This window comes from Cryomorphaceae bacterium 1068, assembly GCA_027214385.1.
Lineage (GTDB): Bacteria > Bacteroidota > Bacteroidia > Flavobacteriales_D > Cryomorphaceae > JAKVAV01.
This window is the reverse complement of record JAPVXR010000019.1, coordinates 1-57,671: the sequence shown is the minus strand read 5'-3', so window position 1 is coordinate 57,671 and position 57,671 is coordinate 1. Positions and strand designations below refer to the sequence as shown.

Below are 57,671 nucleotides of genomic sequence, written 5' to 3'. Positions count from 1 at the left end.
TCCACGAACGACGGGTTTCATTGAAGAGCGTTGACAAATCCAGACTTGAAGCATCGCGTTGTTCGCCGCCGACATAAAAAAGCTTTTCTGATTGTGAGTAACCCCTAAACCAAAGCTTTCCATCAGCTTGGTCATCGGGATCATCCTCTTTCGAACAGGAGATAATTAGACTCGCCAATAGTGGAACCAAGAAGTATTTCAATTTCATGGATCTAAAATAGAAAGAAAATACATTTCGATTTATCCCAAAAGAACTCAGAAGTGACTTGAACGATCTCTACTTCTTGATCATTTTGGCCTGTACGGATGCTTCATCTCCTATGATGCGAATGATATAAATACCTGAAGAGAAATCTCGAAGGTCTACGCGCAAAATGCCTTGGTTCTGAACCTTCTTGCTCAAAAGCACTTTTCCAGTGATATCGACCACTTCGTATTGAGACCATTGCCCATCGGGAAACACTACGGTAAGATCGTCGGAGGCAGGGTTTGGGTAAATCAGTAAAGGCTGACTTGAACCGGCTATTTCTTCAGTAGAAAGCGTATTAATCGGAGCAGTATGAATGGCATGCAATCGATTCAAAGCGACAATGCGATCACCTGCGATGGAATAATCAGCAACAAATCCACTGTTTGGTCCCGTAGGGCTCCAAGTCATGCCTCCATCATTTGTGAAATACACCTCTTGAGATTGCAGACCAATGCCAATTTCATCATTCACAAATTGAAAATGGCTAACGCCTGAATTGTCGAGCTCCCAAGTTTCGCCTGCATCATCTGTTCGACTGGTACCGAAATTCGAGCTCACGAAACCGGTGGACTCATTCAGGAAGTGCAATTCAAAATAGAAGAAAGCAAAAAAGTCAGCTAATTCCGTCCAGTTCTCTCCCCCGTCTGTGCTTCTCAATAAACTCATCTGACCATCCTCATCTCGATTGATCAAAAAGAATAAAGTTTCCGAGACGGCATCGAACACTTGTACATCTCCTTCGAATATCTCTTCCCAATTCGAGCCACTATTGTTCGTCTTCCAAAGGGTTGTCGTTCCTTCAAGAAGGATTCCGTTATTTTCATCTACAAATTCAAAATCGGTAAACTGACCGGAGGGTGATTGGACTAAGTCAATTTCCGACCAAGTCATAGCCCCGTCGGTGGTTTTTCTCAACTGTCCTTCCTGATCGAGACCAAAACCCGTTTCATCATCAAAAAAGACGAAAGCGTTTTTGGTATCCGACTCATCCCAATAAGGTTGAACTTCCAAGTATTCTCCTGTTTCTAAGTCAAGGCGGTAAAACATTTCACTCCCTTTGACAAAGGCAATATTCTCATCTGCCAGATCAATTGCTCTAGCGTCATCCAAGGGCACGGCATTGGCGTTTACAGACTCCAACCCATCGGTAGTCGTAAAGATCACGCCACCTTCTCCTCCGCAATAAAGTGTCTCCTGAGATAAGCTGTAGATTGAGAAAATGTAGGGAAAATTAAAAAAATCAAAATCGGAAAGCTCCGTCCATGTTTCGCCTCCATCACCGGTGCGGTAAATCAAATGATTATACGATGTTGTATATCCATTCATGGAATCCGAAAAATGCATATCGTTGAAATTCGCCGGCATCCAAGATTCAACTATGTCTACCGTTTCCCACGTTTCGCCGCTATCCCCGGTTTTGAAAAAACTCCCTGCGTCATCGATCCCATAAAGGGTCGAATCGTTAAGAATCTGGAGCTCGGTGATATCCGCATTTGAATTCGGACTCTCATAAGACAAGTTGAGGGTATTCCCTCCGTTCTCCGTTTTATAAACTGCGCCTCCCCAGACAAAGAAGAAGGTGTCGCCGCTTATAACATTTAAGAAGCGTGCATTAGAAGGCATGGCAACATTTAAAGTATCCCAGGTCTGACCTGAATCATTTGATCTGTAAAGTCTTTTGATCGAATTGCTATCACGCCCCAATAAGGTAATTTCAGAGCTTGATGAAAAAGAAACATCGTTCAAAGCAACACCATTCGGTACACCGTCAAATTTCAATTCCCAATCGATGCCTCCGTCATAAGACATAAACAATCGACCACCTCCCAAAGCTGCGATGGTTTGCTCGTGCACCTCTAAAACGGATGAACCGCCTAACTCGACGCCTTCCCAAGTTTCGCCTCCATTTGAGGTGGAGAACGTTTGATAAAACGTACACATCACCCCTTGAGAAGGGTTGATAAATACGATATCTTGAATCCAATTCTCCGTGGGTTGTGGCATTAGTCTATCCCATTCCAGTTGAGCTGAAGCGGAGAAAGTAAGGGTGATCAATAGCACCAATAAATAAATCTTTGTGTGATAGTTTGATTTAGAATTCATAGCAATCGGTAGATTAGTTAAAACTGTTTCAGGCTTTACATCAGCAAGATTGACAATAAAAAGCAGACACAGAAAAATACGCTGTGAACGTTTTGTTAAAGTTTCTATATGCCTATAAGAATTTGATCTCATCATATTGGGCAGGACCTGACCTTATGTTAGGATGCCGGAACGGAAAGATGAAAGCTTCAATAATTGCTCAAATCACTCCTCTTCCTTCTTTCGCTTAAAGGTGAAATAAAACAAGACGAAAAAAAACGCAGCGTATAAAAAAGCAGTCCACGGTGTTGAAGCTACCGGCTGCTTGTACTTCCAGTGCTCTCCGACAAAAACGAGGTGATGCTTTAGCATGTAACCGCCTCTAATGGCAAAGGCAACGGCCACCGCTAGAAAAATGTAGGCTAAACCACCGCGTTTGGACTTTATCTTATTTCGATGCTTGCTCATCTCCACTCCCTTTCCTTTTCATTGGTAAGCGGATGATCAAACCATCTGGATCCTGAAGAAGTGTAGTAATGATTCCATGTATTGTCCTTGAAATAATACAGACCATACGAAATCCAAATCCACGATTTGCGTTGGATGATCTTTGTAGGATGCGCCGTTAAAAGCGCTATACCCGATTCCAAAAAGCACTTGCTGTCCTCCCATTCTTCCTCACGTTTTTTGGCATTGTAGGAGTCAAATGGCTCATACCAAAAATACTTATTCTCTTCATCGATCAAAGAAGCGCCGATAGAGGTGTGAAGCTTTTCACGGTGTACGCTTATCCATGCTGAATAACCGTATTCCTTCTGCCATTCGGTAGAAAATCTGAAACGCACAGAATTCTCTTCCTTCCTGATATCAAAAGATACATCGGGGAACCGTGCGGTAATTCGATCTATGATTTCCTCAGCTCTGAGCATCGCTGCAAGAATAGTAGGTTATGATTTCTTGAACAAGGGTCAGTCTGTGTATTTGAAATTCACCTCCAAAAGATCATGAGGTGAGTCTGACAACCTGATTTCGATCCGTATCAATCTATTCTCGGAGTTGTAGCTGTACGTATGGGTGCGTTCATACGATTCATTGCCGACTTGAATGGTTCGAATCTTGGACGCTATTTTCCCATTGTCGCCGTAAAAGTACTTTTCGGTAATGGGCAGCCCGGTATAATTTGATGACACCTTCTGTACCAAGAGACCATCGCGATCATACATGTATTGATCTTGGGTAATGGTACGTCCCGCCTGAGTTTTGACAGCGTAAGAGGCAATTTTGTCGTCATCCGTATACGCATAAGATGTGATGGGCACCGGACGGTAATACATGGATGCGATGGTCTTCGGTTCCATTTGTATGATTGAGTCGCGATCCAGACTCAAGCCGATTTCCAGGGACTGCAATGCCTTTTTGTTAAAGTAGTAGACCTTGTGCTTGTTTGATTCCTCTTCGTATTGATGGGATAGAAATTGGGTCACTTTTTTACCATTTACTCGATACGACCGTTCAACCCTTCCTTGATCATCAGATTCGATATACCATGTATAAACGGGCTTTTCATTCTTCTTCAGTTTTGTAATGGTCGTTTCTTGAGGAGAGGATCTATCGTAAGTCCATCGGTAGTTCAACTCGTTGTTCACATAACTCACTTCTTCGTATACCTCATTGTACCTCAACTTCCATTCGTAATACGTAAATGGTTCGCGTTTCTTAACAATACGAACTTCCTCTCCGGGGGAATACGTGTAGATATAATCGGCTACGTGGTTCCCGACATCCTCATTATAGACCCTGAAAAGCAATGGCTCCATATTTTCATTGACTTCGTATCGGTATAGCCAGCGCGTTTTAGTGACGCTGTTTACCGTCTCTTTGATACTCACATCCACTTTACTGAACTCTCCCTCGATTTCGTAAGGGAAGGACACCATATCCTCCCAGTCGTCATCTTGAAGATCTCGTCTGTTTTGTGCGGTAAGCATCAAGCCTGAAAAAAGAAATACTAAAATGATCAATCGGTACATCATCTCTCTGTGAAGGGTTAATCCGGTTCGAAAATACAGTTTCAAAACGGATCGCTAAAAAGAGCGTGAACAATCCTGAAAATACCGAAGGCATCAATTGGAAGAATCGGTCTCCTTACAACTTCAACTGATCTGTATTTCGGTTGGCACAGAGCACACCTCCCTAAAATTGGGGAGCTCAATTGGCCTGAACCGGTTAGGAAAATTGTTTTCTTTAGGGGGAGATTTACACCAAAACATATTAAATCAATTACTATGAATGGACATAAGTTAAGATTACCCCTCAAAAAGTGGGATAAGGCGATATCAGATTTTAATTCCCTATACGATACTGCAGGAGGGTTGGATAAATCTCAGATAAAAATTGAATACACTGACGAACTGAGAAGACTTCTTACTCTGATCGATTTAGACGATGAATACGATGGACTGGTATTTCATTATGGGTTCGATCCCACAACGAAACAATTATCATATTTCATCGGCCTAGGTAAGATCGATTCTAACAGAAAATTTTCAGCTTATCCTCTTCCGAAGGCAGGGGGTGGGTTTGAATACATTGAAGTTTCTAACGCTTCAACGAGTATTCAAAGAAAAGACATCGCATTTTTTGATAAGAAACGAAAAGACTACTACTGTCAAGTAACCAAAGATGGAGTAGCTCTAAATTTGATACCTTCTCCTTATCACGCCCGTATGGTATTTCATAAAACGCAAGAACTTCGAGCTTTTGACGCTGAATATGCTTCGAGTATAGATCCATATCTATACATCGATCATGGTGCAAGAAAAGATAAGATAGACACCCCAACAATAGATGAAAGCAGAGACCATACACCTTTACTAAGATTTGGAAATCAAGGAAAGATGTTTGAAATCGATGATGTACCGTACGAAAACTACTTCGGCTATTCAGCACGTTATAGAAACAAGGCTTTCAATATTGGTCAGCTTTGTCCACCGGACTGCGGCACAGTGTCAGTTCCCGCGCCCACATGCCCTTAAGTCTTTAGTGATTGGATTTCACTTTAAACTTCACCGATGCCGGAACACCATTCTGCCTGATTGCCGCGCTGCTCTTCGCAAAGAATTACGAGCAGCTCAGCAAGGTAGAAAAGCCGATTGCCATCGTGATATGGCTCAATTTGATTTGCGACATTGTCTGCTTCTTTCTGAGTGAATATGAAGTGGAAACTGGACTTGCGTACAATTTCCTGCTACCGATAGAGAGAGTCATCAGCCTGTTTGTGTACTTCACAGCTGTGAGCCAAAAGTCGAGAATAAGATGGTTATTTCTATTCGGGATGGTGTCTGTCGTTCTTATTCGGATTGGCTCAACGATTCTGGAAAATCCTCCTACTGAGTTGCAATATGCAGCCAATACACTTGAAGGTTTAATGACAGCTATCTTGAGTTATGTCTTTATTCGAACCATCATTGCCGAAAAGGCTCGTGTCAGCCTCATTCTTTTGGCCTTCGGATTAGCTAACTTTTTCTACCTCACCCTTATGGCTACGGCAATGAGCGCTTTGCCTTTAGCTGGTTCAATAGACAAAGCTTATGCAAATGCGCTTTACAGTATCAATACGGTAGCCTATATTTTTTGGTCCATTATCCTTATTACCGCCATCCTATGGAAGAAACGAATTTGATCAACTACATCGTCATTACTGCTTCTGCCGTGGTATTCCTCGTTGCCGTGGTATTGTTGGACGTCATCCTCCTGATGCGCAAGCGTAAGCTCATTGCCCAACAAGAAATCGAACTCCGAGAAAAACAGATCGATGAACTCATCATGAAAAAAGAAGTGGAAAACGTAAACGCCCTGCTGAAAGGTCAGAACTCCGAGCGAAGACGCATATCTCAAGAGCTACACGACCGACTCGGCGGAATACTCTTTACTGCCAAACTCTACAACAGCAATATGGAGAAGAAAATTTCAGCGCTCAAGACAGAGCAGGAGGAGGGGTTTGGCAAGCTAAAACGACTATTAGATCAGGCGGTAAAAGAAGTACGCCGCATCTCGCACGACCTCTATGAGGGTTCAGTAGCTACCTTTGGTTATGCAGTAGCTGCTCACCAGCTTATTGCCGCCATAGAAGAGGCCAATGGCATTAAAATAACTCTGGCAGTTTCAAGAGAAATGGACGAACAAAGCGAGGACATCCAACAAGAACTGTATGCCCTCACCCAAGAAATGCTAAGCAACACGCTGAAGCACGCCAAGGCGACCAAGGTGAAAATTGAAATAGACATCAATGCCGAAATCATCTTCCGCTACAGCGATAACGGGATTGGCTTCGACCCAAAAGCAGCATATGAAGGCATCGGCCTCAAGAACCTTCGAAACAGAGTAGAAAAATTGAACGGAACAATTCGCTTGGAAAGTGATGGGAAAACAGGAACTTCTTATCTTGTAGCCCTACCCCTAGCCAAATGAACATAACCGTTAACCTCGTAGACGACCACAAAGTAGTAACCGAAGGCCTTTCATTTATCCTCAGCGGAGAAGAAGACATCGAAGTGATGGACATCGCCCGATCAGGTGCTTCTGCCCTATCGCAATTGACCCTTAGGCAACCCGATGTAGTGATCATGGACTATAGCCTGGACGGCGATAATGAAGTAAACGGACTGAATGTAGCCCGAAAAATCTTGGACGATTACCCTTCTATAAAAGTCATGATGCTCACCATGCACAATAAGCCAGAGGTGATTGTCTCGTGCATCTCTGACGGGGTGCACGGTTATATGCTCAAGAGTGAAGAAGATTCTGACTTTGCATCAGCCATTCGTCAGCTCCACCTCCAAGGACATTACTTCAGCCCATCGGTGGCCAAGTACCTTGCGCTCAATCTCAGGAAGCACGATGAAGAGAGCATCAGCTTGACCGAGCGCGAACAGGAAGTGCTCGAGTGCCTTTACAAAGGCGCAAGCACCAAAGAGATCGCTGAAGCACTCTTTATCTCTCACCATACCGTAGACAGTCACCGCAAAAACCTCATCCAAAAGTTCGAAGCCAAAAACAGCCTGCACTTGATCTACTTAGCGCTACAGAAAGGGATTTTGAAAGTTTGAGCTGTCGCGAAGTTCAACCCCCTTCTTCCGCAACTCGATCCTCCTTAAGCGGACAAGTTCTGACAGCGCTCTTCATTCTAAATTTTTAATTGATCAACGCAATTATCACCTTTTAGTCGATGAGCTCGCTGCGCCCGGTTCAACATTGATCATTGCACATTCCTAATTGAACATTGATCACTGCCAACTGAAAACTGACATCTGACATCTGACATCTGAAAACTGACATCTATATCTCCCTCTCCCGTCTTTTCCTCATTGCAATCGTCAAAGCCACCCCCTCCGCCAGCGCACTAGCCCACAAACAAGGGGGACAGCATCTCGTCTTTATTAGAATCGATACTCCAAGAGGATCAGGTAAAAGCTAGCGGCTAGAAGCCAAAACACTTTTCACTCTTCACTGATCACTGAAAACTGACCTCTGACCTCTGTCAACTACTTACGGCAATCTGAAATTGACGTGTATCTCCTGACGCGACTCAACGGGAAGACCATCGCGAAAGGCGGGGCTCCAATCGGGCATGGATTGCATAACCGAGATCAATTCTTCGCTGAAAAGATCGAGCGGAGACTCCAATACTTCCATATTGGCAATGGACCCATCGGGTAAAATGTCGAAAGCCAGTTTTACTTCTCCGCTTACGCCTAGAACGCGGGCTTCATCGGGAAATTGAAGGTGCTTGCTCAAGTAGCCTCCCACGTTGGTATAACCGGCATTGGCTCTGAAGCGGGCACTTTTGGTTGTTTTGTTTCTCTTAGCCATCGAGATCTCTTTCGACAAAATACTTTCGGCAGAAGTCTCTGTAAGCTCAAATTCTGTAATCATCGCCATCTCGGTATCCTGAGCAAAGATGGAAAGGCTGAAAGCGAAGGCAAATGAAGCGAGTACTAGTTTTAAGGTTCTCATGTCTTTATGGTTGTTGTTTCTATTGCCAAAGGTGATGATTACCCGATACGCGCTCTTCACCCAATTGGGTGATTTTGAGTAAACTTTACTACAAAGCTCTGGTATTTCCAACATGCCATCCCTTGCATACGGTTTTTTGCTTCTTATTGCAGACCACCTTGGGATGCGGCGACTTTAGCTAGATAAACTTTATTAATACTTCGCCACCCTGACCTTTCCACCCGTAATCATATCGCTATACTTCTCGTCCAACTCACGGTCCCAGCCCAAGAGGTATTCCGTTAAGGGACTAATACCTAGTGAATCCAATCCCCGATGTGGGAAGGCCATAATCTCATTGGGAAATTCGCGCATGGCAAAGGATTTGAACTTCCTTAGTTGCTTTGCTTTGTCAAAAGGAGACTTGTAGAGATCCAAAGCACCAAAGAGATGTAAAAACTCATGGGCGATGGTAGCAGGTTCCTTAAAGCTCACCACGGCATACTCGGGGTCATGGTCTTGGGCCGTATGTATCGCTACCGATACCTCATCGGTATAGTAGTTATTGATAAAGTAAATCAGCGCCACATTGTCGGTCTTGTGGACATCACGCACCCTTGCCAAAAGTCGCTCCCGATCTTTAGGGACAATCTTGGTACGCGTTACTTTAGAAGTATCTCGACCATAAATCACCAAGGCTGTCTTGGCTACCTTATCTGCCCAACGGTCTACATTCCGCACTCCATTGGAGTTGAACAAAGTCTTGGAAAGGGTTTGCCGCATCAAGTTGGCTTCGATGGGAATGATGTCTTTGGCGTCTTGGTGGAAGTCGAGCTCGATATCCAACGGCACTTGTCTATCCCGCGCTTGTTTTTCGATCCACTCAATAGCCAGTTTCATCGAATCAATAGACGAGTAGATATCGTGCTCGGTCCATGGGTTGGTGTACCTCGAATCCACAAAAATGGCGTAGAGAATGACTTTGTCTTTGAGGCGCTTGCACACATTGTTATTGACCGTGGCGATGTGCACTTCGTCTTCTAAGGGAGACTTCATTCCGCCGCGAAATGCGCAGGAAACCAAAACAACTGAAAGCACGAAAATGGAGACGACTTTATTCATGCATAAAAACAAAGCATATGGCATGCCGGAAATGTGAGGAATGAAACTGAGCTCATCCTTGGACGATATCCACACTTCACTCGAGCGAAAAATCAAGAATCTCATGTATCATTTTATTGGTTTGGCCGAAAAGAATAGCAAATTTTTTGGTACCTTTTAAGTCTAGATTCGTGTTATGAAACAGCATATTCTACTTTTTACAGCGATCATTTTAACGACTAGTCAATTGCTCGCACAGAATATCAATCTTGACTTAGACTTGGTGGGCCATTATACTTTTTCGAATAGTGGAGCTGATTCAAGCGGCAATAACAATTTAGCCTTTATAACCGGGTGTGAGTTCACAGAAGACCGATTAGGATCACCTCAGTCGGCTCTGCGTTTTTCAGGGCCCGGGGACTATGTGTTGTTTCCTGAAATGATTCAACTCTATAATCCGGAATGGTCCTACGCCCTTTGGTTCAAACCTGAAGAGCTGGCATCAGAAAAGTCAGACATGTTTCTGCTCTCGTATTTGAATATCAGTACGTTTGATGATGTTCATCTTTTTCTTGATGATCAAAATGATCAGTTCTCGACCTATATTGAAAGCGGAAGCGTAAAATACACCACGGGAGTTACGGCCGTCATTGATCAATGGTACCACCTCACCATTTCTTATGCCTCCGACGATTCGATTAAAATATATGTTGATGGAGAACTTCTGATTGCTCAGAGGGAAAACTTCTCCTCGCTGGGTGACGCATCCATCGTATTGGCGTCCATAATCAATAATTCAACTAGCCTCAAAGGAAGAATTTTTGGAGTGGTTGATGACGTGCGCTTCTACTCCAGAGAAATTACTCCAACGGAAGTAGAAGTATTGGCTGATTTTGATTCTGAAATTGAAGAGGAAGAGGAAGAGGAAATTGATGATATTACGGAAAGTGACTCCACTTTTTTCTCGATCAGTCCCACCTTTGCTTTGAATCAAGATATATTGATTCGTAGCAGCGAAACGATCACTGAATTGGAACTGTATGATGCATCGGGAAAACTCATCAGTCGATCCACGGAAGGTGGCACGACTCATCGAATAGGCACAAAACCGCTCAGCCAAGGTATGTATATCATTGTAGCACGAATGATGGGAAATATACGATCTGAAAAAGTGATGGTGGTGAAGTAATGAATGAGGTCAATATTTATGCTTATGGTTATGGCATATCCTCAGTTACGGAAAAACGATACTCGATCGGTTCTTCAACAAACCTCGAGCTACCAATGAGCATTTTAAGTATTCCTTCAACCTTGTAGTTACCCGGAGGAAGAGAATCAAAAGTAACCTCAGCAAAAGCAGCTGAGTTTTTTGACCTTATTTTTTTTTCAATAGGTATTCCATCTTTGGTAAATGAAGAGATCTCCAAGGCTCGGTTCTCGCACTGCTGATAGATTCTTTCGCTGAGTATTAGTCTGGTGCTATTCACGAGTTCATACTGTACATTCGGAAATCTCCAGCCACAACCACTCATGTCTTCCACCAAGTATTCGAGAATCTCATTGCAATACTGAGTTGAAGCTTGCCTTGCCAATAATAGAGTCAGATTATTCGCTTTCGGATGAAGCTCCCTAACTGATCTCGCATTAAACCATGTCAGGTCTCCACTCCTCTTCAAGCAATTGTTCAGACTGTCTATTGTCGCCACGAAGAGTTGGTAGAATTCTTCGTCGTCAACGGGTTCACTGCTATTTATCAGCATTGAATCCACTCTATCAACAAATGATTGGTTTATAGCTACTACCTGCTCGCCCACTCTGTAGGCCTCGCCGTATTTTTCTCTGTTCTCCTGATAGTAAGCATACAAACGCATCTTGCTCACTTTGGCCGAATTTTCGACCCCCTCAAAAACGAAGTACATCAAAGAAGCATTGTATTCGTCCACTTCAGATTGATGATTGCAACCCGTCCATGCAACACAAAGTACAGCTCCCAAAAAGAAAAATCTCAAATTCATTGTTTTCAGCTTTGTAGGAAAAACGATTGGATCGATCAGATAATTGCAGGAGAGTGCGGCGAAATCTCTTCTCGGATTGATCACGGGTCACTCAATTTGTGTCGGTCCGTGATCAGCACATTGGTAGAAGCAACTACCCGATTCTCCTGAATCAATCGCACGAAATACATCCCGCTCGGTGAGCCGTGACGATCGAAGGTGAGAGTGCTTGAATTTACTCTTGAAATATCTTTCACAATTTGGCCCGGTGAATTAGCTACAATTATTCGGGCATCTCTCAGCTCAGTCGTTGTTTCAATGGTAGTCCTGGTAGAGAGGGGATTTGGATAAACCTTCAAATCCATTTCGATCCTTCAGAGGCGGGCAAGTTCCCCGTTCTTCCTCCGTCAGAACTCGAATAGCTAACATCCGTGCGCAAACATTCCGTGCGGTGGCTCTTCGGAAAATAGTGCGATCCCGGAGTTTGTCGACCCGGGGGAAGGCCGTGCGGCAAAGACAAAGCTCAAGGATGGTATTTTCCGCGCCTTTTTTACTCCACTTTTTGGGCGAGCAAAAAGTGGAAACCGATACTAAGATAAACCCAAAGCCTCCCCGTCTTCACCTCACTGCGATCGTTAAATCCATCCGCCTGAGGCGGAGAACACGTGTAGGACTCTCTTTTATTTTAATTCTCTCACACCCATTTATGTCCATTAGTGGCCATTTGTGTACATCGACTCCGTCGAGCTTTGCTTCGTGGACAAAAAGTGAGCGTGGTCAGTGAGCGCAGCCGAACTGAAGCGAACATTCCTCCCCCGTCTTTTCCTCATTGCAATCGTCAAAGCCACCCCCTCCGCTAGCGCACCGCCTCTCACAAAAGGAGGACAGTATCTAATCTTTATTCGAATTGGCACTACTAGAGGATCAGCTAACAGCTAATGGCTAGCGGCTAAAGGCCAAAATCCAAATCACTTCGACGTCTGATCAATAAACGCATCCACATCCATCTTAAACTTCTCCATGGATGGTTTATGCGTGTACATCATATGACCGGCTTCGTAGTATTTCATGATGATGTTCTTCTTCAATTCGGCATCGAGGCCCATGTGATTGATGGAATACTCCACTCCGTAAAATACGGTCGCGAGATCGAAGTATCCGTTTAGGATGAGAATCTTCAAGTTCGGATTTTGCTTCATGGCCGAAGTCATATCGGGAAGCGTGCTTACGACTGCTTGCATGTTCCAAATCATATTCCCTTTGTGGTTCCAGTCCCATTTAAACCCCTCTCGCGATCCCGCACTAGTGGTATAGCTCAGGTCTTTTCTCACACCCAAGTCATTGTACAAATAGTCCTTAAAGGCCGAGATATAAGGAGGCGCAATGGCATCGCTCTGCGGATCGGTAAGCGCCGTTTGCGCCAATAGGTCTTCGTTGATACCGGTAAAACGGGAATCCAGTCTCCCAACCGTTCGTCCCTCCGTGCGCAGCAATTCCTGAAAGTACTCTCTATTCGTTACACGCAAATCGGCGTTCAGCCAATAGTCCGTGCTCAACCCCGAATAGTCAGCAAGTTTCTGCGCCATCTCCCCTTTCTCGACCTCGGTCAATTGATCTCCTTTGAGCAAGGCGGGTGCATACTCATCTTCTGTAAAGCTCCTCACCTCTTGGAGGAATGCTTCCAGATTCTCGCCCTTATCCTTCACCTTGTCGTGATACCAAGCGGTAGAAGCATAAGCGGGGAAGTGAACCAAGTAGGCCATATCATCACCGGGGCCAAAGAGCAAGTGATGCAACTCAAATACGGCAGAAACCATAATGACCCCGTTCATGGCGATGCCTTTGTCTTGTAGGTGCTTTACCAACCCCGCATTTCTGAAGGTGCCGTAGCTCTCACCGAGCAGATACTTGGGCGCATTGTATTTCTCCGCTCGAATGATAAACTGTTCGATAAAGAGGCCAATGCTTCTGATGTCCTGATCTACGCCCCAAAAGTCTTCCCATTTCGCTTCGCCGACGGGCTTGCTAAATCCAACACCTATGGGATCGATCATCACCAAGTCGGCCTTATCGAGAATGGAGTACTCATTGTTCACCGTTTTATACGGAGCGGGTTTGGTGTAATCGGGATCATTGATCTCGACGCGCTTTGGACCTAATACACCGAAGTGCAACCAGAAAGAAGCCGATAGCGGTCCGCCGTTGAATGCAAATACGATCGGCCTGTTTTCGCTTGAGTTGGCCTTCTTGTAATGGGTAAAACCAAACAAGGCGATGGGCACATCATTTTCATCGCGCAATTGCACCGTACCCGTTTCTGTAGACAGCGATATAGTCTTACCATCAATCGTAACCGACTGTGTGGACGTAAAAATCTCCCCATTAGGAATTTCCTTTTTTTCGGGTTTTTCTTCTTTTTTCTCTTGGGCAAAGGTGGCCACTGCAAAAAAGAGAAGCAGAGCGGTAAACAAAGATTTCTTCATGGTTTGCTGTTTGGGGTATCGTTTTGACGAAATAAATTCGGTTCCACAAGGTGTGAAATATATGGATAAATTCAGATGATAAGGGATTTGGACTCAAGGCAGCAATGTGTGCCATAACCAACAGATCTGATAGCTGCAAAAGATTGGACGGCATCTAGGATCTAGCGTACAATGTCGTTATCATGTACTACAAGATATCAACGCAATCATCTGGATTTCATCATGATTTCTCAGATCTGTACTCCCTAATCACGAGGCCCTCTCTTTACAGCTTGCCATTATTCGTGTGATTCTCTATTTTCAGCCGATGATTCAAATTTGCGTTCGCTTGTTTATGGTATTCTTGCTCTGCGGAATACTTAACCTAGGTAAGGCGCAGACGGAATTTTATGCGGACCGCGATCGAGACTATTTAAGCGAACTTTATACTCAGGAAACGGGATTACCCGTTTCGACAGTGAATCAGATTTTTCAATCTACGGATGGTCTGATTTGGATGGCTACTATGAAGGGCTTGGTCCGCTTTGACGGCAATAATTACACGCTTTTTGATGTTTCGAATACTCCCGGCATCGAGTCCAATAGAATGCTGACCATCCAAAAGGGCTTGGGAGACTCGTTTTGGATAACAACTGAACCCGGGTATTTAATTCATTACGAGAATCAAAAATTTAAATCATACGGATCGTTTTCTGAAGGCTACAGCAAGAGGATTCTCTTAGACGGGGATTCCCTTACTTGGATATTGGGTCTAGATGGTATTAGACTTAAAAGAAAGGATGGTTTATTAAATATCAAACCCAATGATATTGGTCCTAAAAATACATTGGTCTCAGCTGTAAGATTGGCAGATGGTAGCGTTCTTTTTTCCAGTGATGACGACAGGATTCTTAAATCGGAATATCCCTATGAGAACACTGAATTTTATTGTGAACTACCTTCAGGCTGCAATAGCGGATCATTTTGGACTCAAGATGATGGCTCAGTGTGGTGGTTTTATCAAACGATACTTAAGCTAAGTGCAGATAGTGTATTTGCCCCTCAAAATATAGCCGTACTTGAAGCTTCACGGACCAAGAAAGGAGAGCATGTTACACGAATGGACGAGACAGCGAAGGGAAGGATTTTTATACATGCTCAAACAGGTCTGTTCGAGCTTACGGACGATAGCATTTCAGTAGTATATCGCTCTGAAAGGGACGTAAGGACCGAGGCCAAGAAACAAGGCGGCGTGGCTTGTCTTTGCGAAAATGTTGATTATTGGACCTTCTCAACAGACAGTATATTTTTAAATGGAATTTTTCAGTTTACCGCTGCACAAAGGGTCACTTCAATATTCTGTGATAGGGAGAATTCTATATGGCTTACCTTATCAAATATGGGTGTTCAGCGATTTCAGAAAGCGCTTATTGAGGTTATAAAGTCGCCAATTGGCACTAATAATTTTTATGGAGTTTATGGCGATACTCACGGTGCAATTTGGTTTGGAGAATGGACAGTTTATCTGAATTATCTCAAAAATAATCAGCGGCGCTCGATGGGACCCAAATATGCATGGGGCGCTACTTCTAGTTTTTTGGAGACCACGGACAATAAGTTTTTCATCAACAATCAATACTGGCAGAAAGAAAGACCGTACGATAAACCCTTATTGGACAGTGGCGTCAGAATCAAAGAAATTGACGCTGAGGTTTACACCATCTTTGAAAGTAGTGACTCTACCATTTGGTTTGGCACTAGGGAAGGTATTTATACCTGGCGCAATAATAATGTAGACACGGTTCGCAGAACTTCAGAAATGGGCGAAGTCCATTATATGTTGGAAGATCATCGCGGAGATTTGTGGTTTGCTTCGAAAGGTGGAGGCCTGCATCGGTATATTCCCTCCGAAGATCAATGGATCGCATATACAGAAAAAGATGGTTTGCGAAGCAACAACCTCAGGGCGTTGTGGGAAGACGAAAAAGGTTTTATCTGGGTTTCCACTGAAGATAATGGTTTGAATCGCCTTGATCGAAACAGAAAAAAAAATCAGGGTATTTCCACCGATAAGGGCCTGTATACTGCAGGGATACACAGTTTTGAAATAGATGAATTCCAAAGGCTATGGATGAGTTCTGATCAAGGAATTTTTTACGTCCTGCTCGATCAACTGGAGTCTTTCTTTGACGGTGATCTCGACAGGGTGAGTTCGATAGCCTTCACAGAAAAAGATGGGATGCTCAATCGCGAAGCAAACGGTGGCTTTCAAAACTCGAGTTATCAAGATAATGATGGTACACTTTGGTATCCTACTCAAGATGGTATAGTAAAAATTGATCCGTCAACCATCAGCTTTGACTCATTCAACCAAAACACAACAATTTCGACTGTTTTTTCAGGCGACTCTTTATTGACTCTCGGAGATAATTCTTATTTCTTAGATCGTGACCAAACGGATTTGAAGATTCAATACATCAGTCCTAACTTTCGTGATCAACATAGATTCAAGTACCGTCATATACTGGAGGGTTTCGACGAAAAATGGCGTATTTCAGGTTCGGGAAACGAAGCGATTTATACCAACTTACCAGGTGGTACCTACACCTTTAGAGTTCAAACCTACGTCGATGATCAAGAAGCTCCGATTGCCGAGGCAACGGTTCAGATTGTAAAGACCCCAAAGATTATTGAAACCATCTGGTTCAAGCTCCTCATGGTGGTCATGGTGCTTGGATTTTTTCTCGCATTTTATTGGTTTCGGCTAAGGGCATTAAAAAAATCTCAACGAGAACTGGAGGCACAAGTAAAATCGCGCACAGCTAGCCTGAACCAACAAAAGAAAATCGTAGAACAGCAAAAGGATGAGCTGCTCATTCTCGATAAAGAAAAGAACATGTTTTTTGAGAATATTTCTCATGAATTCAGAACTCCTCTAACTCTGATATTGGGGCCGCTCGAGGAACTTCAGAAGAATCAGGACACCAACCAATCCGGTTTGGAAAACAATCACCTCAAGAGAATCATCCGAAATTCAAAGCGGCTTCAAAGTTTGGTGGAGCAATTACTCGACCTCACAAAACTGGAATCAGGAACTGCTCGACTAACTGCAAAGCCCGGAGTTCTTAACCAACTACTTCGGAACGTGGCCGCTGATTATCAATCCGTAGCACTGCAGAAAAATCTTTCATTTTCTGTCAAACTGGCTGAAAAAGATCTTGTGGTTGAGTTTGATCCCGATGAACTGGATAAGGTGTTTCACAATCTGCTGTCGAACGCTTTTAAGTTTACCCCACATGGAAAATCCATTGAACTAAAACTCACTGAAAATAATGCTCATGCGATTATTACGGTGACTGACACGGGGAAAGGAATTCCGGATGAACAACTCGACAGGCTTTTTGACAGGTTTTATCAAATTCAGAAATCCGAGTTTCAACCGGGTACCGGTATCGGACTTTCCATTGCCAAGGAAATTACGCGTTTGCACAAGGGTGAGATTAGGGTAGAAAGCAAAGAAGGTGTGGGAACCTGCTTCACCGTGACCTTGCCAATTGTTTCAGAGTCTGTTGCCGAGAGTGATCTTGTTTTTTCCAGAACGTCAAAGCAAACCATTGATAAAATCCTTCCGGATGAGTCAAGACAAAAAGTTCAGCGAAAGCATTTAAAGAAGGTGCTCATTGTAGAAGACAATCAGGAGATTCAAGCTTTCGTTCAGGATTCTCTGATGGATAGATTCAACATCATTCTTGCGTCTTCGGGAAATGAGGCCTGGGCCCTTCTTCAAAATGATACTCCCGATCTCATTGTTTCTGATATTATGATGGCCGATGGAGATGGCTTATCACTTCTTAAAAAGGTAAGAACTAGTGACGATTTGAATTTTCTACCTTTTATTTTGCTTACCTCAAAATCGGAAATTTCGGATAAACTAAGTGGTTTGGATTTTGGCGCTGATGATTACCTCACAAAGCCATTCAATATGGATGAGCTGAAGCTGAGAATCGACAACCTCATTCAGCAGCGCATGCGGTTGAGGACATTCTTTTCTGAACACCACGAAAGCCTTTCTAAAATCAGCCTTCAACCCTTGTCCATTCCTTCCCAAGATGAGGAATGGATCTCGAAACTCAATGCCTATCTCGAGACACATTTAGGTGAAGAAGACTTGACCGTAGAGGCACTTGCTGCGCACTTTGGAATGAGTCGTGCCAGTATGTTTCGTAAGACCAAGAGTCTGTTCCGTGAATCGCCGGCAGAAATAATAAAACGCTTAAGAATGGAAAGGGCCAAGTCCTGTTTGGAACAGAAAATGGGTAACATAAGTGAGATCGCTTACAGCTGCGGTTTTTCCAGCTTGGCCCACTTCTCAAAGTCGTTTAAGCAATACTATGGAAAGAGCCCCAGCCACTACACTGAAAAAGGCTCAGAGGAGGTGGCAAAATCCTGATTTTGCCGCTTGAAACAAAATGACAAATATTTGAGACATTCTCACAAAGCCTAGCCAGGCGGGGATTCTAGTTTTGGAGAAACTATAACGAAAATCTCCAATGAGAAAGATTTATTCCCTCATCGTTTGTTTCATTCGGACTACTTATTGCATCGCTCAGAGCATCCTAAACTCATTTGACATACGCAGAAATGAGTTTAGTTCAAGAGACAGCTTCAAACGATTTATACAATTCTTGCAGTGTCATGATTCCATGGATACTGTACGAACTTCCAAATGTATTATTAACTCTTATCATTTAAACCTTGCGCTTCGCGTGCGCTAACCTATCCATTATGAAAAAGTTTGTTTTATTTTTAGTTCTTATCGCAGTTGTTGTTTCATGTAAGAAAGATGATGATGACGACAATGGTCCATCTCCATCAACAACAGCGACGGGTGATCTGGGTGAAATAATAAACGGAGCCGGTGGCTTTGATTTTGAATTGACCGATACGCAAGTTGTGGAGACAACAGTTGAGTCGGATTCATTGGGCCAAGACGGAACGTACTGGAGTTGTACCACTCAAGTGGTAGAATTCGGTTCAAACCCCGGACTGAGCAGTGACTTTGCCTTGATGGCTCCTAACGAAGCGGTCATCTATCCCGGTTCTCTGCTTCAGGGAAACACGGTTGGTGAACCCACACCGAGTGCCATTGTACTACCCCGAGGAAGAGGAAATGTGAGGATTTCTGGAAATAGCGGATTCTCCTTGACCAATGTAGACGTAGAACCCGCCAATGGAATCTCCATCGGAGACGGAATGAACCAAATTATTGCGGGTGCCACTACCGACCAATTGGATGTTACAGCCAATACCGATTTCCAGTTTCAACGAATTTACTCAGAAGAGCATCTGGCAGCCACTTTAGGGTTTAAGTACAAAGGTCCTTCCGTAAACGTAACGGGTAGCTTGAGCTATAGCCAAGATGAGAGTAAAAGCAATATACTCGTCTCGGTAAAGCAGTCGTTCTACACCATGATTTTTGATCTGAAAGATGAGAACGGAGATGTGAGTGCTGATGGGTCCGATTTTTTTGGCTCTAGTGTAACTGCCGCTCAGCTGGGCGAATGGATAGAGCCTGGGAATCCCGGATGCTACGTAAAGCAGGTAACCTACGGTCGTATTTTCTATATGTTGATCAGTTCATCAAGCTCGCATGCAGAAATGGAAGCTGCGCTTAGCGCTAAATGGAACGGATGGGTATCTAGCGGGCAGGTAGATGCAAGCGTTTCGCTTTCTAATTCTCTTCAAGAGTTAAATATCAGCGTACAAGCGTACGGCGGCGGATTGACGGAAAATGCGTTTGCCACTTCAGCCGATCAGGCGCTTGAGGACCTCGGCGAAGCACTTGTGAATACCACTTCTTTTGGAACGGGTGCTCCTATATCGTACGTGGTAAATGAGATAGCCAACCCCACCCAAACGGTCGCTACCCAGCTTAACCTAAGCTACACTATCACGGATTGCACGCCTTATGCGGAAGGCTTTCCTGAATTTGCTGTAAACTGGTCTCAGATAAACGAAGTGGCAGGTAATGTAACTGCCATGTACCAAGATGACGACAACACATTGATCGCTTTTATAGGCGATGGAACGCAGTATGTGCGCGTAGAACAAAACGGCCCCGATAATGTGGTAGAAGGTCCTTTTAATATGGATCAGCTTTTCCCAGCCGACGCTAACGGAGAGACTATATCCAATAGTATCTCTTCGGTTCAGGCAATCGGTCGTTGGAGGGATCTCACTCCTGCTGTTGGAGACATAACAGATATTGGAGTTATAGCCTATGGAAATGGAGGAGAACACGTAATTTATGTCCCTTCTGATAACACATATAAATCTGCTGATCAAGGCAATACGGGCCTTGGCCTTCCTAGAACTATTGGCGGCACTGTTCCGGGCGGCTCCTTTGGAGGAGGGATTGGTGCTATTTACAATAATCGAGGTCAGCTTGGGGGTAATGATTTTCAACACACCTTCTTCTCTCCCGATGGCTTATCTCGCGTCAATTATAATACTGCTGCTATCGGTTGGGGTGATGTTTATGAACCTGTCGAATCAATCTCAAATTGGTCCAATCAAATTTCATCAACCTTTGGAGCAGTAGGTGCATCCGCCAGGTATAGTTTTGGCGGTCAAATGTTCGAAATTGTTGCCAATGGAGAAGGAACCCTCTACATGATCCGAGGCATACAAGACGGATTAAATGATTGGAAAGGCCCTTTTCCGTTTTAATCAACTGTTTATAAAAGTACTATTAGAAAAGCCGCGCAAAGATTTTGCGTGGCTTTTTTTTGTTCTCCTTTTGAGAGATATGCTGCTATTACAAGCCAAAACACTTTTCACCGAAATCTGCGCACTAAAAAACTGCTCACTGAAAACTGACATCTGATAGTTATATCTCCCTCCCCCGTTCACCTCATTGCAATCGTCAAAGCCATCCGCCCTAGGCGGACAAGTTGTGACAGCGCTCTTCATTCTCAATTTTTAATTGATCATTCCAATGATTTCCTTTAAGTCGATGAACTCGCTTCGCTCCGTTCTACACTGATCATTGAACATTGATCACTGCCCACTGAAAACTGATATCTGAACATCAAGTGTATCTTTGTCCCATTCATTTCAAAAAAAACCGATGAAGCGTATATTGTTATTCTTACTGGTCGCAGCCACATCTCTCCATTGCAAAAAGGATGATGACACCCAAAGCCAAACTGAAATTGACAATGAGATTATTCTCAAATACATTGCCGACAATGAGTTGGACGCGATGAACATCGGTAGCGGACTCTACTATGTAGATGAAGAAACGGGCACCGGCGATAACCCCAATCCATCGTCTACGGTGAAGGTGGTATATACCGGATACTTTACCAACGGACAAGTTTTTGACCAAAGCAATCCCGAGGGAGTCGCCTTTGGCCTCAACCAAGTCATTCAAGGCTGGACCATGGGAATTCCTTTTTTCAAAGAAGGTGGCCGCGGTAAGTTGCTTATACCATCGGGATTGGCTTATGGCAGCCGAGCGCGCAGCGGCATCCCCGCCAATAGCGTGCTGATATTCGATATTAAGTTGATCGAGGTTCTTTAAAGTCAGTTCAACCAGCTCGGTAAGGATTGTGTTTGGAGCGACAACTTACCGGTCTAAAATCTTATTGGCCTGTTGCGAGGTGATCTTACCGAATTTCATAAGTACTCCATAAATCCACCCGAAATCACAGCGGTTTCTCCTTTTCTTTTCGGAAAAAAGTAACTCAAATCTTCTTGGATTAGTCCTTTAGGCATTAGCTGAGGTCATAAAAACCCGATTACATATTTCTAGTTATCAATATTTTACAAGGCCCTAATTGAATTGTCCGCCTTTTGTCCCCCCCATAAAACTTGTAATGGGCAGGCGACCACCATATATTTATCAGAGCATTATTCTTCAATCCAAATCAATATCTATGAAAGCTCATTTCTACTTACTCATCATCGGTTTATCCACCCTCGTTGGACTTAGCCCGGCCAATGCGCAATCTTTTGAGTATTGCGATTCGAATTTCGATTATACCCCTGTTGAACTCTTCGATGCCGATTTAGCTTCGCTTTGCGTAGAGTTTCCTAATGCTGTAACGAGCGGCTGTAGTTTCGAAATGTTTGATGCGGAAAGTATACCTCAGACTTGGAGAGATGAGGTGAGTCAAAATTCACAGAAATGGAACCAAATACCCGCAAATACAGACATCGAAATAGACCTTAGTTTTAATTTTGTGCATGAACCGTGGTTTGGACCGGCGCCTAATCCGTATTCGAATCCATTTGATAACGTCATTCAAGTGAACTGGAGGGGTGAAGCGTTCTTGGTAAATCTCTCGGAGCAAGAGCCAGGCGATCCAGGTACCGGAGGACTCGGCTCTTCAAGAATCTTTGGATCTTTTACTTTCAATTCAGGCCCCGCCATCATTGACGGCGACTTGAGCGCAGGATTGGAAATCATTTTCTTTAATAACGAAACCGGTGATCCTGCCTATGCAGCTGCCACCTGGATGTTTGTGGAGGGAGAAGGTATTTTGAATGATCCTGAATGGACCACCACAGCCCCGGCGGTGCCTCAAATTATTTTACGCGACCCTCCCGGCGATGGGAGCTTCACGGAATTACTTCAGGGAGATGAGACCTGTCATGGTCATTCTATATCCCTATCAAAAGATGAATCGAATTCGGTGTGGGGATCGGCCAAGCTCGGGGTGAGTGGAGAAGTAGGTTTTCTCGTCACAACTGAGGTAGAAACCTTTGTAGAGGTTTCCGCGGGTTTGGAAATGGGCTTTACGGAAACCACCGTCGACGAGTCAAAACTTTGCGTAAGGGTAGAGAACACTTATTCCACGAGCATCGACGACCCTATCCTTCAAGAGAACTCAGGAGACCTATACATAGGGTCTGCCATCACATACGCCTATGGCGTGTTCAAAACCATCTCAATGAATGGAAATTGCGAGGTGATTGAAGACAATAGCCTGGCGTTTTTACCTGTTAGTTCGAATGGGTTCTTTATCTACCCCGAAGGCTACATAACGGGTAGCATTATTCCTGATTTGGAAGAGAATTTAGCGTCCCTCGATCCCGATTCAGATGAATACCGACTGGTAGCCGATCAGTTGGAAGTGTGGCAAGAAAACATTCAAATGAACGCTGACATAAAGGATGCAGCTTTTGCAGAGCAAGTTCCTGCTACTGCGCAATTTTTAGCGGGAAGCTCCACGACCAACTCGATTACCACGACTACCGCTGAAATGCAAGAGATAGAATACAATATGTACATAGAAGAAAGCGCTGCTATTGAGGCCGGTGTTTATGTTTCCGGCTCAGGAGGTTCTCTTGGTTCACAAGTACGATCCAAGACCACCAAGGGCAGTACATCGACCTCAAGCAATGTGCACTCAACGGAGATCAGCTACACCTTTAACGATGATGATTCGGGTACCGGAAATCAAGACGGTGATGTATTCTCTGTGAATATTTACCAAGATCTGACTTTTGGTACACCGATTTTTGATTTGGTCGAATCCGAGAGTTCTACGAGCTGTCCTTATGAAGGGGGCTATCAGATCGACAATCCCGACATCTCTTTTAGCGAAAGCGGAACAATTAACCTGACGATAGAAGACATTCCCGATGGGGAAACCTCTACTTTCGAGGTAGACATTTGCAACGAGAGTGATTTCGATCGTGAGTACTTTGTTTACGTTCCTTTGGAAAGCAACTTGAATGGATTGCAAGTGCAGTTGGCAGGAACCCCGATCAACGTTACCGATGGAGTGACCACAGGAGTGATTGCAGGAAATACCTGTTTGGAAGGGGTTGACGTGACCATCTCGCAAACGGTTGGTAGTCCTGAGCTCAACTACGAAGATGTAAAGATTGAGCTTTTCACCCCTTGTCAACCGGGATTTGAACCCAGCACAGCTGTGGTGACATTCGACGCTTTTTTCAGCAACACCTTATCTACAGACGAGTTGGCCTCTAAGGAGAATGGAATCAAGCTCTATCCCAACCCGAACAACGGACAGTTCACGATAGAGCTAGACGACCTTTCCGAAATGAGTACCCTACAGGTTCACGACTTAACGGGAAGGTTGGTTTATCAGACCATACTGACTCCCGGAAGTGATATTTTCGATCTCCAATTGGAAAGTGGCGCAAAGGGCATGTACATCCTCTCCTTATCGGGAAATGACCGACAGCGGGTGCAGCGGTTTACGACATACTAAGAGCGCTATTCACCTGTGCGGCGTATCGAGTACCAACTGTGCTTTTGATCATCGGCTGATAAGTCGCGCCAACCTTTGAAGCGTCGTGTTTTGGCGAACTGCAATTGGCTGAGTAACTGATCATCGGTTAAAAGTTGCAAGTATGAGGCTATATATTCTGGATTGAAGTGATTGAACAATGGCACAGGTTCTTTTAAAACCTTTGCTTGTATCATCTGCAGAAAAGTGCTACTATTGAAGTACAACTCTACTGTTTCTGACCAACGACCGCCGTTTTAGGAGAAAAAAAGACATTTAAAAGGCTAAAGACCTAGTTAAAGGAAATCGAAATTGCACGATTTAACTGTGTGAGCCGATGATCAGTCTCCTTAAACTATATCAGTCAGAAACGGAAGAACTCATTCTACACACCTAAATTCAAAATGAAAAGTAAAATACTAGTACTCTTCTTTTCCTTCTTCGCTCTCCAAGGCCTCTTGGCTCAGACAAACCCGACTACGAATACCACTGAAATTGAAGGAATACAAATGATACACAGGTCTTCTGTCAAAGGAACCGTCAGTATGCGCACCTTTATAAAAGGAGGGGTGAACAATTACAGCATGGAATATCAAGGTGTAGAAGAGTTACTTCTATCCATGATTGCCGAAGGAGGCCCGGCCGGTATGTCGAAGATGGAGTATCAGCAGAGGCTAGAGATGCTTGGTGCAAAGATTTCTTCCAGCACCGGGTATGACTATGGAAACATTGCTCTGAGTTCTATAAAAGAGAATTTCAATGATGCCGTAGATATTTACTTGAAAGCAATCGCAGACCCTGCGCTGCGTCAAGAAGACTTTAATCTCATTAAGAATAGAATGCTGAATGATGTACGCCAGTCCAAAACAAATCCCGATGCGCGTCTTATGAGTATGGCTATGGCGAGCACGTGGAAAGGTACTGATTACGAGAAAAAACCTACCGGTACTGAAGAATCAATAAAGAATTTAACTCTCGATGTGGTAAAAAGATACCATCAGTCTCGCCTTGCGAAAAACAATATTTTCATGGTACTTGTTGGGGATGTTAATACGAAAAGATTAAGTGCATACTTCACAAGGTCAAATATTTCCGAGTTAACCGAAGGAAGATCCGCCAACTGGTTTGTAGCCGAAGATGGAGTTGAAGCCGGACTTAATATTGAGGATCGAAACATAGAAACCAATTACATTACAGGATTCTTAAGCGCACCTAAAAAGGGTACGGAAGAATCTGTCCACAATGCCCTTGCAATGCGTATTTTGGGAAATAGATTCTTTGAGGAATTGAGAACCAAAAGAAGTTTGTCATACGCACCATCGGCCGGTACCACCGGTTACATTGCCAGGCCAATGAATCGTATTTATATCTCGACTACTGATCCTGAGCAAAGCATAGACGTTATGATTGATCTAATCAATGACGTGAAGACCTCCGGTTATGAAGAGAAAGAATTGGAAGGTACCAAGCAGTCCTTTTTGACCAATTACTACATGGGACAAGAAACAAATGCTTCAATTAGTCTATCTCTTGGCATTAGTGAAATTCAGGGAAGTTGGGAAAACATGGACAAATTCACCCAGCGAGTACTGGATACTTCGCTCGAAGATATCAATGCGATTATTCGGGAATATGCAAACGAAATTCATTGGACCTACCTCGGAAATGAAGAGATGGTGAAGCCTAAGTTTTTTAAACAACCGGTAAAGGCTAAGAAGATAAAGGAATGAAGTTTATTTTTGACTGAATTTAAACCGTCTCGGCTTTGTTGAGGCGGTTTTTATTTGGCACGTTATTCGGCTAATCAGAATACATTTTGTGGGCACCGGAAATAAGAAATCATGGCGAGGCCAATACCGGTGATGTGTTAAGGTTGCCTGCCCCTACTCTTTTAGATTTAAAGCTCCTCCGGCCTACCCTTTGCCCTGTACAATCAGTAGTTGTTTCTAAAGGAATAGTACTGTTTCATTCACGCACTTCTGCCTTCTTATGCCGCCTGATCAAAATAAAGTTAAGCATTGGGCTTGGCTTAGTTCAGGAAACAATCTCGTATCGGCTTTCGAACAGTCTAATAGAAAAAGGCCGACTCAAATAGGAGTCGGCCTTTCATTGTTATGAAAATATGAATCTAAAATTTTACTTGGCAATAATGAATTTATCAATCACTACTTCCGATCCGGTAGTTAACCTGTAAGTGTAAACACCATTAGGTAGACTAGAACCATCAAAGTCAAAACGATAGTCATTGTTTGGTTGTGCATTCCCTGTAAAGACTGCATCAATCATTCTTCCGCTCATATCGAAGACTTCCAGAGTAGTGTATCCTTCCGCGCTTACACTGAATGTTACATTAGAAAGTCCTCCCGTAGGATTAGGTTGCGATGCAATTGTCGCGCCGCCCGGAGTAGAAAATGGCTGCCAAGAGCTGAAAGCACCGGCAACTAATGGAACCTGAGAGCATCCACATCTCACTCTCCACTCGTAGTCGGTTCCAGCGTTAAGAACACTTCCGGGAATGTTAAATGACCCTGCTGAAGCACCTCCAACGATCTGTGCACCTAAAATCGATCCACCGGCAAATCTTACCTGTATTTGGCATCCGATCTGATTAGGTACCGGATCCCAAGAAGTAGCAAACGCTGATCCCGTAAATACTGTAGATAAGCTCGCTTCATTAACCGTTGGGAAAGGATTCACACAACTGGAAACACAATCCAGGCTGACAGTATAATCACCTGTTTGAAAGTAGTCATACAATTGAATGTAGTAGATGCCGGCTGATAATCCATTCAGCTCAACGGTTTCGGTAAGACCTCCCCCAATAGCATCTGAACACGCAATTTCAGTTTGTGTGCCGCAAAGACCTGAGTAAGCGTAAAGCACTCCATCAAAAGTAGCTTCTGTTTCCAAAGTCACTACATAATTATCCGAACCATTTGCTTGGAATGCATACCAAACATCTTGTGTATCCGATAAAAAGTCTCCGCATCCTGATGGTACGTTTGTAGCGGGAAGCGCAAAGTCAGTCGATCCACTCACCGACTCACCACAGTCAAGAAGTGTTGATACTCCTTCGCAAGTGTCGTTCTCCGGAATTAATCCACCACCACCACAAGAGCAGTCAGCTTGGATTGTAGAACCTGTAGTAAGCGGATTGCCGTCGTCACAGGCCTGACCGATAAAGCTTCCATCAGGGCAAGAGGGGCAAGTAGTACACTGCACTGTGGCATCGAAGCACTCAGCTCCCTGAGTGCAAAACTGATCAGATGTCCAATGAGCGTATAAGTTCGCTCCAGTTACAGCAAATGCAGCAACGGTTACCGGTGAAAAACCTTGGGCAACTACCGGACCGTTAGGAGTTCCTTCTCTGACCGTAATATAGCCTGGTTCTTCAAGTGTAAACACAATGTTTTCACCTGCGGGAACTCCGGTTACTTCTGAATACTCTGTTGAAAATGCACAACTTGATAGGGAAGTGCTTTCGTTGGTTCCGGCACTAAGATCAGCACCTCCAAAAGAACTGGTATTGTAGCAGTTACCATCCATTGGATCAGGGAAAGGGCAAGTGGTGCATTGCACTGTAGTTACGAGACAGGTGGAACTGGAAAAAGTACAAGCATCATCTGCGGTATAGTGCACATACAACTCCGAATCGAATCCGCTGAAAACGGTCAATGGCGAGAATCCTTCCCCTAAAACCGCTCCATCAAAACTACCCGCTCTAACGGTCATGTAAGCATCGCCTGTTGTTGTGAATTCAATGCCCGAAAATATCGGAACGTCCGTAACCTGATTGTATTCTTGGGCTATGTTACAAGTATTGATGGTGAGCAATGAATTATCACCGCTAGCTAAGCTTGTTGTCGCAAAGAGAAAAGGTGTAAAACACCCATCACAATTCAGACAACGAGCAGTAAGTACCTGACAAGTGCCGATTAACTCTCCACAAGTGCCGTCATCCGGATTCACATGTACAAAAAGATCAGCTCCTGAAGCGCTGAATATGCTTGCTGATCCGGAGCCTTGCCCGACAACCGGACCGTCAAAGGTGCCTTCTCTAACGGTAATATAACCGCCATCAGGCATCGCAAACTCATAACTTGCACCAATTGGCACGGCTGTTACAGGCCGATGTTCACCGAAGTAGATACAGGTCGATAGCGTGTCAGTTTCGCCATCGATACTCGAAGCTAATGTCGAACCGAATGGAATCGTGTTTGTGCAGGATTGCGCTTGCGAGGTTAAGACCATGCCCAGCGATAAAATTATCGCTGCACAAAAGGCAAAAGTGTTGGTAAAATACTTTTTCATAATTGTGGTTTTTGGTTAATGATTTAAGTAAGGTTAACTATCCTTTTGCGAAATTAGATTTATTTATTTCGCTCAGAACAACTATTTAATCGTCCAATATAGCTTTTATTTCGACGTAATTTAATTTTTGTTAAAAAACAGGCATCACTAATTCTTGTGATATTCTTAATCGAGTTTCATCTTTTGAGTCACCGGATTTAATCCCATTCTTAATCTGATTGAGATCTTTTAGAACCTGTTTTTGTTGAGGGAACTGTCCACTCCATCATTGGTCATCTTAATGCATTGATCAAACAGAAAGAAGCTTGGCTCCCGAATAAATGGAAGACTGAAAGGAGGCAACTTATCCGCCTTAGGCGAAGATTTCATGAGCACCGAAAAAAAAGCAAACACTTGGCGAGTAAAAGGCTTGGGGTAGCCAAGGTGATTTTTTTGCTCTCTACACCTCGCAGATCAAAGAAAGGATTCATTCCCAAAAAAAGAAAAAGCCATCCCAACATACGGAATGGCTTTCTTTTCAGTCAAAAGACTATGGTTGTTTTATTCACGGCAATCAATTCTCCATTGTGATGATCAAATAGCTTCCGGTATCGGGTGGACCATCAACGTCTTCCAATACAATTTCAGTATCACTAAAACTCACTACATCCCAAGCAGCATTGAAACCGGTTAAGGGTGCGGGAGGCGGATTAAATTGAATAGTGAGCACGATACCATCCTGCGTTTCACTGGTCATCCACTGACCGCCTCGTTGTTGACCAAAACGTTCTGCGGTCACCACATTGTTCCCTTTGAAATCTAAGGAAACATCGCTAAAAGTGCTCGTTACATCATTGCCTTGATAGACAAAATCAGCTACAACGAAGACTGAATCCAGTAAGAAGGCATTCAAGGCCTGTAGTTCAAGTGACATGACTGTCTCTCCCGTTGGGATGATTTGAAGAGTATCACCCGCATCATTGATGAATTGGGGATTGTTCAGGTCAAGACTCACCACGGTCCAAATTCCTGACAGCGCATTGATAAGCGGAGGAGCATCGGGAAAATTCAAAAAGAGTTTTTGAACACCATCCATTTGGCCGACATTCCAGGTACCCGGCCATTCTTGATTTGGCGAACTTGCGATGACCGTACCGTTATTCATAAACGTCCATTCAATTTCCTGATAAGAACTAGCCTGCTCTTCGCCTGCCAAAACAAATGAACTGACTTCAAAGGTGCGCGAACCTTGGGGCGAAGGGCTTTTGGGATCACCCAAGGTGTATAGCGGTTCAACCACTTCTTGAGTTTCTTTGGTACACGAAGCAAGGAAGACCGTGCAGCTGAGGGCAAGGATACCCGTTTTAACGATGGAGGCGAGATGATTGGTTTTCATGACATTTTTTGGTTATTGATTCTGATTCCAAAAGTGGTCAATGCCCGACACCTGGTTTTCACCCGAATGGGTGATTTTGAGTTTATTGGTTTCGGGTTTGGGATAAAGGTTATGAGGACTTACTCGTTGGTTTAGCCACACGCTGCTTCTTTCTTTGAATACAAACATCTATTTTTGAAGGGACATGAAAGGAGTTCTTTTCGCATGCTTATTCTTCTCATTTGCACTGATGGTCCAAAGCCAAACCCTTTGGATCGATGACGACAGAAGACCGATCCCGACGTTTAAAAATGACGGCATTACGCCGAATACCATTGTCAACATCTATAAATCCGATATGGTCATGCACGGCATTTTTGACAGCGGAACATCAGAGGAAGAACTCTATGCAACCATTCGCTTTGACGATAGATCTCGCCCGGTCGAAGTTAAAGTCAAGCCCGCCGATGAAGATTTCCATTACTACAAGACCGTTTTTCAGTATGAATCGGATGATACCTTCACAGCCTCCCTATTCAAAGGAGAGAGCGATCTTTATCATAAGTGGTTTGTCAAGGACTCTCTTTTAGTGGAAGAGGTATCCTATCCGGATGGAGTGTTTCAATACCGGTGGATATACCGTACGAATGAGGATGGAACGACCTACGACGAAAAGTTCAAAGGCAAAGACAAGTTAATTCGCGTGGCCATTATGAAGACAGATAGTATGGACACCGATGGCCGCTACTGTGTTTGGAAAAGAGGTAAGCTTATTAAGATGTCGCTCTATGAATTCAATGAACAGGGAAATCCGCAACGGGTTGAATTACTGGATACCGATGATCTTACTAAAGCAGCAAAAAAGCTCAAAGTAGATCGGAATGACTTGAGTGAATTCGATGCCGAGCGGATCAGAATGGCACTGATAGGATTGACGTATTACTGGAACTTTGAGTACGACGATCAAAATGAGCTCTCAAAACAAATCCTCTTTAACCAACACAGTGAGGAAGTTGGGATGGTAAGATACGAGAGAGATGAAAACGGGAATATTGAAAGTGTAATCGCCGATGCTGACATTGCTTCCAAAATCCCTTGGTATGAGTATTACGAGGATCTGTCAGGCCTGTCAAAGACGAAGGCGGTATACTACTATCAAGGACTGGAATTGCTGAATATCAAAAGCCATACACTCTACGACTTAGAGGGCCGACCCGTAGAAGCCACTTTCGAATATGTAGGCTATAACGTAGGTGGCGGCAGAGAAAAGTATAGGTATGAATACGTCTATGACTGAAGGGCTATCGAAATTTTGCTTAGAGAGAATCAGCTCGAAGCTAATGGCTAATGGCTAAAAGCCAAAACACTTTTCACTCATAACTGCACACTGATAATTGCACATTGAAAATTGATAATTGATCACTGCACACTGACTCCTGATTTCCACCCACGCCCATGCATTCCTCTGAGCTGAAAAGCTTCGTCGGATGCAGAAAGGGCGCAACCTCACAAGTAAAATAGCATCACCTTTTATAATTCTTCACTGACATCTGACATCTCGTATCTGACCTTCCCTCCCCCGTCTTCACCTCACTCCGTTCGTTGAATCCACCCCCTCCGCCAGCGCACAGGCCATCACACAAGGGGTACAAGATCTCGTCTTTATTCGGAATGATGCTCTTGGCCCCAAGCATCGCTTAAATTTCCACTTTGAAGGGTGTCTGATAAAAATGGAGACTTATATTTGAAAAGTGGAACTGTCTTCGGTATTTCTTCTCATCATTTATTCTCTTGGCGCCATTCAGGGTATCTTCTTTGGGATAGTCTTGATTAAGGGGAATGACAGCCGGAATAAAACCGCCAACAAGATTTTATCCTTTATTCTTTTTGCGCTTTCTTACCGCCTATTCATTCAGTGCTTGAGAATTTTCGGAATAGGCTATTACGATACCTGGTATTACTTCATGATCGATGTGAATTGGGTATTCGGGCCTCTCTTGTATTTTTATACCCGATCCATCGTAGTGCCGGGTAAAAAACTCACTCGAAAAGATTGGATACACTTTTTGCCGCTTCTGATCCAAATCGCATTTAGCGAATTCGTTCGGCTTCAGAACCTCTATTGGGACGGAACCCGTGAAAGCCTCTCTTGGCTGGGGTACTGGGGATATGTGGCCTGGATGAACATGCCGACGGTGAATTTAGTGGCCAGTGCGATCATCGTTGTCTATTCCATCAAATCACTGCGATTGCTGGCTTACCAAAAATCCCTTCCCAACGTCAAAGAAGACCATTCGGAATGGATCAAAAGAATCATCCTCTCTTTTGCCATATACTTTACGCTGATATTTGGTATCCTCATTATTGACCTCAGTTCCTACGAAGACCTGCCTTGGTATTTTCACTTCGAGCAGTTTTACTACTATCCCTACTTCATAGGACTGGCCATACTAACGTATTGGCTAGGCTTTGAGGGGTACAAGCGCAGAAATCAAGCGGGCATTCTATTTCGATCTGAACTCTCTGGTTCGGACAAAACGCAGCTTGAAAGTGTATTGCATTCGATCAAAGAGGCAATGGTGAGAGAGCAGCTCTTCAAAGATCCCGAGCTTTCGCTCAATTCACTTGCCGAAAAAGTCGGAATAAAATCCTATCTCATCACCAAAAGTTTGAGCGAGATCGAAGGGGTAAGTTTCAGAGACTTTTTGAATTTATACCGGCTTGAAGAATTCAAAAGAATGATGAACGCACCCGAAGCCAAGAATTACGATTTGCTGAGTTTGGCCTTGGAAGTAGGCTTTAACTCAAAGTCTTCATTTAATCGCGCGGTTAAAAAGCATTATGGCATTCTGCCAAGTGAGTTGAGGTCTTCTCAATAGTTTCAATTCTGTTTTTGACATGTCAAGTGACACGACAAGAGGTGTCAATTCTCGAAACGAATCGCGTGAAGCCCCCTTCTGACATAGGTTTGCCAAAAAACAATAATTATGAAAACCATTATTTCATTCGCATCATTACTACTATTGTCTATTTCGAATTTGAATTTTGAGGGCGTCTCTACAGAAGCCGATCCTCAGGAACTTATCGGTATGTGGAAGCTGGACATGACACCGCACATTCCAGACGACAATCAATTTGCCATCATGGAAATCGGCAAGATAAATGACAATACATTTAAAGGCATCTTTTACCGCGAAGGCGTCAAAATTCAGAACGGTCAGCTAAATTCCTCAACCGGCCGGATATACGGAGCCTTGGTTTCAGGCGACAACTCAGGCTCATATAATACCAGCTTCTACCTTGAGGATGGCAAACTGTACGGGTCTACACATGCCATTGAAAGAAACTTCCTCTCCGTTTGGGTGGCGACGAAAGAAGAATAGGCTTTCTCAGATTAAAATTGATTGCGGTTCTACGAGAATATCTTATTCGCAGGTTTGAGATTCTCCGATACAACTCAGTTTCAGGGAAGGGTTAAAAAGCAAAAAAAATGGAATTCATTTTTTCAAAGAAGGTGGCCGTGGTAAGTTACTTATACCATCGGGATTGGCATACGGCAGCAGCCCGCGTCCCTGCATACCTGCCAATAGCGTGCTCATCTTTGATATTCATTTGATTGAAGTGCTGTGATTTGAAGATGGCACACGGTTTATACCCCGTAGCAGAGGGATATTCATAGAAATCAATTGATAATCGACTTCATCAGAGGCCCGGCTGCTAAGTGAGTTGAATTACATTCAACGGAAACAAGACTTTTACCTTCGTACCACGAAACTTGAAAAGTCAATTGAAATGACACTTACCAGAATTATTTATGCCTTCGGAATCCTTACCATCCTTGCGGCTACATCATGCGTGAATGTTGAGAAAGAAGTTAATGTAGAAGAAACTCCAAAGCACTTATTGATCAATCTCACCAGCGATGCCACGGTAAATGCACACGGCTCGATGATGGGACTCCATTTTGCCGAAAAAGCTTTGAAAAATAACATGGAAGTAACCGTCTTCTTAAACGTAGATGGGGTGAAGCTCCTTAGGTCGGGAGCCGATACCATCGTTTTCGATGGAGAGAACATCCGAGGACTTTTAGATAAAGTTGCTTAGGAAGGTGGTGAACTCGTTGCTTGTCCGCACTGTATGAGGATACACGGTCTCGATAAATCCGATCTTCCCGATCATGTTACCTTCGGTGAAGAAAGTGTGGTGATGGGTAAAATCAAAGAAGGCCCAACGGTCTTTACCTACTGATTGAGTAGTTCGCTTATTGCGTTGGCAAGAGGACGAATAAATGAGCGCAGGGAAACATAACCTACGCTTCGCCAGAGTTTAATGGGTTCTATATCTATCCTCCGGTAAGTCCATGCCATTCGCTTTTCGACTCTTGATGCTATTTGTACTGCACTTCATCGACAGCACGGTGATCTTTTGGAATACACGACTCATCGAGACCCGCGGCTTAAAGTATGGCCGCGGTTTCCAACATCTCAGATAAGAATTCGGCATTCTTCTCCTGAACCGAAGATACCTTATATCTCCAAGCCAAATGCCTGATCCGATCCAAGTCATAGCTGTACCTGCTTTTCTCTTCGGGGCAAACATCATTGACAAAAGCTCGATTGTAATACAAATTGCTGAGCACGGGTGAGACCCCCGCATAGGCATACGACATAGCCAGCTTTTTACCGAAATCGGGATTCGAGCACTTGAATACCTCTCCTACATCCTGGCTCAATTCCTTACTCATCTTTCTGATCTCATCGGCGAGGATGCCCACGGTTTCTTTGTCAGCATCGACCATCAAGGTCCCATTAGTCTCCACCAATTCGCGAAATTCGTTGATCTTGAATTGAAAAGCTTCGTAAGCCTCCATTTCATCAACTTGGCTAAAGCCAATAGAAACAAAAAATAGTGTGGCAATAAAAAGGGCTGTAGTCTTCATGGCTGTATGTTTTAGTACAATCAAAACAAATATGAAGCCAAAATCTTCTAGAAAATGCTCCGATCCATTGCGTTTGTCTGAATGGGTAAATGAATTCAGCCTTGCCCCTTGGATCGGACGCAAGTAATAGCTAAAAATCGAGTGAAGATCTAGCTTTCCGCCCGACTGGGTGATTTTGTGATTGCCCTTTTTGGTGAAAGGAGAAAAGGAAGTATCGCGGGATGGCAACTGAGCGAAACGTTCTAACGCAGCCAAGCAAGTACATTCGGCGGGCGGGATGAAAAGTAAAGGAGTACCTTTAATTACCAATACCATCCCTATGTCCCTCTACGACCGAATAGGCATCAATTACAGCGACCTGAGAAAACCCGATCCGCGGATAGAAGCGACCATTTGGAAAGAAATCGGCGATGCCAAAACCATTCTCAACATAGGTGCAGGAGCGGGTTCGTATGAGCCACCTCAACGTAACCTTACTGCCGTGGAACCTTCTGCCACCATGATTGCTCAACGCCCCGAAGGTGCCGCTCCAGTGGTGCAGGCGTCGGCAGAAGATCTCCCTTTCGGCCTTAATGAATTCGACCTTTCTATGGCCATGCTCACCCTCCACCACTGGAAAGACATGGCAAAAGGACTGGAGGAAATGAAGCGCGTCTCGCGACGGCAACTCCTCTTGACTTGGGATCCGCACCATGCCGGGTGTTGGCTTGCCCAAGATTACTTCCCCGAGATTCTCGCGATCGATCGGGCCATCTTTCCCTCTTTCGAGGAAATAGAAAAGCACCTCGGCCCGATGAAGCGCATACCCGTGCCTATACCCCACGACTGCACCGATGGTTTTGCCTATGCCTACTGGCGAAGGCCCGAAGCCTATCTCCTACCCGAAGTAAGGCAGGCCATTTCCACCTTCACCAAAATAAAAGAAACAGAAAGCGGGCTGAGTAAACTTCGCGAAGACTTGGAGTCGGGCAACTGGGAAAAGCGCTACGGATTCCTCAAAAATAGGGATGCCTTGGATTCGGGGTATGCGGTTTTGGTAAGTTGAAGTAAAGAACATTTTCCGCTTTGGTAGGCGGCAAGTGATGACAAATCGATTCTCTGCACATTACAGGAAGTATCTTGTTCGATTCCTTGGTACATATCAGTCACCAAAAAAAGCAGTGTCATTTATCCTCACCACCAACGAATCAAAACTCAACGAAGGGTTTTTTCTGTTTACGGGGTTTGTAGTGATGAGCTTGTTTGTTTCGCAGCGGATGGATACGGAGAAGGCGTTAATCTGAAAAAGCGTTAGCAAGCAGGGGCTAATAATAGTTCTGCGCCTTTGTTCTTATCCTAAATACTACTCTTTGATCAATTTACCAGTAGAAACCGTTCCCCGTCGGTTTATCTTGTACACATAAACGCCACTCGATAATTCCCTTAGATCAAAAGCAGAGGTATTGATAAACCGTTGTTCAAAAACTTTTCTCGACGAAACATCAAAAATCTCAATGACAGTGGGGCCATCAGACTGAACGTTAACCGTATTGTAAAAAGGATTGGGAAACACACCGACTTCATTGGGCTCATCCAAGCTTGACGCGTTGAGCGCAGCATCATAAGTCAATTTTGCCAGATAGAAATCATGGCTACCGGAATTGACCACCGGGTTAGCCGAAAAGTCGAGGGAATAACTCCCGAAGTAGCCCGCCAAATAAACGTCGTTATTCAATCCACTGGCTAAGTTCATTCCATAATCATGATCCTGTCCTCCCATAGAATTTGCCCATAGGGCATCACCACTTGCATTGTAAGCAGCTATGTATATTTCATTGTATCCTGTATTTGAATTAATCAAAGGATAATCGCCGAAATTAAGGAAGGAACTGGAGAAATAGCCGGCTACAAAGACGTGGTCATCCGCATCTACACAGACATCAACACCGTAGTCATTGCCCGTTCCTCCGGGAGTTCTTCCCCATAAGGGGGTGCCATCGGGATCGAATTTTGCCAAAAATATGGCTCTGGTTCCTGGGGCGGTACCTAAGGTATCCTCCCCGAATGCAAGCGAGTATTGAAAGTAACCTGTTATATATACATTCCCTTCTGAGTCTGATGCTATTCCATTTCCCGAAGCATAGTTTCCGAAGAAAGGCACAACTGCGCAGTGTGCCCAGATGTTATTACCATCCGAATCAAATTTTGCCGCAAAGATTTCCTGGTAGGTGGACTCGTTGGGACTTACTATTGTATTGTCGCCAAACTGTGCGGCATTTTCGAAAGATCCGGTTACCAAGATATTGTCCTGTCCATCAACAAAGACATCTTCGCATAAATCAATAGATGGACCTCCGATTCGTTTGGCCCAAACCTCATTTCCATCGGGGTCATACTTGGTTATAAAACCGTCAAAACTCCCCGCCTGATTAATCAACGTCAGGTCGCCAAAAGTGATGGCACCATTCCAATAATAACCTGTCATATAAACATTTCCTTGGGAGTCGGTGGCAACGCTTTTCGCTTGCTCACAACCCTGTCCTTCGGGGCTTTTGGCCCATAAAAAATTGCCGTCAGAATCGTACTTTGCGATATAGATGTCGTAGCACGTGCTATAGGTTGAGTTATTGCTGAACTCAGTTGTCCCAATGGAAAAAGTAGGACTTTGAAAATATCCCGTGATAAAGACATTTCCTGAAAGGTCCGTGCAAATGCCGTAAGCCCAATCGGCAGCTGCTCCGCCCTCGTTTATTGCCCAGATCACTTCGCCCGACGAATCGTATTTGGCGATAAAAATATCCAAACTTCCCTCCCCCGTATTGTACAAGGTAATGTCTCCGATGGTGGTGGAAGCGCCTAAAAAAGTTCCGGTGACATACACATATCCATTCGCATCGGTACAAACCGCATTGGCATATTCACTGCTGAAGCCGCTGTTAGATTCGGCCCAATCCCAAATAGGATCCTGCGAAAAAATCGATTGGACTAATACAAGTGAGGACAATAAAGTGAGGACAACGTTGAATCGCATTTCGGTTTTCACAATTGGTTAGCGTGATTGATACCAGCTATTGCCGGATTTTCATCCTATCAAGAATACGCAATACATTAAGACATTACAAAATAGGAATTTCTGCATTATTGTGATGCAATCCAGCACACAACCCTCCCTTCACCGTAAACGAAAAACAATGATCTCCAAATTTCTCAGGCTCTTGTAGCGACTTATACCTCAAACCATTGGCTTGACTTTGAACGAGAATGGTTGGAATTAACTACAAACAGAACGTGATCGTGATGAGGTGATAAAGCCAACTTGAAAGAGTTCTTTCTCTTTACGGGGCTTGTGGTCATGAGCTTGTTTGTTTCGCAAGGGGGGGATACGCTCAAAAGAGAGTAGCGCAAGACAAGCGAACTATCGCACAATCCACCTCAATACAACACATACTCATAATCCCACCGTTTGCGCTGGCCGTAGTCTTTGTTCCAGTAGTCTTTTTTGATCAGCCTGCCTGCCTCGTCGTAAGTGTAGAAATAGTAAAAGGTCAAATCCAAATTGCCCATAAACCTGCGGTAGTAGCGCACGGCGGTCACATTTCCCTTCTCATCGTATTCCAGGTCGCGCCTTTGTTTTTCCTTTTTCTTCTCAATGATGGTTTTCCGCACCTCATTGCCTTCGGTGTCGTAGAGGTATTCTATGCACCGTTCTTCTTTCCCCTCAGCATTTATAAGAGTTGCTTTGACGAGTAGTTCAGCTTCGTTGTATTCATATTCCCAGCGGAGGTTCTCTCCCCTCCTGCTTTGGTAACTCACGAAAGAAACCTGATCGGAAGAATCGCGCACGATCGCTACCTGACTTCCCGATTGGGACTTTCGGTCATCATCATTTCTATACCCCACCAAGTTTCCCTCATCATCGTAGGTAGCCTCCAGCCATCGGGTGGGTTTGCCCCTTTCGGCAATGGTTTTGCGGGTCAGTTGATTCTCTTCGGAATACTCATAATCGTATTGGTACTTCACATACCCGTTCTTATCGTACTTCACGATGGAGGTAATCAGCGTATCGTCCCGATAGGTGTAGATCCAATGGGCCTTGAGTTTTTTCTTCGTCCCTTTCAGCAATTTCACTTCTTGTAGCAGCGAATCGCGAAGAATCCATTGATGACTCTTGGGCGTGGAACTGTATACTTGCTCGATGCGCACCTTGCCATCGGTTGCGTATAAAAACTGATAGGAATCGGTTACTTCACTCGCAGTTGGATTGTATTGATCGAAGCTTACCAGACGCTGTGCCGTGTCCAGTACAGCGACTATATCCAAAAAACCGGGCTTCTTGATTGGCTCGCGGCTCATCGCGCCCGCCCAAGTCTCCGATATCCTCACCTCCTTCACCGAGTCGAGATGATCCAAATCAATGCTCGGCGGCCGCTTAAAATCTCTGTCGTACACCCCTGCCTGCCCGAAAAGGGTTGATCCCAATAGAAGAAGGCTCGCGAATAGACCAAACTGTTTCATGCGGCAAAAGTAGGGTTTTGGGGATAGTTCGGTATATTTGAATTTAACTCTAACAAGAACAACAACCACTCGAAGGTGAGCGGGATAATAAAAAGCTCAGCCCAATGAAATACGCACTTATCAATGGCGAAAAAACCGAAGCAGCAAATGGCTCTAGGGGATTTTGTCCTAGCTGCGGCTCAGAATTGATTGCCAAATGCGGCGAAGTAAAAATCAACCATTGGGCCCATAAGGGAAAGAGAAATTGCGATCCTTGGTGGGAGAACGAAACCGAATGGCACCGAAACTGGAAGAATAAGTTCCCGGAGGAATGGCAAGAGGAAATCCACACCGATCCAAAAAGTGGAGAAAAGCACATTGCCGATGTTAGAGCTAAGGATGGCCTGGTATTAGAGTTTCAGCACTCTTACATCAAGCCAGAAGAACAGCGATCACGCGAGGCCTTTTACAAGCGAATGGTTTGGATAGTAGATGGCACAAGGCTTAAAAGAGACTTCCCCAGATTTTTGAAAGGGATGAAAGATGCCATGACAGTGAAAGAAAGGATTTACAGTACTGATTTTCCTGAGGAAGTTTTTCCAAAGGCTTGGGTCGAATCTGAAGTTCCCGTCATACTGGATTTTGGAAGAGGTACACTGGCCGATGATCCTCATTTGAAAATAAAACAGAATCTCTATTGCTTACTGCCCATAAGGTCAAACTTTGGATTTGAAATGTACATAGCCGAGTTTTCTCGGAAACCATTTATAGAAAACGTAATCAATTGCGAATTTTTCAAGCGATCATATATCTTCTGGAAGCAGGTAGTTGTAGAGGAGCAAGGGCGTTTAAAAAGAATGGAGATCGAAAGAAAACAAGCTGCAAACCGTGCTTTTGCAGCTTTGACCAATCGGAAGATCAGCAGAAGAAGAAGGATTTTTTAGAGACAGCGCGTATTGCTCAATTAGGGAAAGTGCGTATCGCTCTGCGTACATGCACTTAAATAAAAACACAGCTCAATATGCTAGTTTTATTAAAAAATTGCTGCCTTCAAACCAGCTTATCGATGACGCCTACATAGCTCTCAATTCAATTTTTTAGGACTAACTATTTTTTGGTCTTTTCCATGAGATACAAAAGGGTGAAGCCATTCTCCTTTTAACAGGTACAATTCGTAAAAAACAAACCATTCATGAGTCCAAGGAATTATTGTATCGTGTAAATTTGTAGTGCTGTCCCATTCTAAATCTGTCTTATGATAAAGACATAATGAGTTGTCTTGTGGGTACATGTGTATGTCATCATTGTATTCAATTTTTGGGCTTATTACATGCACAACTGGGATTGAACTAGGATTATATTTTATTCGATATTGGTAAGTATCTGATTCCTCGGTTGGTCTATAGCTCCCGTAGCAATACAGTATTGAACCTTTTACAGTGCAATTGAGATGCTCATAATGCCTTCTCACCAGAGCCATTTGTTTACTAACAACTACTACAGGGTTTACTCTATTCTTAGGGTTAAATCTCATTCTCCACCATAATTTTTGTGAGGCATATGGCTCACCCCACTGTTTTCTTGTATTTGACCTGAATTGTTGAGCTTTGCCTTTCCAGCCAGAATAGAGGCTGCCGTTGCTACCAAAATCGATTCTTGCTTATCCACATTTCTATCTTCACCTTCAGGGAAGTAAGACCCCAAGTATTTTCTCCAAAGTTTACTTGCTCTAAGTTGATTTTCTTCTGATTCAATCGCCTTATCAGCATCTTCAATGAGTGATCTTATTGAGTCCAAGAAGTATTCTCTGCTTCCGCTAAAGTTTGCAAGTAAGTCGTCGTTAGGGGTTGTTGGCATCACGCAAGACCAATTTGCTCTTAAGTTGGATTCAATTTTTTTAATCGTGTTTCTCAAACAAACATCATCTCGGTCGTCGTATTCAATTAATCGGGCTGCAAGGACCGTCATTGTCAGTCCATTTGGCATTTTGTTCGATCTATTATCACACCATGCTTTAAGGTACCTAACAATCCGAATAAGTTGGCCATTGGCATCTTTTATTTCATTGAACCACAGACTGAATTCTTTGGGGTCACTCAAGGCCCATTCACTATTCTTAACAGCTAAATGTGGCTTTTCGTTATCGTCAGTTTTGCTGAGTTTAAAATAAACCGGTAAATCAATGTGATAGTCATTTGCGTAAATAACTCTAATGCACCTTTGCCTGTGTTGGGGTTTTACCGATGTAGCGTTTTCAACGGCCTCCCAAACCCATTTTTGAAGTGTTGTACCTGTTTCACCTGGCTTAGGAAAAAAGTATACTCCATTATCTAAGTCGCAAGTGTCATCTTTCGTACGAATCATAGTACCCAAAGAGTAAGAACCTTGTCCTTTAAAAAAAGGAGTGTACTTATTATGTTTTTCTTTGAAATGTGTTCTGATTCTATCTCTGAGAGTATCTCTTGAGGTCATCAGGTTTGTTTTTTTGGCAGGCTTAATGTTTAAGTTACCATTGAAGGTTTGAAAAAGGTTGTGGCAATTTGACATATTATACAGTTTTATAGGTTTTTGATGTGTTAAAAAAGTGCATTACTTCAGCTTTGTTTGCATTTGTAAATCCATCTTGATTTCCCAAGGATTTAAGGGTTGCCAAAGCTTTTTTGTCAGCTCTATCCATTTCGAGGACTTTCATTTGTTCGCTTGAAAGCTTTGGGGACTCTATCCTTACATACTTCGCTCTTGAATCAATTCTGTTTATTGCATTTTGAAGAAAGAAATGAGTGAAAAAGGCCTGCCCATCCATGGATGTCTGGATAAGCCTCGACTTCCAACCGATAAATGACCTTCTCTTGCGTGATTTAGCTGCCCATCCGCTAGCTTGAGATATACTAGCAATTGAAAGTATTTCAACATGTGTATACTCCTTTTCTTCACCTACAAAAAACTTCAGAGCCTCTAGCAATCCGCACAGTGAAGGGTTATTTGCCCAGACACCACCATCGACAAACATTGTGTCGTTATATTCGTGTATTGGTAAATATGTTGGAGCAGCTGAAGTTGCCAAGGCAGCATCAACCAATGGAATTTCTTTGTCCATAAAGAACCCTCCTTCCTTATGCGGAAACTTGAAAATACGAGGCATTCCAGAAGTTAAATTAAAGCTTGGAATACAAACCAGATTATCGAGTTCACCTAATTTTTTGTCCTTGAATGTGCTTGTCAGCTGCATTCTTAATTGTGTGGCTGAATATTTCCCCCAAAACAATGTTTGCTTGAGGCTTTGAAGTTTAGATTGAAAGAACCTGACAAAGCGATAATTATTTGTGGGAAAAATGCTTTTCCCGTGTTCTGAATATAATTCGGCCAAGTCTTCAGCCTGTTTTCCAGATGCCACTCCTAAGGCTATGAGGCCACCGGTTGATGTCCCGCAAATCATATCAAAGCATTCGCCTGCCTTCTTGCCAGCCTTTTCTTCAAGTCTTGCGAGCAATGTTGCGCTGTACAGCCCTTTGATACCACCACCATCGATGGACAATATCTTAAACGGTCTACTTACTGGCGTGCTCAATGCTTCTTATCTTTTGGCGGGTTAGGGTCATTTCCATAGCTATTCGGGTTCTGAATTCTCCCATCTCGTTTGTGCGGAATCAACTCAGCTCCATCCTGTTTTGCTTTTTCCTTGCCCCATTGCATGGCTTCATCTTTTTTATCAAAGTGTTTAGAAGCTCTTTCTGCATTGTTCTTCTTTGCATCCCAGCCCCCTCTTTCTTTGTTGGGGACTATATGTATTTCTTTTCGTTTTGACATAGTTCTTAATTTGTGTTTTAAACGTTTAAGTCTTCGAAATTCCGACCCGAAGAAATAGCCGATGAACTGATTAAATGATACCTTGCCATCAAATGAAATAAGCCCATGGTTGACATTTTTCCAACTATGATGCCATTCCGTCCTAACGGTTGTCTACTCTGTTATTTTTTCGACAAAACGCAATAATTTGTATATTAACACCTTTAACAGGTGACGGATTGACAGAAGTGTGCCATTTACAGGAAATAATATGCCACATGAGTATGACTGTTGACAATATGAACCTAAAAGTCAATGACTGAATTAACATTTCAACCAGAACAACTTAAGTCAGCTCGAAGGCTTCGAGCCCTTTCTTTGCGTGAGCTATCAGAGCTTTTAGAAGGGAATGGATTTGAACTTTCGAAGCAGGCAATCAGCAAATATGAGAACGCTATAGCACAGCCATCTACTGACACGTTGGCAGAATTGGCAAAGGCCTTGAAAGTTTCTACTTCATATTTTTTCGAGACAGAAACGATTCAACTGAATAAAATTGAGTTTCGGAAACTCGACAACTACTCTGTTAGGGAAACCGAACGAATAGTTGAAGTGGTAAAGATTGAATTGGCAAAATATCTTGAATTAGAATCTATTCTGGGGATTGAGTCTGTATTCACCCCTCCTGAAATAGACAACAGAATCTCAAATCTCAATCAGATTGATGATTATGCCGAAGAACTCAGGACTAAATGGCAACTTGGGCTATCTCCAATTCCCAATGTCATCGAAATGCTCGAAGACAACAACATTAAGCTGATACAGATAAGATCAAGTGTAGAGCTCGATGGTTTTTCAACCTTTGCAAATGATGACTTTCCTGTGATAGTATTAAACAGGGATAAGCTGGATGAAAAACAAGATCGTAAGAGATGGACTGCCTTGCATGAGCTTGGACACATATTGCTTGATTTTGTTGATTTACCGCAAAAAGAAGTGGAACGGTATTGTCATTATTTTGCAGGGGCTATGTTGTTCCCTAAAAGGAACTTCCTTAAAGAAATTGGTGAGCAACGGACTAAACTATCACTTCATGAGTTGGCATCGTTTAAACAAGAATATGGTGTTTCAATGCAAGCAATAGTTTATAGGGCTAAAGAGTTGGGCGTTATCAGCCAAAACTATTATCGACAGTTCTTCTTTATGCTAGATCAATTAGGCTATAAGGTGAATGAGCCTGTGGCTTATTACGGCAAAAAAGCCTCAAGTCGTTTTGATAAACTGCTATTTAGGGCCTTATCGGAAGAGATCATTGATATTGAAAAAGCGGCTGAACTCAAGGACATGTCAGTTGAAGAGTTTAGGAGAGAGTATCCAATTATATAGCAGACTCAACTGCATAAAGGATGAAAATTTGCTTTTTGGTATAATAAGCTTTACGTTCCTACATAACTATTGATAGGGAAGAGAGGTATTCCTAGGTATCATTCGTTTACTATCTCCTCTCCTTTCTAACGCATCGCTTCAAAGTAAAACCAGCCTTCTTTTTCTACCCAATCAAATTCTAAGTTTCGAAGAAGTAAGATATCAGGGTCTCTACTTTTTGATTTCCATTGTCCTTTCCAAGTTGGGGTTATTGGAATGTTTGCCTTGTATTTAGTCCCATTGGTTGTTGTTACTGCTGCTCCATGTCCTACATTGTTATTCTGAGTATAGTATTTATTATCTGTCAAACAAATGAATTGTCTGATATGAAAGTCCTTGTAATTATCTAATCGTTGAATGTCTTTTAATACATCATACATATCTAAATCCGTACCACGATTTGATCTTTTTCTAAAGCATTTTAGTTCGATTGCCGCTTTAGACTCCCCCAACTGGCAGGTAATATCAATGTTTTGGCGTCCAATACCTGTTTCTAATTCTACAGTAAAGGCCTCGTCTTTTTTTGTACAGTAAGCATTTCCTAACACTTGTAGAATTCTTGCAAGCTGTAATTGCATAGAAGCCTCTTTGTTTATAGGTTGACGCCCACTTACGATGCGTGAAAATAGAATTTGCCATGCCTCATTGATAACATGCTTATGTCTTAAATGTGCATCTTCTGTAATCATAATACTACTTCCTATTTTTCTCCCTCAAAAACCTCCTTCAAACAACTTTGCATCCAGTGTTTTTGGGTGGTTTGGTGGGTTTCTATTTCCTTATAATAACGTTGTCACTCCACCCCAATTCAGGAGTCATTTCAATAAACTTTCGAATCTTCTCAAAGCTCTCTTTAAACCATTGTTTAATTTCTTTGTCTGAATTTTCATTCTCGATAAAAGTGTAGAGTGGTTGGCGGTTACGCAATCCTAAGCCAATATCGTAATTTTGAATAAATTCAAATAGTTTGGATTTCTCCGCCAATTCAAGAACCTTCACAATTTGCGGGTGGTCTTTGCTTAGCCAAATTTGAGACTGTAGTTGCACTTCATCAAAATCAATGGAGTAGAGTATCTCAGAATTGACTGACGTGTCTTTCAAAGGATATGGTATTGAATTAGAAATTCGATTTTTAGCCTCCAGATCGTTTCGCCTATCTGTTTTGTGCCGCTTAGCTAATTTGGCTTTCGGGAAAGCGTTTTTGAAGTTTTTGGCCGATTCTTCAATATGATACTCCATTGTATCATATGTATTTCTAAAGTTTTTCAGGGTGACCACTGTGTCGGTTGATATTGAGGGATCTATTGCCATACCATTTTGTTGTAAGAAGTTTAAATAATTTGAGGCTAGAGCGTCATCGTTATGATTCTCGGCTAGTAATTTGCCAATTTGAAACCAACGGAACTGAGAAAACTCGAACTCTGCGCGTTGTTTAATATCAACATTTTTTGTGCAGTACTTTAAATGAATATTCTTCTTGTTCTTCAATTCAGCATTGGCATAATACTTATTCAGCACTTGCGTGTAACGATCAAGTTGTTCCCAGCCTTCCTTAGAATTAACCTTGTTTTCAATAAAACATACGGTTGACTCACTCTCCAATACCATGTCAATGATACAGTTACTTGTTTCAGCTAAAGAGTAATGCGCTTGAGTTGTTACCTTGTATTCTCCTCTTGAAAGTTCAAGAAAATCAATGAATGAGTCTAATATACCCGGAGACATGTTGAGAACACCTGCAAAGCACTCCGTATTGAAATCTTCTAACGGGGTCCTATTGCTATTTCTTTTAGCGTAAAGCATATATAGTTTGCTAAACATAGCTGCTGATTTTTTTCTCTAACACTCGCCTTAAACAAATACCACAGTACTCAGGCATTCTACCCAAAGGAGTAAAGCCCTGAACAATCACGTTTATATTCTCATCCCTCATGTACTCATTGATCTCAAATGCCTTTCTTTCATGATCAAAAGCTAAGGTATCTATGCGCAAGCTATCCTGCGGAAACTCCGTGCAGATAAAGTCCAAGCCAAAAAGGGTACTTAGGTTATCTTCCAAGGACTGTATCTCCTTCTCCAGCTTGAAGGGCTTGGGCTTGATTTCTTGGAGGCGGGAGGAAGAGAGGGTGTAGAGGCTCATTCTAACGTATTCAATTAATTCGATGGAATAGCGATGTATTACCATTTTTCTATTTAAAACATTCTCTGATAATCAGTTCTCGATTTCTTTTGAATATGGTATCGGTTCGTAGTCTCGTTTATCTCCGTCAATCCAATATGTCTTTCCCGTTCGAGTATCTATCAAATAATCGGCGTTAGACCCATTAAATTGAAATCTTCCGTTATCCTTTGTTTCATTGTAGGTGTAAGCGATCCAGAATAAAGCGATCGCAATACAGAAAGTGGCAAAACCTTGTAAGTTATTTTTCATTTCGTGCGCGACTTAAAGTTACTGTTATAAAATGGCCTGTAATTTCAATTCCCAATACAAGCACCGTGAATGGCCTATTATGAATCTGTTAGTCTCCTTTCTTAAGCTTAAAGGGCTTGGGTTGATTTCCTTGAGGTGGGAGTAGTAAATGGAGTAGAGTTTCACAGCTTAACTATTTTCTCACTTTATAATTTCAATTTCAACCACTTTACCGATCACAAAAAATTCATCAGCATCGACTAAATAAGACCAACCATAATCCTCATCATAATCTGTTTCAAGCTTTACACCAAACTGTCTAATCCTGTCTATTTTTATCACCATCATGCATTCATCCATAATTCCTAAGAAACTATCAGAGTTTTCCGATAAAACTTTTTTGACATGCCCCTCAGTTAATTTCAAATCGAAATAGGAAGCTGAAAAGCCCCTGGTTTTGATGGAGGCGTACTTTTCTTCGCCCTTGCTATATATATCTAAAATCTCAGCATCTTCAATGATTTGATATCCATTGACAATTAGATTTTCATACTGAATAGAATATGGGTAATCCAAAGTGTCCCATAATGCGTTTATCTCGTATTCTTTTGCCCACTCTTTGAGAATGCGTTGTTTCCTTTCCTGTTTTTCCGCTTTTTGAATTTCAGATTGTCGCTGTTCGCGATGTATTTCTTCTGCTTTCTCATCAGTAAATGAGCATGTCGTCAGGAGAAAAATTAAAATAGCAATTTGGGTGTGTTTAACCATAACCAATCTTTAATTTGATAGCCTAGATGTCATCCTTCTGCTCTTTACCTATGACATTGCCTTCTAAATCATACCAGAACCTATATTTTTTACTTTGATCAGAATCATGGACCTCGTATAACTTGATCCCATTGACATCGTATTTTACCAATATGGCCTCGGTAGTTTCATTTTCACGATCACCATCTGAGTAATACCGAATAGTATATTCTACCTCTTTGTCCTTAATCCCATTTATGTGATAGTAGCTCTTGATGTAGGTCTTCTGATCTGCCGAAGACATTGGCAGTAAGCGAGTATCTTCTTTGAGAATGCTGTTAGAATAGTACTCTTGAGCCTGAACGAGTTTTCCAGGGTATGAGTTTTCGTACACAGCACGCTTTCGTAAAGAGCCGTTGGGATAATACCAATTCCATGTCCCAATTCGGTCTTCTCCAACCTTCATTCCCTCAATCATTTTCTGCCCATTGTCAAAAGATTTCTCAATTAAAACTTCTCCTTCAGGTTCTACCTTAGGTTCGGGCGAACAGGCTGTAATTAATGTGATCAATACTAGGCCAGTATAATATAAATGTCTTTTCAGTTTCATAATTATTCTACTTCAACCCCCTCCTCAACCGCTCTAAAACTCTCCGAGGCCGATTCTATATTCTCTACGATCTCATTGGCCAAGATATCGGGATCGGGTAAATTATCCAGATCAGTTAGGCTTTGGTCTTTGATTACCATATTATTACATATCTAAAAACCCCAATCACTACCAAACTCTCCAATTCATCGTTATTCAAAATGAGATCTGAATACGATTGATCATCACTCATTGGCTCCAATCGAATGGACTGATGTGTCCACAATTCTCCTGTTACTTGCTTTTCACTGCGGTATCTTTTGACAGTATAGCCTGCACCAAAATCAGATTCCTGAATATCTTGATGCTGCACCAATACAATTTTGCCGTCCCTGCTACCTCCGGTATATTTTTCGAAAACACACCATGAACCATTGGGTATAACCTTATTCATCGATTTTCCAACAACCTGACATACAAACTGTCCTTCTTTTGGAACGAAGCCATCGACCTTCATCCATTGAAACTCCTCGTGCTTCTGTAAGTCACTCCAACCTCCTGCAGCTGCTTTGATGTCGACTACGGGCAGACTATCCTCGAAAGGGGTTACTTCTTCTGCAGAGTAGAGTCGTAGCTTTTTGGCTTCGGTATGCTGCCTTTCAATAAAGGGCAAATGCTCCCTTAGATAATTACGTAAGTGTTCATCACAGGCATAGAGGTAGGTACCGTGAATAGCCCGCAGCAGAATAGTCTTGTAGATGTTGAGTATGTAGTCTTTCAAAACCGCAGGGTCATTAATCCCCGTGCGTCCGGCCTTATCGTGGTAGTTCTCCTTGATAATTTCAATCTGCTTGGTATCTGGATTATAAGTGATCTCCTTTCCCAATATGATCCCTGCATAATTCAAGTCATACCCTTGGGTAGTATGAATGCATCCTACTTCATTCACCGCGTTAGATGAGTTGACCCAATCTATATTTGTTGTATTCCAGCGGAGTAAGATTCCGTCTACTGTAATATCAAATGCCTCTTGGTTTTTTTTCGAGATCCACGGCCACGAATAACCTGACACCAGTCTTGATAAACCTTTAGATAGATCATTCTCTTTAATGGCATCTACCATCTCCTTTGCCGATTCAAACAGTTTAAACTCGTAGTGATCCGCCTGCCATTTCTCGCTTTGATCGAGCTTTCCTTTCAGCAAGCGATCAATAAAGTCAACGTAATTTGTGCCTCCTTTCACTCTGAACTGGGAGCGCAACTCACCTACGAACGTAGTTGGCGCTTCTTTGAGTTCAAAAAAATCTTCATAATCAACATCAGACGGCTTTATCGATTGATCGCGGTCATAGAATAGGATGGTCTTTTCTGCCTGCATCAATACCCAATCCAATTCATTCCCTTCATCTTTGGGGAGATCCAAGCGTTCATTGGCCTCGTCAAAAGGTTTGAAATATGGCCCTAGATTCTTCCGCTGCCGCAGTCGATGCGATTCATCCACTAAAAGGATATCGTAGTTATTTCTGGAAACTTCTGCAGGCCCGATAACCATCTTTGCATTTAAACCGTGTACATTTCTGAAAACGGTCTGCAATGTCTTTCGAAAAGACGCCATGGGTACGACAATCGCAACCTTCGGTTTGGGAAACTGCTTTTGAAGAACTTCCAGATTCTCCAGCAACTCAATCTCCTCCTCGCCAAAATCGCTAAAGTCGAAATCATCCAAATCAGACAGTAGCGCCTTGACTAAATAGACAGCCATAATTGATTTACCCGTTCCCGCGCCTCCTTCAATGACTGCAGCATTGTATTGATCATCAGCCAATATCCGCACCAGATCAACCATGTTTAGCCTTTGCTCGGCAGTCAGTGCTTTGTAAGGTGAATACTTGAACAGGTCTGAATTATCGATTACGTCCAATCCGTTGCGAACGATACCTTTCTCCTTCAAGCTCGACCATAACGACTGGAAGAGATCCCAATAGACTTCCTTCTTTTGAAAGTAGTTGTGGTTTGACAGGCCCAAGTTTCCGTTGAGCAATTTGTACTTCCCGTCGCCCGAAAAGTATCGGATTAAATTGGATTCAATATCCAATGTCGCAGACTTATTGAACTTCTTGCTTGTGACCAAATGCACTGCAGTAAGGTGATTCTTCCTTGAGTTCCTGAGGTGTGTTGCCAAACGTGAAGCAGCATCAGCAGTTTCTCCGATATAGGCTTCCTTCACTTTTCCATCACTCAGTATATAGACTACGGGCCAGTGGTCTTTGACGTAATAATCTTGTTCGATCAGGGAGGGCAAGGAATCAGAAAAAGAATATTCCTTCAACTCAAACCTGAGTTCCTCACTCATAGTTCCGTATACTTTTTTGCTGTTCCGTGTGCTTTATCCGCGGGATATTTTTCCGCATTCTTTTTCACCTTATCCAAAACAAGTTGCTCGGGATCCAATCCATGCTTTTCCGCTAAGAGCAATGCAAAGGATAAAACATCAGCTAACTCTTCTTTAAGTTTCTCCTCTTTTACTTGATCAATCTCTTCTCCTTGCTTCCACAAAAAGAGCTCATTGAGCTCTGCAGCCTCGATGGATATGGCCAATGCCAAGTCTTTTGAATTATGAAATTGCCTCCAATCTCTTTCGTCTCTGAACTTGAGTAATGCTTGAATGGCTTTTTCCATTTCCTCTTGGTTTTGTCCTTCGAGTCGAATATCCGAAAAACATGTGGGATTAAGAGACTATGGTGCAAGAAATAAGAGTTTTCGCTGCACGGAGCAATATGTTGTGTGCTTTTTTGCATTTACATCACAGGAACTATTCATTAACATCCTGCAGTTTCTCGATTCTCGATAGATTCAATGCGGCTCTATCCAAATTTTTAATTGCTTTTTGCAATTCTTTCTCTTCCTTATTGCTTAACTCAAAGTTCTCATTGGAAGAAATCTTCTCTAGTTCCGTGGAGTAATTCTGTAATAATCTATTTTCTAAAAGGTCTTGCATTAGCAAATCAGGCAGTTGTGAATCATCCAATTTTTCAAGTTTTAAAAAGGTCTTGTCCTCAATATTTAATTCGATTGGCTCTTGTTTCACCTCATCAAGTTGTATTTCTAGTTTTTCGTCATTTAACAGTTTAGGAATTTCTAAATACAGCTCGTTTGCCTCTAATTCTTCGATTGCTTCCAACTGATCCTTGGGTAGGATATTTTTCATGTGAATCTTTTCTTCCGGGCTCAATAAAGAGTATGCTATCGCAAATTCAGGTGCAATCTTAAGGTCAACATATGACCCTGGTAGACCACTCCCTGGATCCGCAGAATTTACAACTCTTCCAGATAAAGGACAATCAGAACTTGGCTTGCGATCCAACCAAAGTACCTGAGCTAAATATCGCTGCGAACTTGAATAGTTATTCTCTCTGTCCATGATTTGAGCGTAGAGAGCAGACCTGTCTGAAGATTTTCTTGGAATGTTCAGTTTTGCTATTTTCTTAGGGTCTAAGCTCTCAATTAAATCTTCATACCAGTCAAAAAGGACATAAGCACTGAATTTTGCATCTTTCGACGGCTCTGATTCCAGTACATCACCATAATCGGCAAATCTTTCAAGAGTCGATTTCCCATTTTGTGCTGTAGTAGTTATAGGCAGAACGAATAGAAGCAACAATTGGCTAGTTGTCTTAATGGTGTTACTTGTAGAGATTCTCATTTTCAAAAGGCTTGGTATTGGTTGTATCTTGTTGTTGGTTATCATTATCCTCAATTTCCGCTTGGAACAGATTATAGGGAATTATTGGATTTACTGTGAAACCAATATTGCTTGTGCTCAAGACCGTGGATAGTATCACAACAACGCCAAGTACTGAGTAAATTACCCCGGGGCTAGAACTTATTATCGATATTTTAGCCTGATCATTTAAAGACCCATCAACTACCGTTGGCATATTTCTGATTCCTCTTATGATCATAATTGAACCAAGAAAAACCATTACCACGCCTATTAGAAATCCCACAAACTTAATTGAACTGGAGGCTACCAAACCTCGTGAACTATGACCCGCAATTCTATTGGTCTGTTGAACTTGGGCTTTGAAGTAAGCTACTTCTATTCTATCAGACTTATCAAACTTGATATCTGTCGAAATTTCGTCTTGATAGGCCATTTCAATCAAGTCAAGCTGCTTTTCTTTGGCTTCACTTAAGTAATGGTAAGCAAAGCCAGTTGCCAACAACGTTAAAATGTATAGAACCCAATCCTCTGGGAATATTCTTCGTTCTCGATCAATTTGCATGGCCATCATTTTAAGGTGTTTCTCCTAAAGTTAGCAAGGTTTCTTTATTCATTAGAGTCCGCAATCATCCTGCTGATGGAGTTAGACAATTTTAAAAACTAATTGAAAGACTCAAAGCAAGTGTGAGTATCAAAAAAATGCTATTTCTGGGGCTAATTCTTTAACCCAAAAATCAAACTCAAAGCTAATTGCGTTGGATCAGTTACCCCATTCTGCCATTCCATAAAAAACTGATCAACTGAAATACTGAAAGCAGTATTTTCTTTAAAGGCATAGCTCAGCGTTAAGTCTGCTTTCTGCTCAGGATCAATATCCGTGTTGGGAGCACCTCTGTAAACATATTCACCCGTAAGAGTGAATTTATCGCTTACATCAAAAGAACAATTCACACCGAGATCGGCGTAAAAAACATCTGTAGAAAGTTCTTGAGGATCATAGGAAAAGTTGGAGCCCCTCAGCAGTGCAGTAAACTCAACATTATCATTTTTTTTTGGAAGGTAGTGGTAGCTTATCCATACAGCGCCCCTATTTACTTCACTATAACCTAAATCTCCCGTCGGAAAATCAAAGGCTAAAGCTCCACTCAATTCTAATATCCCACCATACCTTGAAGAAACATCGTATACTCCACTTGGCAAAGTTGCATTCGGGTCTTGGAGTTTATCGTTCCAATTATCGGCTATTTCCCTCAACTTTTTTGCCAATACTTGGTTATTCAAATCTACTTCATCTTCAACGAGCTTTGCTCTGACATACTCGAGCTGATCAGCACTTACAGTAATTGCAGGTTCAGAGTCTATTGCTGCTTTCAACTCTAAATTTGAAGTAGCCGAATTCTCAACAATGTCTGCAAGACTGTAAAGGGTTGATCCAAAGACGACGTCAGAATTTAGGTTAAGTATTTTCTTGTTTTCAATTTTACCTGGAATCAGGTACGTCCTGAAACCAAATCCGAGCCTCTGAAAGCTACCATTAACTGAATCCACAACCTGTGATGAAGCGAGGGATAATCGAAGATCCCTAAACGGATCAGAAGAATCGAGCTCCTCCAACGACCCGCTTCTGCTTTTCATATAAAATGGCATCAATTCTAGAGCAAGGTCATTGGGAATAACACTTCCTGCAGTAGGTGAAATGTTTGTTGTCAATGCCGTTACAAGGGAACTGTAACTTCCCACCCTATTTACTTCAAGACTTGGGTTACCCAAAATTACGCCTGCCGGATATGCCGGTACTTGAATGTCTACTTCATCTTGTGAATACAATATTCCAGAACTTAGAATAAAAACTGCGGCAATACATAGCTTCTTCATTAGATAAAGTTTAAGGTGATTCTAAATTCGACTAATTGATTTTTTTTTGCCTCATATTCCAATTCTTCAGTGTGAATGGCCTCACCGTTCACAGCAACATCTACTGATACCCAATTTGTATTTGGGTTTCTATCTAGCACTGCTGATGTCCAATACATATAATTGCCTTTGGCATTTCTAACCGTTGTAGTCCAAATTGTAGATTGTGGATTTGGATAGATATCCGGACGAATTCCCTTTTTCCAGACGTGCGAACCTGGCTGGAAATCTCCTATTGTAACTTCTAAAACATTCGGACTTTGGCCTACTTGAACGTTTAGTTCAACTTCTATAATTTTCATAGTTAAGATTTTTGGTTAATTGCTTACTAATTGATTGAATCATCAATTCTAACCATCTAATCATCAACATCCAAGCTCAATTCCTACTTTCACTACAAATTGGGGGAAAATACTCACTATTTTCGGGGATTCACCCTCTCCTTTCTCAGGAAAATACCCCCCAATTTCTCAGAAAAACCCTATTTCATCTCCATCACACATTTTGGACATAGCCTTTAATGGGCCCCCTCTCCCAAAACCATTGGAACGATTTATGCACTCCCTGGAAAAAGCCATTCCATGAAATCTGTCTTTGTTTTTTTGTTGTCCCTTCTGATGCTTTCCCTTGTGGCAGAGGCTCAGGATAAGACGATTCCTGTAATAAGTGAAACCACTGCCGCGGCGCCCGGATCGGAAGAATATGCCATGGTCTATTATGTAGAAGGGTATCGATGGAATTCGGTAGCTATCACCTATCCCGACGGCTCGGGGAAAAATGACTCAAAGAAATTCAAGCGCTCCGAATCGCCGAGATTTGGCAATTACGCGTGGTTTATGCCTTTCCTCAATGATCTCATTGCAGAGGGGTATTCCATTAAGTCGCATACCATGTCGGCAGCAGTCAATGATGATTCAAACGTTCGGATTCATTTCTACGTGATGGCCCGCGCGATTGACCGCGATGCAGATACCATAGAACCGGAACGGAAGATCGGCATTGAGCTGTAGGTCTGCTTGGTTAACCACGGCCGTCTTAAATGTTATGGGCTCGCAGGCTCGCTTTTTATCCACGGATAGACACGAACCGAAGCGCAGCGGAGCTCGACGAAGTCAATGAACACGAACCGAAGCGCAGACGCCCTTAACAAAGTCAATGAGCTTTGATGCCGTGGGGCGTACCCTTTAGGGTTAGGGCGTGCGTGCCAGGCTCGCAAGCTCGCTTTTTATCCACGGATGAACACGGATGAACACCGATGGTTAGGCGTGCTAGGCTCGCAGGCTCGCTTTTTATCCACGGATAGACACGAACCGAAGCGCAGCGGAGCTCGAAGAAGTCAATGAACACGGATGGATATAAAAGAGCACAATTGAGAATTAAAAAAAATAGAGTCGAACACGTGTCCCCCGCTGGCGGGGGTGGATTCGACGACCGAAGGAAGGAGAAGACGGGGGTGGGCAATCCTTATCACCCTCCCCCACCTCGTGCCTCGGCACCCCCTCCAAAAGGGGGATATGATCGCGGAAACATTGACTTGTATACTTAAAATCACAATCCCGTGTTTAATCAAACCAAGAGATGATCTTGGACTCGTGTCCCCCTTCGTCAAGAGGGGGTGGATTCTGCGAGGAACGAGCAAAAGACGCTGGTGGTACGTTCGCTTCGCTCACGAATATTAACCACTGCGACACAGCGGAAGAGCGAATGAAGCTGAATAAACTCAAACATCCAATTCCTCCACGGTCACCTTGTGAGCCCGCGCCATTGGTATGTATATTTCGAGAGCTTCGATGCCCTTTTGTGCATTGTAGCGGCTGGTGTATGAGTGGCTCGTAGCAATAACGTTGCCGTCAGCATCGCGCATTTCGATGTAGAAATTGCCCTTGCAGTCGTCTACAATAAAGTAACGCTTGGCTTTAGCGGCCTCGCGAATGGCGGTAATACTTGCCTTGGCTTGTTTGATGTTATCACATTCCATCGGATCGAGAATGAATTCGTCGCGGCGGATATAAAAGGTCAGAGTAGCTCCTTGGCTGTGTTCGTCAATGATAAAATCGGGCTTCATCGGCTCAGTGTTTAAGGTTGGTTATCGCACCTACACCGCTTCCCCTTCTTTCTGTTTCGAATAGTCCGAGGAATAGACTAGGGCGAGATCTGGTTTAATATGAAGGTAAAATTTAAATACCAATTATCCAAATACCATCCTTCAGTTCTCATATCTTAGCATTTCATTCTTATCATTATTGCCGTGAGTATACGTTCAAAGCGGCCGTGATGGTATTCCATTTCTTTTTGCTTCCATGCAAAGCAAAATTGATGATATGCAAAGCAAGTATGATTGTCATCAAAGCGTTTTTGATGGGTATCAAAGCAAAATTGTTTATCGTCAAAGCAAGTTTGATTGGTTTCAAAGCATCTTTGATTGTTGTCAAAGCAAAATTGTTTGTCGTCAAAGCAAGTTTGATTGTCATCAAAACGTTTGTGATTGTCATCAAAGCAAAATTGTTTGTCATCAAACCGTTTTTGATTGTCATCAAAACGTTTTTGTTTGTTGTCAAAGCAAAATTATCAATCGTCAAAAAGCCTTTTTCGGCAAAAATCTCAATTGATTTTCACGGAATATATTCTGATAAAATCTAATTTCATCAATTATTTTAAATTTTTTTTCAGTTAATTTCCAGCAGAACTTTTTGATTTTAATGACATTGAAAAACGGTGAAAAGAGACGGAGAATAGCATTGCCGTAGAGTCATTATCCCTGATGGAACTGGTCTGAAAGCCGCGGCAACTGAAGGTGCTGTTTTCAAATACCCGCAGCTCAAATTCCAGCGGATAAAATGATTTGATTTTTCCTTCCCAAATTTTCGAACGCCTGCACACAAAAATCTAACACACTGCCTGTCTGACTGTTACGTAACCATTTTTCGACAGCCCCCGTTTCATTTAGCAAGCGAAACACAACCGAGTTTGGAAGTGTAGCTTTAACACTTCGTCTTATGACAAGTATTAAATTAGGCCTGGCGCGCCTCAATCCCAAGTCGCTATCCATGTTTACGCGTAACGTCCTGAAAAATATGGACGGAAACGCCAATTTCCCAACCCCCACACCAGCCCTTGCTGACGTCACAACGAAGTTGGACGAATTCGAGGACCTGGCCCTGCAAGCACAGTTTCGCGATGGGCGAGCTATCTTGTATCGAAACAAGGCAGGCGATGAATTGAAAGACATGCTTCGTACCCTGGGCGCTTATGTGTCTATGGTAGCTGAAGGAGATGCGTCGATCATCGTGAGTGCCGGATTTGAAGTACGCAGTCAGTCAGAACCCACTCCCCCCTTGAGTGATCCGACTGATTTGAGTGCAACGAGAAGCAACCGCAGCGGAAAAGTAGAGCTGGACTGGGAGACTGTGAAGCATGCCTTGAACTACGTCGTGGAGATGACCACCACCGATCCGGTAAGCCCCACGGCTGAGTGGATCAATGCGGGAACCACCTCGAGGAGTAAGTTCACGGTAGACAACTTGGAGCCGGGCACGTACTACTGGTTTCGGGTGAAGGCCTTCGGTCGTCGAGATAACAGCGGGTATAGTGACCCTGCGGTGGTGATGGCAGCGTAAAGGAGATGCTCTCCTTAAGCGTTGGGCTTGCAAAACCTCTGTACCGTCTAAGGCGGTCGGAGGTTTTTTGGTTCCACGGGGGTGCGGGTTCGCTACAGTTCAACTCCGCTCACTGACCGCGCTCACGGGGTGTCCACGGATGGACACGAATGGCCACGAATGGATATAAATGAGCACAAATGAGAACCAAAACAAAATAGAGTCATGTACGTGTCCCCCGCTGGCGGGGGTGGA

At 43.0% G+C, this 57,671-nt stretch carries 52 protein-coding genes and 2 pseudogenes (1 of these 54 running past the window's edge); 22 read left to right on the top strand and 32 right to left on the bottom strand.

Going from position 1 to position 57,671, the window contains the following annotated elements; all coding sequences use genetic code 11:
• From O3Q51_17250 to O3Q51_17230, 5 genes are all read right to left on the bottom strand, one after another.
• Positions 1–208, bottom strand: the 5' end (the start) of a protein-coding gene (locus O3Q51_17250; GenBank protein MCZ4410566.1) for a hypothetical protein. 386 nt of this gene lie to the left of the window's left edge; only the first 208 of its 594 coding nucleotides appear in the window; its start codon is at positions 206–208; its stop codon lies off the left edge, out of view.
• Between the two features lie 69 nt (positions 209–277).
• Positions 278–2,353 carry a T9SS type A sorting domain-containing protein gene (locus O3Q51_17245; GenBank protein ID MCZ4410565.1) on the bottom strand — a complete coding sequence of 692 codons (2,076 nt, stop codon included), beginning with the start codon at positions 2,351–2,353 and terminating at the stop codon, positions 278–280.
• A gap of 204 nt (positions 2,354–2,557) precedes the next feature.
• Positions 2,558–2,800: a hypothetical protein gene (locus O3Q51_17240; protein ID MCZ4410564.1), complete on the bottom strand. Its 243-nt coding sequence runs from the start codon at positions 2,798–2,800 to the stop codon at positions 2,558–2,560.
• The gene (locus O3Q51_17235; GenBank protein MCZ4410563.1) at positions 2,797–3,261 is read right to left on the bottom strand and encodes a hypothetical protein; all 465 of its coding nucleotides are present in this window, start codon (positions 3,259–3,261) and stop codon (positions 2,797–2,799) included. The genes O3Q51_17240 and O3Q51_17235 overlap by 4 nt, the downstream gene beginning before the upstream one ends.
• 39 nt (positions 3,262–3,300) lie before the next feature.
• The gene (locus O3Q51_17230) at positions 3,301–4,407 is read right to left on the bottom strand and encodes a hypothetical protein (GenBank protein ID MCZ4410562.1); all 1,107 of its coding nucleotides are present in this window, start codon (positions 4,405–4,407) and stop codon (positions 3,301–3,303) included.
• Between the two features lie 210 nt (positions 4,408–4,617).
• Here O3Q51_17230 and O3Q51_17225 point away from each other — a divergent pair, with 210 nt between their 5' ends.
• The 4 genes from O3Q51_17225 to O3Q51_17210 are packed head-to-tail and all read left to right on the top strand — an operon-like array spanning position 4,618 to position 7,440.
• Entirely contained in the window at positions 4,618–5,367 is a 750-nt protein-coding gene (locus O3Q51_17225; protein ID MCZ4410561.1) for a hypothetical protein, read from the top strand.
• A gap of 11 nt (positions 5,368–5,378) precedes the next feature.
• The gene (locus O3Q51_17220) at positions 5,379–6,014 is read left to right on the top strand and encodes a hypothetical protein (protein ID MCZ4410560.1); all 636 of its coding nucleotides are present in this window, start codon (positions 5,379–5,381) and stop codon (positions 6,012–6,014) included.
• Positions 5,996–6,802, top strand: a complete 807-nt coding sequence (locus O3Q51_17215; GenBank protein ID MCZ4410559.1) for a histidine kinase — start codon at positions 5,996–5,998, stop codon at positions 6,800–6,802. Before O3Q51_17220 ends, O3Q51_17215 begins: the two co-directional genes overlap by 19 nt.
• Positions 6,799–7,440, top strand: a complete 642-nt coding sequence (locus O3Q51_17210; GenBank protein ID MCZ4410558.1) for a response regulator transcription factor — start codon at positions 6,799–6,801, stop codon at positions 7,438–7,440. Before O3Q51_17215 ends, O3Q51_17210 begins: the two co-directional genes overlap by 4 nt.
• A 439-nt stretch (positions 7,441–7,879) precedes the next feature.
• Here the strand turns inward: O3Q51_17210 and O3Q51_17205 are convergent, their stop codons facing one another.
• Positions 7,880–8,347, bottom strand: a complete 468-nt coding sequence (locus O3Q51_17205) for an energy transducer TonB (GenBank protein ID MCZ4410557.1) — start codon at positions 8,345–8,347, stop codon at positions 7,880–7,882.
• Positions 8,348–8,539: 192 nt separating this feature from the next.
• Positions 8,540–9,553, bottom strand: a complete 1,014-nt coding sequence (locus O3Q51_17200) for a hypothetical protein (protein MCZ4410556.1) — start codon at positions 9,551–9,553, stop codon at positions 8,540–8,542.
• A gap of 70 nt (positions 9,554–9,623) precedes the next feature.
• Here O3Q51_17200 and O3Q51_17195 point away from each other — a divergent pair, with 70 nt between their 5' ends.
• Entirely contained in the window at positions 9,624–10,616 is a 993-nt protein-coding gene (locus O3Q51_17195) for a T9SS type A sorting domain-containing protein (GenBank protein ID MCZ4410555.1), read from the top strand.
• A 28-nt stretch (positions 10,617–10,644) separates the two neighbouring features.
• On the opposite strand, the gene O3Q51_17190 is transcribed toward O3Q51_17195, so the two are convergent.
• The 3 genes from O3Q51_17190 to O3Q51_17180 all read right to left on the bottom strand — a co-directional run bounded on the left by O3Q51_17190 (position 10,645) and on the right by O3Q51_17180 (position 13,904).
• Positions 10,645–11,442 (bottom strand): hypothetical protein, encoded by a 798-nt coding sequence (locus tag O3Q51_17190; protein MCZ4410554.1) that lies wholly within the window; start codon positions 11,440–11,442, stop codon positions 10,645–10,647.
• Positions 11,443–11,522: 80 nt separating this feature from the next.
• Positions 11,523–11,786 carry a T9SS type A sorting domain-containing protein gene (locus tag O3Q51_17185; protein MCZ4410553.1) on the bottom strand — a complete coding sequence of 88 codons (264 nt, stop codon included), beginning with the start codon at positions 11,784–11,786 and terminating at the stop codon, positions 11,523–11,525.
• A gap of 603 nt (positions 11,787–12,389) precedes the next feature.
• Positions 12,390–13,904, bottom strand: coding sequence for a carboxypeptidase (locus tag O3Q51_17180; GenBank protein MCZ4410552.1), 1,515 nt, complete (start codon positions 13,902–13,904; stop codon positions 12,390–12,392).
• 307 nt (positions 13,905–14,211) lie between these two features.
• Here O3Q51_17180 and O3Q51_17175 point away from each other — a divergent pair, with 307 nt between their 5' ends.
• From O3Q51_17175 to O3Q51_17155, 5 genes are all read left to right on the top strand, one after another.
• Positions 14,212–18,333, top strand: coding sequence for an ATP-binding protein (locus O3Q51_17175; protein MCZ4410551.1), 4,122 nt, complete (start codon positions 14,212–14,214; stop codon positions 18,331–18,333).
• A 335-nt stretch (positions 18,334–18,668) separates the two neighbouring features.
• On the top strand, positions 18,669–20,612 hold the full coding sequence (locus O3Q51_17170; GenBank protein ID MCZ4410550.1) for a thiol-activated cytolysin family protein: 1,944 nt from the start codon (positions 18,669–18,671) through the stop codon (positions 20,610–20,612).
• 400 nt (positions 20,613–21,012) lie between these two features.
• Positions 21,013–21,468 carry an FKBP-type peptidyl-prolyl cis-trans isomerase gene (locus tag O3Q51_17165; protein ID MCZ4410549.1) on the top strand — a complete coding sequence of 152 codons (456 nt, stop codon included), beginning with the start codon at positions 21,013–21,015 and terminating at the stop codon, positions 21,466–21,468.
• 355 nt (positions 21,469–21,823) lie between these two features.
• Positions 21,824–24,130, top strand: coding sequence for a T9SS type A sorting domain-containing protein (locus tag O3Q51_17160; GenBank protein ID MCZ4410548.1), 2,307 nt, complete (start codon positions 21,824–21,826; stop codon positions 24,128–24,130).
• A 422-nt stretch (positions 24,131–24,552) separates the two neighbouring features.
• Entirely contained in the window at positions 24,553–25,878 is a 1,326-nt protein-coding gene (locus tag O3Q51_17155; GenBank protein ID MCZ4410547.1) for a pitrilysin family protein, read from the top strand.
• 406 nt (positions 25,879–26,284) lie between these two features.
• Here the strand turns inward: O3Q51_17155 and O3Q51_17150 are convergent, their stop codons facing one another.
• Both O3Q51_17150 and O3Q51_17145 read right to left on the bottom strand, forming a co-directional pair.
• Positions 26,285–28,459 carry a T9SS type A sorting domain-containing protein gene (locus O3Q51_17150; protein ID MCZ4410546.1) on the bottom strand — a complete coding sequence of 725 codons (2,175 nt, stop codon included), beginning with the start codon at positions 28,457–28,459 and terminating at the stop codon, positions 26,285–26,287.
• A 553-nt stretch (positions 28,460–29,012) separates the two neighbouring features.
• Positions 29,013–29,834 (bottom strand): hypothetical protein, encoded by an 822-nt coding sequence (locus O3Q51_17145; GenBank protein MCZ4410545.1) that lies wholly within the window; start codon positions 29,832–29,834, stop codon positions 29,013–29,015.
• Between the two features lie 184 nt (positions 29,835–30,018).
• Between O3Q51_17145 and O3Q51_17140 the strand changes: the two genes are divergently transcribed.
• The 6 genes and pseudogenes from O3Q51_17140 to O3Q51_17115 all read left to right on the top strand — a co-directional run bounded on the left by O3Q51_17140 (position 30,019) and on the right by O3Q51_17115 (position 34,241).
• Positions 30,019–31,110 carry a hypothetical protein gene (locus O3Q51_17140; GenBank protein ID MCZ4410544.1) on the top strand — a complete coding sequence of 364 codons (1,092 nt, stop codon included), beginning with the start codon at positions 30,019–30,021 and terminating at the stop codon, positions 31,108–31,110.
• Between the two features lie 454 nt (positions 31,111–31,564).
• Complete coding sequence (locus O3Q51_17135; GenBank protein ID MCZ4410543.1) at positions 31,565–32,692, top strand: helix-turn-helix domain-containing protein; 1,128 nt, start codon at positions 31,565–31,567, stop codon at positions 32,690–32,692.
• A 108-nt stretch (positions 32,693–32,800) separates the two neighbouring features.
• Positions 32,801–33,196, top strand: a complete 396-nt coding sequence (locus O3Q51_17130; GenBank protein MCZ4410542.1) for a hypothetical protein — start codon at positions 32,801–32,803, stop codon at positions 33,194–33,196.
• Positions 33,197–33,305: 109 nt separating this feature from the next.
• Positions 33,306–33,443 (top strand): annotated as a pseudogene (locus O3Q51_17125) (FKBP-type peptidyl-prolyl cis-trans isomerase).
• Between the two features lie 162 nt (positions 33,444–33,605).
• Positions 33,606–33,917: a hypothetical protein gene (locus O3Q51_17120; GenBank protein MCZ4410541.1), complete on the top strand. Its 312-nt coding sequence runs from the start codon at positions 33,606–33,608 to the stop codon at positions 33,915–33,917.
• A gap of 261 nt (positions 33,918–34,178) precedes the next feature.
• Positions 34,179–34,241, top strand: a pseudogene (locus tag O3Q51_17115) (hypothetical protein).
• Positions 34,242–34,269: 28 nt separating this feature from the next.
• Here O3Q51_17115 and O3Q51_17110 read toward each other — a convergent pair.
• Positions 34,270–34,752 carry a hypothetical protein gene (locus tag O3Q51_17110; GenBank protein ID MCZ4410540.1) on the bottom strand — a complete coding sequence of 161 codons (483 nt, stop codon included), beginning with the start codon at positions 34,750–34,752 and terminating at the stop codon, positions 34,270–34,272.
• Between the two features lie 319 nt (positions 34,753–35,071).
• Here O3Q51_17110 and O3Q51_17105 point away from each other — a divergent pair, with 319 nt between their 5' ends.
• Positions 35,072–35,797 (top strand): class I SAM-dependent methyltransferase, encoded by a 726-nt coding sequence (locus O3Q51_17105; GenBank protein ID MCZ4410539.1) that lies wholly within the window; start codon positions 35,072–35,074, stop codon positions 35,795–35,797.
• Between the two features lie 297 nt (positions 35,798–36,094).
• Here the strand turns inward: O3Q51_17105 and O3Q51_17100 are convergent, their stop codons facing one another.
• Both O3Q51_17100 and O3Q51_17095 read right to left on the bottom strand, forming a co-directional pair.
• Entirely contained in the window at positions 36,095–37,762 is a 1,668-nt protein-coding gene (locus O3Q51_17100) for a T9SS type A sorting domain-containing protein (protein MCZ4410538.1), read from the bottom strand.
• 401 nt (positions 37,763–38,163) lie between these two features.
• Positions 38,164–39,246 carry a hypothetical protein gene (locus O3Q51_17095; GenBank protein ID MCZ4410537.1) on the bottom strand — a complete coding sequence of 361 codons (1,083 nt, stop codon included), beginning with the start codon at positions 39,244–39,246 and terminating at the stop codon, positions 38,164–38,166.
• A 104-nt stretch (positions 39,247–39,350) separates the two neighbouring features.
• Between O3Q51_17095 and O3Q51_17090 the strand changes: the two genes are divergently transcribed.
• Complete coding sequence (locus tag O3Q51_17090) at positions 39,351–40,169, top strand: competence protein CoiA family protein (protein MCZ4410536.1); 819 nt, start codon at positions 39,351–39,353, stop codon at positions 40,167–40,169.
• A 586-nt stretch (positions 40,170–40,755) separates the two neighbouring features.
• On the opposite strand, the gene O3Q51_17085 is transcribed toward O3Q51_17090, so the two are convergent.
• The 3 genes from O3Q51_17085 to O3Q51_17075 are packed head-to-tail and all read right to left on the bottom strand — an operon-like array spanning position 40,756 to position 43,032.
• On the bottom strand, positions 40,756–41,772 hold the full coding sequence (locus O3Q51_17085) for a CBASS cGAMP synthase (protein ID MCZ4410535.1): 1,017 nt from the start codon (positions 41,770–41,772) through the stop codon (positions 40,756–40,758).
• Between the two features lies 1 nt (position 41,773).
• A complete protein-coding gene (locus O3Q51_17080) occupies positions 41,774–42,793 on the bottom strand; it encodes a CBASS cGAMP-activated phospholipase (GenBank protein MCZ4410534.1) in 1,020 nt (339 codons plus the stop codon).
• A complete protein-coding gene (locus tag O3Q51_17075; protein ID MCZ4410533.1) occupies positions 42,790–43,032 on the bottom strand; it encodes a DUF2188 domain-containing protein in 243 nt (80 codons plus the stop codon). The genes O3Q51_17080 and O3Q51_17075 overlap by 4 nt, the downstream gene beginning before the upstream one ends.
• Before the next feature lie 294 nt (positions 43,033–43,326).
• Here O3Q51_17075 and O3Q51_17070 point away from each other — a divergent pair, with 294 nt between their 5' ends.
• Positions 43,327–44,397 (top strand): XRE family transcriptional regulator, encoded by a 1,071-nt coding sequence (locus O3Q51_17070; protein ID MCZ4410532.1) that lies wholly within the window; start codon positions 43,327–43,329, stop codon positions 44,395–44,397.
• 125 nt (positions 44,398–44,522) lie between these two features.
• On the opposite strand, the gene O3Q51_17065 is transcribed toward O3Q51_17070, so the two are convergent.
• The 13 genes from O3Q51_17065 to O3Q51_17005 form a co-directional block, all read right to left on the bottom strand.
• Complete coding sequence (locus O3Q51_17065) at positions 44,523–45,125, bottom strand: hypothetical protein (protein MCZ4410531.1); 603 nt, start codon at positions 45,123–45,125, stop codon at positions 44,523–44,525.
• Between the two features lie 82 nt (positions 45,126–45,207).
• Positions 45,208–46,257 (bottom strand): PD-(D/E)XK nuclease family protein, encoded by a 1,050-nt coding sequence (locus O3Q51_17060; protein ID MCZ4410530.1) that lies wholly within the window; start codon positions 46,255–46,257, stop codon positions 45,208–45,210.
• Positions 46,250–46,621, bottom strand: a complete 372-nt coding sequence (locus O3Q51_17055; protein ID MCZ4410529.1) for a hypothetical protein — start codon at positions 46,619–46,621, stop codon at positions 46,250–46,252. The genes O3Q51_17060 and O3Q51_17055 overlap by 8 nt, the downstream gene beginning before the upstream one ends.
• A 27-nt stretch (positions 46,622–46,648) precedes the next feature.
• The gene (locus O3Q51_17050; protein MCZ4410528.1) at positions 46,649–46,867 is read right to left on the bottom strand and encodes a hypothetical protein; all 219 of its coding nucleotides are present in this window, start codon (positions 46,865–46,867) and stop codon (positions 46,649–46,651) included.
• Positions 46,868–47,047: 180 nt separating this feature from the next.
• Positions 47,048–47,614, bottom strand: a complete 567-nt coding sequence (locus O3Q51_17045) for a hypothetical protein (GenBank protein MCZ4410527.1) — start codon at positions 47,612–47,614, stop codon at positions 47,048–47,050.
• Between the two features lie 22 nt (positions 47,615–47,636).
• Entirely contained in the window at positions 47,637–48,164 is a 528-nt protein-coding gene (locus O3Q51_17040) for a hypothetical protein (protein ID MCZ4410526.1), read from the bottom strand.
• A gap of 41 nt (positions 48,165–48,205) precedes the next feature.
• A complete protein-coding gene (locus tag O3Q51_17035; GenBank protein MCZ4410525.1) occupies positions 48,206–48,343 on the bottom strand; it encodes a hypothetical protein in 138 nt (45 codons plus the stop codon).
• Complete coding sequence (locus O3Q51_17030; protein ID MCZ4410524.1) at positions 48,337–50,535, bottom strand: DUF2075 domain-containing protein; 2,199 nt, start codon at positions 50,533–50,535, stop codon at positions 48,337–48,339. The genes O3Q51_17035 and O3Q51_17030 overlap by 7 nt, the downstream gene beginning before the upstream one ends.
• Positions 50,532–50,891: a nucleotide pyrophosphohydrolase gene (locus O3Q51_17025; GenBank protein MCZ4410523.1), complete on the bottom strand. Its 360-nt coding sequence runs from the start codon at positions 50,889–50,891 to the stop codon at positions 50,532–50,534. The genes O3Q51_17030 and O3Q51_17025 overlap by 4 nt, the downstream gene beginning before the upstream one ends.
• Before the next feature lie 103 nt (positions 50,892–50,994).
• The gene (locus O3Q51_17020) at positions 50,995–51,891 is read right to left on the bottom strand and encodes a hypothetical protein (GenBank protein MCZ4410522.1); all 897 of its coding nucleotides are present in this window, start codon (positions 51,889–51,891) and stop codon (positions 50,995–50,997) included.
• Entirely contained in the window at positions 51,866–52,468 is a 603-nt protein-coding gene (locus tag O3Q51_17015) for a hypothetical protein (protein ID MCZ4410521.1), read from the bottom strand. Before O3Q51_17015 ends, O3Q51_17020 begins: the two co-directional genes overlap by 26 nt.
• Before the next feature lie 152 nt (positions 52,469–52,620).
• Positions 52,621–53,781 (bottom strand): hypothetical protein, encoded by a 1,161-nt coding sequence (locus tag O3Q51_17010; protein ID MCZ4410520.1) that lies wholly within the window; start codon positions 53,779–53,781, stop codon positions 52,621–52,623.
• Positions 53,781–54,122: a hypothetical protein gene (locus tag O3Q51_17005; protein MCZ4410519.1), complete on the bottom strand. Its 342-nt coding sequence runs from the start codon at positions 54,120–54,122 to the stop codon at positions 53,781–53,783. Before O3Q51_17005 ends, O3Q51_17010 begins: the two co-directional genes overlap by 1 nt.
• Positions 54,123–54,401: 279 nt before the next feature.
• Between O3Q51_17005 and O3Q51_17000 the strand changes: the two genes are divergently transcribed.
• Positions 54,402–54,830 carry a hypothetical protein gene (locus O3Q51_17000; protein MCZ4410518.1) on the top strand — a complete coding sequence of 143 codons (429 nt, stop codon included), beginning with the start codon at positions 54,402–54,404 and terminating at the stop codon, positions 54,828–54,830.
• 710 nt (positions 54,831–55,540) lie between these two features.
• Here O3Q51_17000 and O3Q51_16995 read toward each other — a convergent pair.
• Positions 55,541–55,885, bottom strand: a complete 345-nt coding sequence (locus O3Q51_16995; protein MCZ4410517.1) for a YegP family protein — start codon at positions 55,883–55,885, stop codon at positions 55,541–55,543.
• Positions 55,886–56,094: 209 nt separating this feature from the next.
• Here O3Q51_16995 and O3Q51_16990 point away from each other — a divergent pair, with 209 nt between their 5' ends.
• Complete coding sequence (locus O3Q51_16990; protein ID MCZ4410516.1) at positions 56,095–56,460, top strand: hypothetical protein; 366 nt, start codon at positions 56,095–56,097, stop codon at positions 56,458–56,460.
• A gap of 407 nt (positions 56,461–56,867) precedes the next feature.
• Positions 56,868–57,437, top strand: a complete 570-nt coding sequence (locus O3Q51_16985; protein ID MCZ4410515.1) for a fibronectin type III domain-containing protein — start codon at positions 56,868–56,870, stop codon at positions 57,435–57,437.
• The last annotated feature ends 234 nt before the right edge of the window (positions 57,438–57,671 follow it).

What these genes read in the sequence shown, in the direction of transcription:
- O3Q51_17245 (MCZ4410565.1), bottom strand. Translation starts at nt 2,353, where the DNA reads ATGAATTCTAAATCAAACTATCACACAAAGATTTATTTATTGGTGCTA.
- O3Q51_17240 (MCZ4410564.1), bottom strand. Translation starts at nt 2,800, where the DNA reads ATGAGCAAGCATCGAAATAAGATAAAGTCCAAACGCGGTGGTTTAGCC.
- O3Q51_17235 (MCZ4410563.1), bottom strand. Translation starts at nt 3,261, where the DNA reads ATGCTCAGAGCTGAGGAAATCATAGATCGAATTACCGCACGGTTCCCC.
- O3Q51_17225 (MCZ4410561.1), top strand. Translation starts at nt 4,618, where the DNA reads ATGAATGGACATAAGTTAAGATTACCCCTCAAAAAGTGGGATAAGGCG.
- O3Q51_17215 (MCZ4410559.1), top strand. Translation starts at nt 5,996, where the DNA reads ATGGAAGAAACGAATTTGATCAACTACATCGTCATTACTGCTTCTGCC.
- O3Q51_17210 (MCZ4410558.1), top strand. Translation starts at nt 6,799, where the DNA reads ATGAACATAACCGTTAACCTCGTAGACGACCACAAAGTAGTAACCGAA.
- O3Q51_17205 (MCZ4410557.1), bottom strand. Translation starts at nt 8,347, where the DNA reads ATGAGAACCTTAAAACTAGTACTCGCTTCATTTGCCTTCGCTTTCAGC.
- O3Q51_17200 (MCZ4410556.1), bottom strand. Translation starts at nt 9,553, where the DNA reads ATGAGATTCTTGATTTTTCGCTCGAGTGAAGTGTGGATATCGTCCAAG.
- O3Q51_17195 (MCZ4410555.1), top strand. Translation starts at nt 9,624, where the DNA reads ATGAAACAGCATATTCTACTTTTTACAGCGATCATTTTAACGACTAGT.
- O3Q51_17190 (MCZ4410554.1), bottom strand. Translation starts at nt 11,442, where the DNA reads ATGAATTTGAGATTTTTCTTTTTGGGAGCTGTACTTTGTGTTGCATGG.
- O3Q51_17185 (MCZ4410553.1), bottom strand. Translation starts at nt 11,786, where the DNA reads ATGGATTTGAAGGTTTATCCAAATCCCCTCTCTACCAGGACTACCATT.
- O3Q51_17180 (MCZ4410552.1), bottom strand. Translation starts at nt 13,904, where the DNA reads ATGAAGAAATCTTTGTTTACCGCTCTGCTTCTCTTTTTTGCAGTGGCC.
- O3Q51_17175 (MCZ4410551.1), top strand. Translation starts at nt 14,212, where the DNA reads ATGATTCAAATTTGCGTTCGCTTGTTTATGGTATTCTTGCTCTGCGGA.
- O3Q51_17170 (MCZ4410550.1), top strand. Translation starts at nt 18,669, where the DNA reads ATGAAAAAGTTTGTTTTATTTTTAGTTCTTATCGCAGTTGTTGTTTCA.
- O3Q51_17165 (MCZ4410549.1), top strand. Translation starts at nt 21,013, where the DNA reads ATGAAGCGTATATTGTTATTCTTACTGGTCGCAGCCACATCTCTCCAT.
- O3Q51_17160 (MCZ4410548.1), top strand. Translation starts at nt 21,824, where the DNA reads ATGAAAGCTCATTTCTACTTACTCATCATCGGTTTATCCACCCTCGTT.
- O3Q51_17155 (MCZ4410547.1), top strand. Translation starts at nt 24,553, where the DNA reads ATGAAAAGTAAAATACTAGTACTCTTCTTTTCCTTCTTCGCTCTCCAA.
- O3Q51_17150 (MCZ4410546.1), bottom strand. Translation starts at nt 28,459, where the DNA reads ATGAAAAAGTATTTTACCAACACTTTTGCCTTTTGTGCAGCGATAATT.
- O3Q51_17145 (MCZ4410545.1), bottom strand. Translation starts at nt 29,834, where the DNA reads ATGAAAACCAATCATCTCGCCTCCATCGTTAAAACGGGTATCCTTGCC.
- O3Q51_17140 (MCZ4410544.1), top strand. Translation starts at nt 30,019, where the DNA reads ATGAAAGGAGTTCTTTTCGCATGCTTATTCTTCTCATTTGCACTGATG.
- O3Q51_17130 (MCZ4410542.1), top strand. Translation starts at nt 32,801, where the DNA reads ATGAAAACCATTATTTCATTCGCATCATTACTACTATTGTCTATTTCG.
- O3Q51_17120 (MCZ4410541.1), top strand. Translation starts at nt 33,606, where the DNA reads ATGACACTTACCAGAATTATTTATGCCTTCGGAATCCTTACCATCCTT.
- O3Q51_17110 (MCZ4410540.1), bottom strand. Translation starts at nt 34,752, where the DNA reads ATGAAGACTACAGCCCTTTTTATTGCCACACTATTTTTTGTTTCTATT.
- O3Q51_17105 (MCZ4410539.1), top strand. Translation starts at nt 35,072, where the DNA reads ATGTCCCTCTACGACCGAATAGGCATCAATTACAGCGACCTGAGAAAA.
- O3Q51_17100 (MCZ4410538.1), bottom strand. Translation starts at nt 37,762, where the DNA reads ATGCGATTCAACGTTGTCCTCACTTTATTGTCCTCACTTGTATTAGTC.
- O3Q51_17095 (MCZ4410537.1), bottom strand. Translation starts at nt 39,246, where the DNA reads ATGAAACAGTTTGGTCTATTCGCGAGCCTTCTTCTATTGGGATCAACC.
- O3Q51_17090 (MCZ4410536.1), top strand. Translation starts at nt 39,351, where the DNA reads ATGAAATACGCACTTATCAATGGCGAAAAAACCGAAGCAGCAAATGGC.
- O3Q51_17085 (MCZ4410535.1), bottom strand. Translation starts at nt 41,772, where the DNA reads ATGTCAAATTGCCACAACCTTTTTCAAACCTTCAATGGTAACTTAAAC.
- O3Q51_17075 (MCZ4410533.1), bottom strand. Translation starts at nt 43,032, where the DNA reads ATGTCAAAACGAAAAGAAATACATATAGTCCCCAACAAAGAAAGAGGG.
- O3Q51_17070 (MCZ4410532.1), top strand. Translation starts at nt 43,327, where the DNA reads ATGACTGAATTAACATTTCAACCAGAACAACTTAAGTCAGCTCGAAGG.
- O3Q51_17065 (MCZ4410531.1), bottom strand. Translation starts at nt 45,125, where the DNA reads ATGATTACAGAAGATGCACATTTAAGACATAAGCATGTTATCAATGAG.
- O3Q51_17060 (MCZ4410530.1), bottom strand. Translation starts at nt 46,257, where the DNA reads ATGTTTAGCAAACTATATATGCTTTACGCTAAAAGAAATAGCAATAGG.
- O3Q51_17055 (MCZ4410529.1), bottom strand. Translation starts at nt 46,621, where the DNA reads ATGGTAATACATCGCTATTCCATCGAATTAATTGAATACGTTAGAATG.
- O3Q51_17050 (MCZ4410528.1), bottom strand. Translation starts at nt 46,867, where the DNA reads ATGAAAAATAACTTACAAGGTTTTGCCACTTTCTGTATTGCGATCGCT.
- O3Q51_17045 (MCZ4410527.1), bottom strand. Translation starts at nt 47,614, where the DNA reads ATGGTTAAACACACCCAAATTGCTATTTTAATTTTTCTCCTGACGACA.
- O3Q51_17035 (MCZ4410525.1), bottom strand. Translation starts at nt 48,343, where the DNA reads ATGGTAATCAAAGACCAAAGCCTAACTGATCTGGATAATTTACCCGAT.
- O3Q51_17030 (MCZ4410524.1), bottom strand. Translation starts at nt 50,535, where the DNA reads ATGAGTGAGGAACTCAGGTTTGAGTTGAAGGAATATTCTTTTTCTGAT.
- O3Q51_17015 (MCZ4410521.1), bottom strand. Translation starts at nt 52,468, where the DNA reads ATGCAAATTGATCGAGAACGAAGAATATTCCCAGAGGATTGGGTTCTA.
- O3Q51_17010 (MCZ4410520.1), bottom strand. Translation starts at nt 53,781, where the DNA reads ATGAAGAAGCTATGTATTGCCGCAGTTTTTATTCTAAGTTCTGGAATA.
- O3Q51_17005 (MCZ4410519.1), bottom strand. Translation starts at nt 54,122, where the DNA reads ATGAAAATTATAGAAGTTGAACTAAACGTTCAAGTAGGCCAAAGTCCG.
- O3Q51_17000 (MCZ4410518.1), top strand. Translation starts at nt 54,402, where the DNA reads ATGAAATCTGTCTTTGTTTTTTTGTTGTCCCTTCTGATGCTTTCCCTT.
- O3Q51_16995 (MCZ4410517.1), bottom strand. Translation starts at nt 55,885, where the DNA reads ATGAAGCCCGATTTTATCATTGACGAACACAGCCAAGGAGCTACTCTG.
- O3Q51_16990 (MCZ4410516.1), top strand. Translation starts at nt 56,095, where the DNA reads ATGGTATTCCATTTCTTTTTGCTTCCATGCAAAGCAAAATTGATGATA.
- O3Q51_16985 (MCZ4410515.1), top strand. Translation starts at nt 56,868, where the DNA reads ATGTTTACGCGTAACGTCCTGAAAAATATGGACGGAAACGCCAATTTC.